Source organism: Micromonospora sp. IBHARD003, assembly GCF_056106285.1.
The window spans coordinates 7,459,144-7,516,814 of record NZ_JBWBBX010000001.1; the positions used below are offsets into that span (position 1 = coordinate 7,459,144).

The 57,671-nt window shown below is 69.6% G+C and carries 44 protein-coding genes and 1 pseudogene (2 of these 45 only partly in view); 29 read left to right on the plus strand and 16 right to left on the minus strand.

What is annotated here, in order from left to right; translation table 11 throughout:
- A protein-coding gene (locus ACTWOL_RS32620; protein ID WP_474300463.1) for an AfsR/SARP family transcriptional regulator crosses the window boundary here: on the minus strand, window positions 1-2,279 show its 5' portion. The gene continues 925 nt to the left of window position 1, outside the view; the window shows 2,279 of its 3,204 coding nt (coding positions 1-2,279); the start codon lies at window positions 2,277-2,279; its stop codon lies beyond the left edge, outside the window.
- 285 nt (window positions 2,280-2,564) lie between these two features.
- On the opposite strand from ACTWOL_RS32620, the gene ACTWOL_RS32625 reads away from it, so the two are divergent.
- Complete coding sequence (locus ACTWOL_RS32625; RefSeq protein WP_474300464.1) at window positions 2,565-3,599, plus strand: hypothetical protein; 1,035 nt, start codon at window positions 2,565-2,567, stop codon at window positions 3,597-3,599.
- A gap of 78 nt (window positions 3,600-3,677) precedes the next feature.
- Here ACTWOL_RS32625 and ACTWOL_RS32630 read toward each other — a convergent pair whose 3' ends face one another.
- A complete protein-coding gene (locus ACTWOL_RS32630) occupies window positions 3,678-4,226 on the minus strand; it encodes a GNAT family N-acetyltransferase (protein WP_474300465.1) in 549 nt (182 codons plus the stop codon).
- A gap of 468 nt (window positions 4,227-4,694) precedes the next feature.
- Between ACTWOL_RS32630 and ACTWOL_RS32635 the strand changes: the two genes are divergently transcribed.
- The 5 genes from ACTWOL_RS32635 (at window position 4,695) to ACTWOL_RS32655 (ending at window position 10,243) form a co-directional block, all read left to right on the plus strand.
- Window positions 4,695-6,470: an ABC transporter ATP-binding protein gene (locus ACTWOL_RS32635; protein ID WP_474300466.1), complete on the plus strand. Its 1,776-nt coding sequence runs from the start codon at window positions 4,695-4,697 to the stop codon at window positions 6,468-6,470.
- Window positions 6,471-6,875: 405 nt separating this feature from the next.
- On the plus strand, window positions 6,876-7,232 hold the full coding sequence (locus ACTWOL_RS32640) for a hypothetical protein (protein ID WP_474300467.1): 357 nt from the start codon (window positions 6,876-6,878) through the stop codon (window positions 7,230-7,232).
- A gap of 313 nt (window positions 7,233-7,545) precedes the next feature.
- Window positions 7,546-8,196 carry a TetR/AcrR family transcriptional regulator gene (locus tag ACTWOL_RS32645; protein WP_474300468.1) on the plus strand — a complete coding sequence of 217 codons (651 nt, stop codon included), beginning with the start codon at window positions 7,546-7,548 and terminating at the stop codon, window positions 8,194-8,196.
- Complete coding sequence (locus ACTWOL_RS32650; protein ID WP_474300469.1) at window positions 8,186-9,847, plus strand: acyl-CoA dehydrogenase family protein; 1,662 nt, start codon at window positions 8,186-8,188, stop codon at window positions 9,845-9,847. The genes ACTWOL_RS32645 and ACTWOL_RS32650 overlap by 11 nt, the downstream gene beginning before the upstream one ends.
- 105 nt (window positions 9,848-9,952) lie before the next feature.
- Complete coding sequence (locus tag ACTWOL_RS32655) at window positions 9,953-10,243, plus strand: dsRBD fold-containing protein (protein WP_474300470.1); 291 nt, start codon at window positions 9,953-9,955, stop codon at window positions 10,241-10,243.
- A 12-nt stretch (window positions 10,244-10,255) separates the two neighbouring features.
- Here the strand turns inward: ACTWOL_RS32655 and ACTWOL_RS32660 are convergent, their stop codons facing one another.
- Window positions 10,256-10,717, minus strand: a complete 462-nt coding sequence (locus ACTWOL_RS32660) for a Crp/Fnr family transcriptional regulator (protein ID WP_474300471.1) — start codon at window positions 10,715-10,717, stop codon at window positions 10,256-10,258.
- A 199-nt stretch (window positions 10,718-10,916) separates the two neighbouring features.
- Window positions 10,917-11,411 carry a rho GDP-dissociation inhibitor gene (locus ACTWOL_RS32665; RefSeq protein ID WP_474300472.1) on the minus strand — a complete coding sequence of 165 codons (495 nt, stop codon included), beginning with the start codon at window positions 11,409-11,411 and terminating at the stop codon, window positions 10,917-10,919.
- A 142-nt stretch (window positions 11,412-11,553) separates the two neighbouring features.
- On the opposite strand from ACTWOL_RS32665, the gene ACTWOL_RS32670 reads away from it, so the two are divergent.
- The 3 genes from ACTWOL_RS32670 to ACTWOL_RS32680 all read left to right on the plus strand — a co-directional run bounded on the left by ACTWOL_RS32670 (window position 11,554) and on the right by ACTWOL_RS32680 (window position 15,759).
- The gene (locus ACTWOL_RS32670) at window positions 11,554-11,952 is read left to right on the plus strand and encodes an STAS domain-containing protein (protein ID WP_474300473.1); all 399 of its coding nucleotides are present in this window, start codon (window positions 11,554-11,556) and stop codon (window positions 11,950-11,952) included.
- A gap of 12 nt (window positions 11,953-11,964) precedes the next feature.
- Entirely contained in the window at window positions 11,965-12,663 is a 699-nt protein-coding gene (locus ACTWOL_RS32675; RefSeq protein ID WP_474300474.1) for an ATP-binding protein, read from the plus strand.
- Between the two features lie 156 nt (window positions 12,664-12,819).
- Window positions 12,820-15,759: a hybrid sensor histidine kinase/response regulator gene (locus ACTWOL_RS32680; protein ID WP_474300475.1), complete on the plus strand. Its 2,940-nt coding sequence runs from the start codon at window positions 12,820-12,822 to the stop codon at window positions 15,757-15,759.
- 441 nt (window positions 15,760-16,200) lie between these two features.
- Here the strand turns inward: ACTWOL_RS32680 and ACTWOL_RS32685 are convergent, their stop codons facing one another.
- Together ACTWOL_RS32685 and ACTWOL_RS32690 are read right to left on the minus strand one after the other, a co-directional pair.
- Window positions 16,201-18,549 carry a SpoIIE family protein phosphatase gene (locus ACTWOL_RS32685; RefSeq protein WP_474300476.1) on the minus strand — a complete coding sequence of 783 codons (2,349 nt, stop codon included), beginning with the start codon at window positions 18,547-18,549 and terminating at the stop codon, window positions 16,201-16,203.
- Between the two features lie 50 nt (window positions 18,550-18,599).
- Entirely contained in the window at window positions 18,600-19,010 is a 411-nt protein-coding gene (locus tag ACTWOL_RS32690; RefSeq protein WP_474300477.1) for a DUF6381 family protein, read from the minus strand.
- 222 nt (window positions 19,011-19,232) lie between these two features.
- On the opposite strand from ACTWOL_RS32690, the gene ACTWOL_RS32695 reads away from it, so the two are divergent.
- Both ACTWOL_RS32695 and ACTWOL_RS32700 read left to right on the plus strand, forming a co-directional pair.
- The gene (locus tag ACTWOL_RS32695) at window positions 19,233-19,658 is read left to right on the plus strand and encodes a CBS domain-containing protein (RefSeq protein WP_474300478.1); all 426 of its coding nucleotides are present in this window, start codon (window positions 19,233-19,235) and stop codon (window positions 19,656-19,658) included.
- A 111-nt stretch (window positions 19,659-19,769) separates the two neighbouring features.
- A complete protein-coding gene (locus ACTWOL_RS32700) occupies window positions 19,770-20,855 on the plus strand; it encodes a hypothetical protein (RefSeq protein ID WP_474300479.1) in 1,086 nt (361 codons plus the stop codon).
- Window positions 20,856-20,928: 73 nt separating this feature from the next.
- On the opposite strand, the gene ACTWOL_RS32705 is transcribed toward ACTWOL_RS32700, so the two are convergent.
- From ACTWOL_RS32705 to ACTWOL_RS32715, 3 genes are all read right to left on the minus strand, one after another.
- Entirely contained in the window at window positions 20,929-21,930 is a 1,002-nt protein-coding gene (locus ACTWOL_RS32705) for an RNA polymerase sigma factor SigF (protein WP_474300480.1), read from the minus strand.
- Window positions 21,931-22,106: 176 nt separating this feature from the next.
- Window positions 22,107-22,301 carry a hypothetical protein gene (locus ACTWOL_RS32710; RefSeq protein WP_474300481.1) on the minus strand — a complete coding sequence of 65 codons (195 nt, stop codon included), beginning with the start codon at window positions 22,299-22,301 and terminating at the stop codon, window positions 22,107-22,109.
- Window positions 22,302-22,603: 302 nt separating this feature from the next.
- Window positions 22,604-23,026: a DUF350 domain-containing protein gene (locus tag ACTWOL_RS32715; RefSeq protein WP_474300482.1), complete on the minus strand. Its 423-nt coding sequence runs from the start codon at window positions 23,024-23,026 to the stop codon at window positions 22,604-22,606.
- A gap of 368 nt (window positions 23,027-23,394) precedes the next feature.
- Here ACTWOL_RS32715 and ACTWOL_RS32720 point away from each other — a divergent pair, with 368 nt between their 5' ends.
- The gene (locus ACTWOL_RS32720) at window positions 23,395-24,000 is read left to right on the plus strand and encodes a hypothetical protein (protein WP_474300483.1); all 606 of its coding nucleotides are present in this window, start codon (window positions 23,395-23,397) and stop codon (window positions 23,998-24,000) included.
- A 619-nt stretch (window positions 24,001-24,619) separates the two neighbouring features.
- Entirely contained in the window at window positions 24,620-25,756 is a 1,137-nt protein-coding gene (locus ACTWOL_RS32725) for an RICIN domain-containing protein (protein WP_474300484.1), read from the plus strand.
- A gap of 155 nt (window positions 25,757-25,911) precedes the next feature.
- Here the strand turns inward: ACTWOL_RS32725 and ACTWOL_RS32730 are convergent, their stop codons facing one another.
- Window positions 25,912-28,815, minus strand: a complete 2,904-nt coding sequence (locus ACTWOL_RS32730) for an ATP-binding protein (protein WP_474300485.1) — start codon at window positions 28,813-28,815, stop codon at window positions 25,912-25,914.
- Between the two features lie 221 nt (window positions 28,816-29,036).
- On the opposite strand from ACTWOL_RS32730, the gene ACTWOL_RS32735 reads away from it, so the two are divergent.
- Together ACTWOL_RS32735 and ACTWOL_RS32740 are read left to right on the plus strand one after the other, a co-directional pair.
- A complete protein-coding gene (locus ACTWOL_RS32735) occupies window positions 29,037-29,609 on the plus strand; it encodes a hypothetical protein (protein WP_474300486.1) in 573 nt (190 codons plus the stop codon).
- Window positions 29,610-29,747: 138 nt separating this feature from the next.
- A complete protein-coding gene (locus ACTWOL_RS32740) occupies window positions 29,748-30,374 on the plus strand; it encodes a DUF3885 domain-containing protein (protein ID WP_474300487.1) in 627 nt (208 codons plus the stop codon).
- Window positions 30,375-30,782: 408 nt separating this feature from the next.
- On the opposite strand, the gene ACTWOL_RS32745 is transcribed toward ACTWOL_RS32740, so the two are convergent.
- From ACTWOL_RS32745 to ACTWOL_RS32765, 5 genes are all read right to left on the minus strand, one after another.
- Window positions 30,783-30,989 (minus strand): cold-shock protein, encoded by a 207-nt coding sequence (locus tag ACTWOL_RS32745; protein ID WP_474301304.1) that lies wholly within the window; start codon window positions 30,987-30,989, stop codon window positions 30,783-30,785.
- A gap of 300 nt (window positions 30,990-31,289) precedes the next feature.
- Window positions 31,290-31,991, minus strand: coding sequence for a FadR/GntR family transcriptional regulator (locus ACTWOL_RS32750; protein WP_474300488.1), 702 nt, complete (start codon window positions 31,989-31,991; stop codon window positions 31,290-31,292).
- 80 nt (window positions 31,992-32,071) lie between these two features.
- Window positions 32,072-33,115 (minus strand): ABC transporter permease, encoded by a 1,044-nt coding sequence (locus tag ACTWOL_RS32755; protein ID WP_474300489.1) that lies wholly within the window; start codon window positions 33,113-33,115, stop codon window positions 32,072-32,074.
- A gap of 2 nt (window positions 33,116-33,117) precedes the next feature.
- The gene (locus ACTWOL_RS32760) at window positions 33,118-34,704 is read right to left on the minus strand and encodes a sugar ABC transporter ATP-binding protein (protein ID WP_474300490.1); all 1,587 of its coding nucleotides are present in this window, start codon (window positions 34,702-34,704) and stop codon (window positions 33,118-33,120) included.
- Between the two features lie 113 nt (window positions 34,705-34,817).
- Entirely contained in the window at window positions 34,818-35,867 is a 1,050-nt protein-coding gene (locus ACTWOL_RS32765; RefSeq protein ID WP_474300491.1) for a sugar ABC transporter substrate-binding protein, read from the minus strand.
- Window positions 35,868-36,698: 831 nt separating this feature from the next.
- Between ACTWOL_RS32765 and ACTWOL_RS32770 the strand changes: the two genes are divergently transcribed.
- From ACTWOL_RS32770 to ACTWOL_RS32815, 10 genes are all read left to right on the plus strand, one after another.
- A complete protein-coding gene (locus tag ACTWOL_RS32770; protein WP_474300492.1) occupies window positions 36,699-37,550 on the plus strand; it encodes a fumarylacetoacetate hydrolase family protein in 852 nt (283 codons plus the stop codon).
- An 11-nt stretch (window positions 37,551-37,561) separates the two neighbouring features.
- Window positions 37,562-38,908 (plus strand): L-fuconate dehydratase, encoded by a 1,347-nt coding sequence (locus ACTWOL_RS32775; protein WP_474300493.1) that lies wholly within the window; start codon window positions 37,562-37,564, stop codon window positions 38,906-38,908.
- Window positions 38,905-39,663 (plus strand): SDR family NAD(P)-dependent oxidoreductase, encoded by a 759-nt coding sequence (locus tag ACTWOL_RS32780; RefSeq protein ID WP_474300494.1) that lies wholly within the window; start codon window positions 38,905-38,907, stop codon window positions 39,661-39,663. The genes ACTWOL_RS32775 and ACTWOL_RS32780 overlap by 4 nt, the downstream gene beginning before the upstream one ends.
- Complete coding sequence (locus ACTWOL_RS32785) at window positions 39,660-40,670, plus strand: aldo/keto reductase (protein WP_474300495.1); 1,011 nt, start codon at window positions 39,660-39,662, stop codon at window positions 40,668-40,670. Before ACTWOL_RS32780 ends, ACTWOL_RS32785 begins: the two co-directional genes overlap by 4 nt.
- On the plus strand, window positions 40,667-40,978 hold the full coding sequence (locus ACTWOL_RS32790) for an L-rhamnose mutarotase (RefSeq protein WP_474300496.1): 312 nt from the start codon (window positions 40,667-40,669) through the stop codon (window positions 40,976-40,978). The genes ACTWOL_RS32785 and ACTWOL_RS32790 overlap by 4 nt, the downstream gene beginning before the upstream one ends.
- Entirely contained in the window at window positions 40,975-41,883 is a 909-nt protein-coding gene (locus ACTWOL_RS32795) for an amidohydrolase family protein (RefSeq protein WP_474300497.1), read from the plus strand. Before ACTWOL_RS32790 ends, ACTWOL_RS32795 begins: the two co-directional genes overlap by 4 nt.
- A complete protein-coding gene (locus ACTWOL_RS32800) occupies window positions 41,874-42,620 on the plus strand; it encodes a (Fe-S)-binding protein (protein ID WP_474300498.1) in 747 nt (248 codons plus the stop codon). The genes ACTWOL_RS32795 and ACTWOL_RS32800 overlap by 10 nt, the downstream gene beginning before the upstream one ends.
- Window positions 42,614-44,116: a LutB/LldF family L-lactate oxidation iron-sulfur protein gene (locus ACTWOL_RS32805; RefSeq protein ID WP_474300499.1), complete on the plus strand. Its 1,503-nt coding sequence runs from the start codon at window positions 42,614-42,616 to the stop codon at window positions 44,114-44,116. Before ACTWOL_RS32800 ends, ACTWOL_RS32805 begins: the two co-directional genes overlap by 7 nt.
- Complete coding sequence (locus ACTWOL_RS32810; protein WP_474300500.1) at window positions 44,113-44,745, plus strand: LutC/YkgG family protein; 633 nt, start codon at window positions 44,113-44,115, stop codon at window positions 44,743-44,745. The genes ACTWOL_RS32805 and ACTWOL_RS32810 overlap by 4 nt, the downstream gene beginning before the upstream one ends.
- Window positions 44,746-45,094: 349 nt before the next feature.
- A complete protein-coding gene (locus ACTWOL_RS32815) occupies window positions 45,095-48,295 on the plus strand; it encodes a glycosyl hydrolase family 95 catalytic domain-containing protein (protein WP_474300501.1) in 3,201 nt (1,066 codons plus the stop codon).
- Window positions 48,296-48,580: 285 nt separating this feature from the next.
- On the opposite strand, the gene ACTWOL_RS32820 is transcribed toward ACTWOL_RS32815, so the two are convergent.
- Window positions 48,581-49,285, minus strand: coding sequence for a FadR/GntR family transcriptional regulator (locus tag ACTWOL_RS32820; protein WP_474300502.1), 705 nt, complete (start codon window positions 49,283-49,285; stop codon window positions 48,581-48,583).
- 1,653 nt (window positions 49,286-50,938) lie between these two features.
- On the opposite strand from ACTWOL_RS32820, the gene ACTWOL_RS32825 reads away from it, so the two are divergent.
- From ACTWOL_RS32825 to ACTWOL_RS32840, 4 genes and pseudogenes are all read left to right on the plus strand, one after another.
- On the plus strand, window positions 50,939-52,345 hold the full coding sequence (locus ACTWOL_RS32825) for a DEAD/DEAH box helicase (RefSeq protein ID WP_474300503.1): 1,407 nt from the start codon (window positions 50,939-50,941) through the stop codon (window positions 52,343-52,345).
- Between the two features lie 199 nt (window positions 52,346-52,544).
- A complete protein-coding gene (locus ACTWOL_RS32830) occupies window positions 52,545-52,787 on the plus strand; it encodes a DUF5302 domain-containing protein (protein ID WP_307712219.1) in 243 nt (80 codons plus the stop codon).
- 269 nt (window positions 52,788-53,056) lie between these two features.
- A pseudogene (locus ACTWOL_RS32835) lies at window positions 53,057-53,696 on the plus strand (transposase family protein); the annotation flags it as partial.
- A gap of 254 nt (window positions 53,697-53,950) precedes the next feature.
- Window positions 53,951-57,671: the beginning of a LamG-like jellyroll fold domain-containing protein gene (locus tag ACTWOL_RS32840; RefSeq protein WP_474300504.1), read on the plus strand. The gene runs 6,821 nt beyond the window's last position; 3,721 of the gene's 10,542 nt are visible here — the first part of the coding sequence; it begins with the start codon at window positions 53,951-53,953; its stop codon lies beyond the right edge, outside the window.

Consider the following 57,671-nt stretch of genomic DNA (forward strand, 5'->3'; position numbering starts at 1 on the left):
GTAACCTCCGCGCCGCCCGGCAGCACCGCTCCGCCCGCCCTGCCCGCTCCCGCGTCCGCGGCGACCTGGGCCGCCAGTGCCACCGCGCCCGCACGTTCCGCCGCCGTCCACTCCCGGGCCGCTTCCCACCCCGCCAGCGCCACACCGGGGGAGCGGGCCGGACCCAGCGCTCCCGCCGCCGGATCGCCCGGCACCGCGTGCTGGAAGGCGGCGCAGGCCGTGGCCAGCAGGTGGTCCAGCAACCGGTCCCGGGCCGCCACCGCCTCCCCGCTCTCCGCCGCACCGCCTGCCGCCGGAGAGGGATCTCCCGCCGGAGAGGCCCCTTCCGCCTCCACCGGACGCCGCCGGGCGAACGCGCGCAGCAGGTCGTGGTAGCGGTACCGCCCCGGGAAGGGTGACTCCACCATCGCCACGTCCACCAGGGCCTCCAGCAGGTCCTCCGCCTCGTACTCGTCGAGGTCGAGCAGCGCCGCGGCGGCCGGCAGTCCGATGTCCGGCCCGTCCACCGAGGCGACCAGCCGGAACGCCCGGGCCTGGTCGGCGGTCAGCTGGCGGTAGCTCAGTTCGAAGGCCGCCGCCACCGCGAGGTCGCCGATCCGCAGCTCGTCGATCCGCCGCCGCTCCACCTGGAGCCGGCGGCTCAGCGTCTCCACCGTCCAGCCCGGCCGGGCCGCGAGCCGGGCGGCCACGATCCGGACCGCCAGCGGCAGATACCCGCAGGCCACCACCAGCTCCAGTGCCGCCTCCCGTTCGCGGTCCAGCCGCTCCGCGCCGATGGTGCGGCCGAGCAGGTCCAGCGCCTCGGACGGCTGGAACACATCCAGGTCGACCTGGACGCTGGCCGGCAGCCCGGCCGGCCGGGTGCGCCCGGTGGTGAGGACCGCGCAGCCGACGGCCCCCGGGAGCAGGGGCCGGATCTGCACCGCGTCCTTGGCGTTGTCGAGCACCAGCAGCAGCCGCCGCCCGTCCACCACGGACCGGAACAGCGCCGAGCGCGCGTCCAGCCCGTCCGGCACCGTGTCGCCGGGCACCCCGAGCGCCACCAGGAAGCCGCTCAGCACCGCCTCCGGATCGGCCGGCACCGGGTCGGAGCCGCGCAGATCCACGTACAACTGGCCATCCGGATACGCCTCCCGGACGCGGTGCGCCACGTGCAGCGCCAGCGCCGTCTTGCCGACCCCGCCCATACCGACCACGGTGGCGATCACCAGCGCCTGCGCCGAGGGTGTGCCGAGCGCCTCGTCCAGCACGCGGACCGGTGCCGTCCGCCCGGTGAAGTCGGCGGCGTCCGGCGGAAGCTGGGCCGGCCGCGGCGGTGCGGCGGACGGTCGGACGGCGGCCTCACGCCCCTCCCGCCGGCCCGGTTCGGCCGCCCGGGAAACGTCACCGTCCTCGGAGTCGCCGACATCGGTGCCGCCCCGGGCCGGCTCCGCCGCCCTCCCGGGCTCCTTCGAAGCTCCCGTTCCCGTTCCCGTCCCCGTGCCGGTCGGCGTCACCGTCGCCGGGCTCGGTGTCGGAGGGGCCAGTGCCGGATCTCCCTCCAGGATCCGCCGGTGCAGCTGCTCCAGCTCCGCCCCCGGTGAGACGCCCAGCTCCGCGAGGAACAACTGCCGCACCCCGCGGTACACCGCCAGAGCGTCCGCCTGCCGCCCGGCCCGGTACAGCGCCCGCATCAGCAACCCGTACGCCCGCTCGTGGAGCGGGTGTTCGGTGGTGAGCGCGGTCAGCTCGGGGATGCAGCGTGCGTAGCGGCCGAGTGTCAGGTCCAGCCCGATCCGTTCCTCCAGCAGGGTCAGCCGCAGTTCCTCCAGCCGCTGCCGGTGCCGCTCCGCGAACGGTCCGGGGATGCCGGCCAGCGGTTCGCCCTGCCACAGTTCCAGCGCCTCGTTGAGCAGGTCGCGGGCGCGCAGCGGTTCGGTTCGCGCGACGCGTTCCGCCTCGGCGGCCAGCGCCTCCGCCTCCGCCGTGTCCACGGCGAGTTTCGGCAGGACCAGCCGGTAGCCGTCCCCCATCGACACCAGCACGCTCGGCGCGGGCCGTTCGGCCCTGGCACCGTCCCCTTCTTCGCTCTTTCCCCCTACGTCCAGCACCTTGCGCCAACGCCACGCGTACGTACGCATCGTGGTCATCGCCGCGCTCGGCGGCTCTTCGCCCCACAGCGCGGCGATGAGATCGGTGGCGCTCGCCGAGTACCCCGGCCGGAGCAGGAGGACGGCCAGCATCGCCTGCTGCTGCGGGCTTCCCATCTTGAGCGCGGTCGCGCCCCGCTGAGCCCTCATCAGCCCGAGTAACGAGAAACGGAGATCCCCCAAGTCAGCCCCCCAGCCGCCCCAGAACCCGTGCCCGCCCCCGCTCGGCACACATGTCTTATTTTGTGTCACCTTTTAACCACAGGGTCGCACCCGGTGTCGAGAGCCTGTTGAGCCTGTGGTGATCAGGTGTTGAACCTTGCCGTACAGAATCGCCGTGCCGCGGGCACGCCGGAGACGGTCCGGCACCGCCCGCCCGCCCCCCTCGGCCGCCGGTGGCGCCGGGCCTGACCATACATTCGGAGGCGGACGTCCGTGAACACCGCTCTGCTGTACCGGCTGCTCGACGCCGACCCGGCCGCCGGGCCGGCCGAACTGCTCCACCGGGCCCGGGCCGGCCACCACTTGCCCCACCTGGTGCTCTCCGCCCTGGTCCGCGACGGCGTCCGGATGGGCGAGCACGCCCGTGGCGAACTCCGCCGCGCCCGCGACCGGGCCGACCACTATGCCCGCCTGGCCGCCGACCTCGCCCTCTCCACCGGCGTCCGCGCCATCCGGGGCCTCCCGCTCGCCGGCTACTATCCGGCCGGGCTGCTCCGGCCGCTGGACGTCCTCGAACTCGTCGCTCCCGACGAGGCGGCCCTGTGGCAGTCCGTCATCCGTCTGGTCACCGACCACCCGGTGGAGCGCATCGACGTCTCACTGCTCGGCGACCATCCCCACCACACCGCCGTCACGGTCCACTGGCCCGCCGAGGACCCCCTGGTCGACCCCTGGTACCGCGTCCACCTGGCCACCGCAGCCCTGCCCGGCGACGGTACGGCCGTTCCCCTCCGGCCGTATCTGGTCGCCGACGAGCCCGTCGAGTGCCTCATCGCCCTCGCCGAGTCCCGCCTCCACCGGCCCGCCCTGCCCCCCGGTCCCGTCACCCTCCTCGACATCGCCGGCCTCACCCTCCAGCCCTTCGAGCCCGCCGAGACCGCCGCCGTCCTCGCCGCCTACCGCCTGGCCCCTGAGGCCGCAACACTCCTCGACCACGCTGCCGACCACCTCCCGCTCGGCCCTCTCGCCGCCGTCCGTGCCGAACTCGTCCCCGAACTCGCCCCCGAGCACCGCCGCCGCACCGAGGCCGTCACCACGAACCGGTGGCTCCCCACCCGCCACGGCACCCTCCTGCGCCGCACCGTCATCCGTCACGACTGGGACGAGGCCCGCCTTCTCACCCCCACCCCCGACACCCCGCTCCTCCTGACCCCCGTTGCCGACTACCTCCTCACCCCGACCCCCGCCACCCCCACCACGCGCACCGCCGCCCTCCAGGCCCTCCACCACTGGGACACCGTCTGCTGAAGCGGAGGAACAACGCCCGGATCGCGAGCGGCTCCAGGCCCACCGCCGGGTCGCGCGATCCGCCGTTCGCACCGGTGGTCAGGCGCCGGCGTCCCGGAGGCCCACCGCGTCGTACCGCCAGAACAACTCCGGGTACACCAGCGTCCCCGTCATCCACGCCTCGTGCGCCGGAAACCGGAGCACCTGGAAGGCGGCGTCGGGAGTACGCAGGGACGGCTTGCGGAAGCCAAGCTCCCCGCCGGGCACGAACCCGAAGCGTGAGTAGTAGGCCGGGTCCCCCTCGAGGAAGACCAGCGGAACCGCCCGCCGGCCGATGATCTCCAGCCCGGCCCGGACCAAGGCCGAGCCCACGCCCCTTCGCTGGTGCCCCGGAAGGACCCCCAGGGGGCTGAGCACCTGTACGTCGACCAGGCGCCGTGGGGCGTCGAGGAGGCTGCGGGTGAACATGACGTGTCCGACCACCCGACCGGACTCCTCGGCGACCAACGACAGTCCGTGGTCAGGGACCAGGGCGTCACGCAGGGCATCGGTCAACTCGGCCACGACAGCCCCGTGATCACCGAACGCCTCGCGATGGAGGCTCCGTACGGCTGCTCTGTCGTCCTCGCGCTCTTCACGGAGATCCATGGCTCCGAAGGTAAGGAGTCCTCGTCCCCGCTCGCCAGTGGTTAAGAGGCGAGTCGGGACACTTTCGGGCAGTCGGTGTCCCCGCCGGTCACCGGGGTGGCCGGCGTACCGGCGCAGGGCACTGGCCGGAGCGCCGGAGTAGTAGCCGCACCCTTGTGCGATATCGGGGCATTTGGGAAAAATGCTTGGACTTCATCAATGCCGTCGCGGGACACTGCGATTCCTGGCCCGCCCGTGCTCGCGCGTCGAAGCCGAAGTCGGCATCGACGCGGGATCAGCGGGAGCTCCGTGGACGTGCTCCGTATGCCGGAGGTCGACCCGGGCGAGGGCACTCGATCGAACCGAAGCTCCCCACGTACACCGCGGCCACGGCATCTCCCCGCAGGTGCGTGGTGAGCTGCCGTATGACAACGCGAGGTTGGGATGGGATTGGCTGAAGTGCGTCGCGTTCCGCCGCGCAGGGGCTCGGTGCTCCTCGCACTCCGGTACTACGGAAGGGAGTTGGCCCGGCTGCGGCTGCTGGCGGTGACCGGAATGCTGCTTCCGGCGCTGGGCAACATCGGCATCAATTACATCGCGCCGCTGGTCGTCGCGAAGCTTGTCGGCAGGATCGCCGGCGACACCGGTACGACCGTCGGCTCGACGGCGCCCTACGTGCTCGCCTTCGCCGGCGTCCTGCTGCTGTCCGAGACGCTGTGGCGCATCGGTCTGCACAGTCTGAACCGGCTTGACGCCCGGGGTATCGAGCACCTGTACGTGATCGGGATGGACGAGCTGTTCGCCAAGGACGCCGCGTTCTTCCACGACAACTTCGCCGGGTCGCTGACCAAGCGGGTCCTGAGCTTCGCGTCCCGGTTCGAGCAGTTCGTCGACACACTGACGTTCTCGGTCATGGGCAGCCTCGTGCCGCTCGTCTTCGGCTCGGTGGTGCTGTGGCACTACGAACCGCTGCTCGTCGTCGGACTCCTGACGATGATCGTGCTGACGGCGGTGTGCGTGACACCTCTCATCCGCAGACGCCAGGCGCTCGTCGGCCGGCGTGAAGAGGCGATCGCCCGGGTGTCGGGCCATGTCGCCGACAGCCTGACCAACATGGACACGGTCCGTGCGTTCGCGGCCGAGCGGCGCGAAGCCGCTGAGCACCGGTCCCGCGTCGCGGAGTCACGGCGGCTCTCGCTGGCGTCATGGGACTACGGAAATCTGCGCATCGACACACTGGTGGCGCCGATGTCCGTGGTGACCAGCGCGTTGGGTCTGCTGCTCGCGGTCACCCTCGGCGGGGGCGGGCACGGTGTGGAGGCGGTTGTCGTCGCCTTCACGTACTTCACCAACGCGACGCGGATCATGTTCGAGTTCAACCAGATCTACCGTCGTCTGGAGGGTGCGATGACGGAGGCCGCACAGTTCACCGAACTGCTGCTGACCCCGCCGAGTGTGCGTGACCCGGTGTCACCGGAGCCGCTGCGGTCCCGGTCCGCCGAAGTCACCTTCGAGCGGGTCACGTTCGCCCACAAAGGCGCTGAGCGGCTCTTCGAAGGCCTCGACCTCACCGTGCCAAGCGGGACGAAGATCGGTCTCGTGGGCCGGTCCGGCGGTGGGAAGACCACGCTCACCAGGCTGCTGCTGCGGATGACGGACATCGACGCCGGACGGATCCTCGTCGGCGGGCAGGACATCAGCCGGCTGCGCCAGGCGGACCTGCGGAGTCTGATCGCTTATGTGCCGCAGGACCCGGCGATGTTCCACCGCACGCTGCGGGACAACATCGCGTTCGCCAGGCCGGGTGCCACCGACGCCGAGATCCGCCGCGCGGCCGAGGCGGCGCATGTCGCGGAGTTCGCCGACGCCCTCCCGGAAGGTTACGACACCCTGGTGGGCGAGCGCGGTGTCAAACTGTCCGGCGGGCAGCGTCAGCGGGTGGCTCTCGCCAGGGCGATCCTGCGCGACGCCCCGATCCTGCTGCTCGACGAGGCGACCAGCGCCCTGGACTCCGAGAGCGAGATCCTCGTTCAGGAGGCGCTGTGGCGGCTCATGGCGGGGAGGACGGCACTCGTGGTGGCTCACCGGCTGAGCACGGTCGCGACCATGGACCGGCTCGTCGTCCTCGACCGCGGACGGATCGTCGAGCAGGGCACGCACCAGGAACTGCTCGACGCGGACGGTGCCTACGCGAAACTCTGGCAGCACCAGTCGGGAGGTTTCTTCGACGACAGCCACGCACGGGCCGACCTGCACCGCACCTGAACGGGGCGGTGGGGCAGGCCGGTCAGGGCCCCAGCCGGCCGGATGCGGTTCAACGCCTGACGGCCACTCCGTCAACGCCCTTGGGTTCGCCGGTACTTGGAGGCATCCTTGGGGCTGCCCAGGTTGGTGACGGGCCTCGCGCGCCTCATGTTCGGCAAGGTCCGAACGGTCGTCAGATTCCGGTCGACCGTTCTCGAGGGGCGGTCCATGGCGCTCCGGCGGCGTGAGGCGTGGCGTAGGGCAGCGGCAACACGTGAAGCGTGGACACCGTGACACCTCCGCACTCCGGGCGCCTGGCATAGAGGGGGCTGCCCGGGGCCTCGCGTTGGATTGACATCACCTCCAGGGGGGAGGAGGGTGGGAATTGTCCGAAAAGTCGCATTTTCAATAAATGCTCGGAGGTGTATGAGGATGCGCCGACGGATCGTTGCCGCAGTCTCAGCGGCGGCCGCGGGTCTCGCCCTTGCTGTCGTACCTGCCAGCGGGGCGCTCGCCAATGACGGCCGGGATTACCGCAGCTGCTCCAGTTGGGACGGCTATCGCTACTACTGCGATGACGGCTACTACTACGACGACTATGGCAACCGCGGCTCTTACGGCGACTTCGGCTTCTTCGACAACGACCATGGTCGCGGCGACTTCCGCTTCAACGACGATCACGGTCGGGGCGGAGACGGCTTCTTCGACAACGGCGGCCGAGGGGACAACGGCTTCGGCCATGACAATGGCTTCGGCGGCAACAACAGCCGGAACGGACGTTGACGGTTTCGGGGTCGCGCGCAACCGAGTGTGCGAAGCCTGAGACTTGATCGACCGGAAGTGGCCGACGCGGGCCCGGTTGCCGACCGGGCCCGCACGGCTTTCCGGCGCTTTCACGGCTTCTCCTGCCGTGGTCGGCGAAACGTGCCACGGGGAGTCGCCTGACCGGTCGATGAGCCGAGGTGATCGCCCCATCAGGGATAAAAGGTGCAAAATTCTTGTTTTGTTTTGGTTGTGGGGGAGTAAGTGATGCGGCGTCAGGGGTGAGCTGATGTGGACCCTGGCGTGAAGTGCTGAACGGTGGTTCACTCCTTCCATGGTCTACCGAAAGACTCCCGCGGTCCAGGACCGGCTGACAGCGGCCCGCGAGCGGCTCGTGGACGAAGCGATCGTCGTGGTCGCCGATGTGGGCTGGGCACAGGCGTCCGTGACCGCCGTCGCCGCGGCCGCGGGGATGTCGGTGGGCTCGGTGTACCAGCACTTCCCGTCGAAGGCGGCACTGGCCGTCGAGGTCTTCCGCCGGGCCGCCGGACGGGAGGCCGATGTGCTCGGCGCCGTGCTGCGCGAGGCGGGCGGAGACCCCCTCGAGCGTCTCACCCGCGCCGTGACCGTATTCGCCCGGCGTGCCCTGGACAGCCGCGGTGTGGCCTACGCCCTGCTGGCCGCACCGTCGGAACCCGCCGTCGAGGCCGAGCGGTTGGAGTTCCGCAGGCGCTACCGGAGCATGTTCGCCGAGGTGATCCGGGAGGGCGTCAAGGCCGGACAGCTCCCCGAGCAGGACGCGGAGGTCACCGCCGCGGCGCTCACGGGAGCGATTGGCGAGGTGCTGGTCGACCCCCTGTCCGGACCGGCCGAGGGAGCCGACGGCGACCGCCTGGTCGCCGAACTCGCCGCCATGTCCCTGCGCTGCGCCGGCGCCGTGCCCGCGCAGCAGTCCCACGAGCTGGAGGACCCGAATGCGCAGTGACCCCGTACGCACCCACGAGGTGACCAACCAGGCGCCCCCGCTCACGGGGCACGACGTGGCGGACGATCCCGTACTCCTGGAAGGTCTGCGCAACGAAGGCGCCGAATGGTACGAGGCCGATCTGCACCGCATCGGGCAACTCGCCGGCTCGGAGGAGGCGAGGCGCTGGGGCGACGAGGCCAACCGGTACGAGCCGGTGCTGCGCACCCACGACCGCTACGGCAACCGCATCGACGAGGTCGACTTCCACCCCTCCTACCACGCGCTCATGGACGTCGCGATCCGCGAAGGCCTCGGCGGTACGCCCTGGGCGGAGGACAAGCCGGGCGCACACGTGGCCCGCGCGGCCGGACTGATGGTCTGGGGCTTCGCCGACCAGAGCCATCTGTGCCCGGTGTCCATGACGTACGCCGTCGTCCCCGCCCTGCGGCACGCCCCCGAGCAGGCGGCGCGCTTCGAGCCGCTTCTGACGGGCAGGGTGTACGACCCGGGGCTGCGCGCTCCCGAGGGCAAGCGCGGACTGCTCGCCGGAATGGGCATGACCGAGAAACAGGGCGGCTCCGACGTACGCGCCAACACCACCACCGCGACCGCGCGGCCGGACGGGACCTGGCGGCTGCGCGGGCACAAATGGTTCACCAGCGCGCCGATGAACGACTTGTTCCTGGTGCTCGCGCAGGCGTCACCCTCCGACGGGCCCGGCGGACTGTCGTGCTTCCTCGTCCCCAGGGTGCTGCCCGACGGGAGCCGCAACACCTTCCGTATCCAGCGGCTCAAGGACAAACTCGGCAACCGCGGCAACGCCAGCAGCGAGCCGGAGTTCGACGACACCGTCGCCTGGCTCGTCGGCCCCGAGGGGCGCGGTGTGAGGACGATCATCGAGATGGTCACGATGACCCGGCTCGACTGCATCCTCAGCTCCGCCTCCGGTATGCGCACCGCCCTCACCCTCGCCGCGCACCATGTGAGCCACCGTTCGGCGTTCGGCGCGAGGCTCGTCGAGCAGCCGCTCATGCGCAATGTCCTCGCCGATCTCGCCGTCGAGTCCGAGGCCGCGACCACGCTCGCACTGCGTGTGGCGGGTGCCGTCGACCGGGCGCAGCGCGGTGACGGCCGGGAGCAGAGCTTCCTGCGCCTGGCCACGGCGGTCGCCAAGTACTGGGTGTGCAAGCGCCAGCCGACGATGGTCGCGGAGGCGCTGGAGTGCCTCGGCGGCAATGGCTTCGTCGAGGACTCGGGCATGCCGAGGCTCTACCGGGACGCTCCGCTCAACGGCATCTGGGAAGGCTCCGGCAATGTCAGCGCTCTCGATGTCCTGCGTGCCCTGACCCGCGAACCGGACTCGCTCGAGGCCTTCGCGGACGAGATCGCGCTTGCCGCCGGAGCGGACGCCCGGCTCGACGCGGCCTGGCGCGAGCTGCGCGAAGAGCTCGCCACGGCCGGCGACGCCCAGCTGCGCGCCCGATGGCTGGTGGAGCGGATGGCGCTGGTCCTGCAGGGATCGCTGCTGGTCCGGTACGCGCCGGCCGCCGTCGCCGACGCGTTCTGCGCCTCCCGGCTGGCCGGGTCCCACGGGCTCGCCTTCGGGACACTGCCGACCGGTGTCGACCGGGCGAGGATCATCGCCCGGGTGCCCGGCGCCCGGGACTGAGCCGCCCGGGGCGCGGACAGCGCCACGCCGGGGGATCCTGAGGTGAGGGAGCCCGCGGCGCGGCGCTGTCCGTGCCGGCGGGGTGCGGGTGAGGAGGTGTACGCCATGACGCGGAGGCTGGAGTGGCACGTCGGCCTGGTCCTCGTCGAGGAGGACGGTACGACGAGGGCCCAGGCGGTCCTGGACACCGGCACCACGACCTACACGGGGCAGGGGATCGCCCGGTGCAACCCCCAGGACGTGGACGTCCCGGCGATCGGTGACGAGCTCGCCGCGAGCCGGGCCATGAGGGACCTTGCGACGACGCTCATGCGCGTGGCGAACCACGACCTCGAGAGCGTCGGCGCCGGGCCGGAGAGCGGGGTGCCCTACGGCTGGCCCGAGGCTGCCACATAGTGCGGCCCCCCGTCAGTCGGTGATGCCGCTGCCGTAGGGGGCGTAGAGATCGAGCAGACGGATACGTGCCGCATGGAGCCGGTGGGCCAGGACCCTGCCCACCCACTGGCCTATCGCGGATCCGAGCGCCGGGTCGGCGTCCATCATCATGCGCACGGTCCGCGCGTCGAACTGCTGGGCACGGACGGGGGTCATCGCTTCGGCCCCCAGCTGCCACACGAACGGCGGGAACAGCCACGACCAGCCCACGAGTTCACCGAAGCCGAGATTCTCGATGACCGCCGGGCGGCGCCCCGGGACCGCCATGTGCAGGACGATCGTGCCGGACTTGATGATCCAGAAGCGGTCGGCGAGCCGGCCTTCCTCGAAGACGCGGTAGCCCTCGGGAAACTTGACGTCCTCGGCGATCTCCAGCAGCCGGGTACGGTGCTCGGCCGACAGGGCCGCTGTCAAACGGATGGAAGAGGTGGTCATCGCGGAGGCCTCCGTTCCGTGCCGGCTCCACTCCAGCGTCGCACGGCGGGTCGCCACCCGCGCCGCCAGCACGGGGAACCTCAGGAGCCGCCGCCCGCCCCACCTGCCATCGGACGGCATCCCGCTTGCCGTGCTCTGCCGCGCGTACACGAGGAGTTGACCGAGGCGAGGGCACGGCGCCACTACCCGAGCGGCCACCTCACTGGGGCCAGTCCTTCGTGATCTCGAGCCGGTACGTCTGACGGCCGAGCTCCCTGCCGCCGGCATCCACGAAGGTGCCCGTACACGCGTAGGTGTCACGCGCCAGATGTCCGGTCGGCAGGTGCACCGGCGGCAGGACCACCTCGTACGGACCACCGTGCCGGTAGTCGCCCAGATGGGTTTCCGTGTGCACCACGATCACCCCCTGGCGGGTGTGCTCGTCGATGAACTTGAGCCCCTCGAGATCCCCCCTGGACGGTACGCGGAACTCGAGGCGCAGCCGGAACTCCGCGCCCTCCCTGAGGCTGACGGGAACCTGCGACTCCTGCCCGCCGCCCCGGTCCTCCCGGTCCTCCCGGTCTTCCTGATCTTCCCGGTCCTCCCGGTCTTCCTGGTCTTCCCGGTCACGCGGCGGCACCGGCACGGGAACGTCGGGTCGCCCCTCCACCTGGATCGTCACGGCCAGCAGCTCGAAGTCACGGTGTGTATTCATCGGATACGCCAGCTTTCGCCGCTCATGAGAAGGAAGGCCCGGTGATTCAGCGTAGTCATCAGCCCGTGCCGGAAGCGGGGAGCCGGAGGCGGTGTCATAGTCGGGGGTGTCACCGGACCCCGGAGGACCAGGAGAACCGGACATGGTGTCAGCACGGGACGGCTTGCCGGACAGCATCGGCGACGGCGACCGGTTCGGCGTCGAGGTACGCCCCGGGCCGGAGGCGGGAATCGTCGTGGTCGTGGTCGAAGGCGAGCTCGACCACGACACGGCCGAGCCGCTGCGTATCGCCCTGGACGAGGGTGTCGCGGCGGGCGCGCGCCGCATTCTGGTCGACTGTTCCGAACTGCTGTTCTGTGACTCCACCGGGCTCAATGTGCTGCTGCGCGCCCGCCTCGCGGCGCGGGAGACGGGTGCCCGGATCGAGCTGGCGGCGCTGCGCCCGCAGGTCGCCCGGATGCTCGCCATCACCGGTGCCGGTGCGGTCTTCCCGCGGTACGCGAGTCTCGGCGAGGCTCTCGCGGAGCCGCGGCGGGAGTAGGCGGGAGCAACCGTGAGCGCGGCCCTTCCGGCGCAGGGACAGACCCGCAGACTCGTACTCTCCGGGACCCGGGGGGTGGTCGGCCGGTGCCGCGACTTCAGCCGCGCGGCGCTCGTGGACTGGGGGTGGCTCCCCGGCGCGGGCGACGACGCCGACCCCGGAGGGACCGGCGGCACCAGCGGCAAGGGCGGCGCAGGGAAGGCCGGCGGCACGACCGGCCTCGACGGCTTCGAGGGCGCCGGGGGGAACGCCGGGACCCGCACCGGCCACGAGCCCGGCGGACCCGGCGACGGCGTCCACGGCCATGGCGACCACGGCGGCAGCTTCGGTGACTACGACTACGACTTCGGCGACTACGACTTCGACGGCTGCGACGACGACTCCGACTTCGACGAGGCCGAGGAACGGCTGGCCGTCGCCGAGGACGTCCTGATGGTCGTCTCCGAGCTGGTCACCAATGCCTGTCTGCACGCCGGAGGCCCCCGGGAACTCGTACTGCACTGCACCCCCGAGCGGCTGCGCGTGGAAGTGAGCGACGCCAGCCCGGTCCCGCCCCGGCCTCGCCCGCACGCCGACCCGGCGAAGCCCGGCGGTCACGGACTGATCGTGCTGAGCCGTCTCGCCCGTGCGTGGGGCTCGGTGTCGCGCGCGGCAGGCAAGACGGTGTGGGCGGAGATCAGCGCGCCCAGCGCCCCCTGGGAGGGGACCTGAACCCATCCGGGGTGTCGCCCGGGGGAGTGCGTGCGAAAGTCGAGAGTGAAGACATGACGCCGAACGAGCGACTCGAGGTCGGCGATGAATGCATCCGGTCGTTCACGGGACCACCCTGAGAACCTCCCCGCGACCCAACCCCCGGACGGTGCCGCGGTGGATCCACGGCCACCGGCCGAACTGGGCGAAGAGGGTCTGCGTAAGCTTCTGGCGAGCCTCACGGCCGTGCGCGACGGCGACTTCTCCGCGCGGCTCCCCGACGACGCCGGCGGCATCATGGGTGAGATCGCCGGGGTCTACAACGGCATGGCCGACCAGCTCTCCCTCGTCACCTCCGAGGTCACCCGGGTGGCGCGGGAGGTCGGCGGTGAGGGACGGCTCGGCGGTCACGCCCGGGTGAGAGGCGTCGGCGGTGTCTGGCAGGAGCTCACCACCGGTGTCAACACGATGGCCGACAACCTCACCTCTCAGGTGCGGTCGATCGCCCAGGTCGCCACGGCCGTCGCCCGCGGTGACCTCACACAGAAGATCCGGGTCGACGCGCGCGGTGAGATCCAGGAACTCAAGGAGACCATCAACACGATGGTCGAACGGCTCTCCTCGTTCGCCGAGGAGGTCACCCGGGTGGCGCGCGACGTCGGCACCGAAGGCGATCTGGGCGGACAGGCGACCGTACGCGGAGTGTCCGGCACCTGGAAGGACCTCACCGACAACGTCAACTCCATGGCGACCAACCTGACCAATCAGGTCCGCAACATCGCCCAGGTCACCACGGCCGTCGCCCGTGGCGATCTGACCCGCAAGATCGACGTGGACGCCCGCGGCGAGATCCTGGAGCTCAAGACGACCATCAACACCATGGTCGACCAGCTGTCGTCGTTCGCCGCCGAGGTCACCCGGGTCGCCCGGGAGGTCGGCAGCGAGGGACGGCTCGGTGGCCAGGCCGAGGTGGAGGGAGTCTCCGGGACCTGGAAGCGGCTCACCGAGAACGTCAACGAGCTCGCAGGAAACCTCACCCGGCAGGTCCGCGCCATCGCCGAGGTGACCAGTGCCGTCGCCGAGGGCGATCTGACCCGCTCCATCACCGTCGAGGCCCCGGGAGAGGTCGGCGACCTCAAGGACAACATCAACGCGATGGTCGAGTCGCTGCGCGCCACCACCCGGGCCAACGAGGAACAGGACTGGCTCAAGACGAACCTCGCCCGGATCTCCGGACTGATGCAGTCCAGCAACGACCTCGACAGCGTCGCCGCGGTCATCATGAACGAGGTCCCGCCGCTGGTCTCCGCCCAGTACGGCGCGTTCTTCCTGGCCGAGGAAGTCTCCGGCGGCAGCGGCCCCGAGCTGGTCATGACCGCCGCCTACGGAGTCCCCGCCGTAGCGGCGGACGGGCAGCGGCCCGTACGCTTCCGGCTCGGTGAGTCCCTGGTCGGCCAGGCGGCGCTCAGCCGGCGCACCATCGCCGTCGACGAGCTGCCCCCCGGCTACGTCACGATCTCCTCCGGCCTTGGGTCCATCGCCCCGGGAGCGCTGATCGTGCTGCCCGTGGTGGTCGAGGACCAAGTGCTCGGCGCCGTGGAACTGGCCGCACTGCGGCCCTTCACCCGAACCCACCGGGACTTCCTGGACCAGTTCATCGAGACCGTGGGGGTCAATGTGAGCTCCCTCAACGCTCACGCCCGTACCGACGAACTGCTCGAGCAGTCCCAGCGGCTCACCGCCGAACTGCGCGCTCGGTCCCAGGAGTTGCAGGCACGTCAGGAAGAACTCCAGCGTTCCAACGCCGAACTCGCCGAGAAGGCCGCCCTGCTTGCCGACCGCAACCGGGACATCGAACGCAAGAACCTGGAGATCGAGCAGGGCCGCCAGGAACTGGAGGAGCGGGCCAAGCAGCTCTCGCGCACCTCGATGTACAAGTCCGAGTTCCTGGCCAACATGAGCCATGAGCTGCGTACCCCGCTCAACAGTCTGCTCATCCTGGCCCAGTTGCTCGCGCAGAACCCGGAAGGCAACCTGACGGAGAAACAGGTCGACTACGCCGAGGTCATCCATTCCGCCGGCTCCGACCTGCTGCAGCTGATCAACGACATCCTCGATCTCTCCAAGGTCGAGGCGGGCAAGATGGACGTCCACCGTGAGCCCTTCCCGCTGCACCGGCTGCTGGAATACGTCGAGATGACCTTCCGGCCGCTGGCGAGCGAGCGCAGCCTCGAGTTCGGCATCGTCACGGCGGACGACGTGCCCGACGACATCACCACCGACGAGACACGGCTGCGGCAGGTCCTGCGCAATCTGCTCTCCAACGCCCTGAAGTTCACCGAGACCGGCAGCGTCGAACTCCGGGTGGAGAACGCCACCGACGCCGAGGTCCCCTCCGCCCTGCGCGGACTCTCGGTCATCGCCTTCCGGGTCAAGGACACCGGGGTCGGTATCGCTCCCGAGCATCTGGACTCGATCTTCGGAGCGTTCCAGCAGGGCGCGGTGACCACCGGGCGGCGCTACGGAGGCACCGGGCTCGGACTGTCCATCAGCCGCGAACTCGCCCAGCTCCTCAGCGGGGTGATCGTCGCGGAGAGCAAGGTCGGCGAAGGCAGCGTCTTCACCTTCTACGTGCCCGTCGGCGGCGAGGTGCCCGATCAGCCGCCGCCGGGGCTCGCCACCCGCGGATCCACCGGCGGCGGGATCACCGGCACCCAGCAGCGCGCGGTGAAGGGCGGCTCCCTGACCGGCCGCACCGTGCTGATCATCGACGACGACGTGCGCAACGTCTACGCGCTCACCGAGATCCTCGAGGCGGAGGGCATGCGGGTGCTGACGGCCGACGACGGGCGCTCGGGGATCGACCTGCTCACCGCACACCCTGACGTGGATCTGATCGTGATGGACGTGATGATGTCCGGGATGGACGGCTACAGCGCCACCGCGGCGATCAGGAAGCTGCCCAGATTCGCTTCCGTGCCGGTGATCGTGGTCACCGCGAAGGCGATGCCGGGCGACCGGGCCAAGAGCCTCGCGGCGGGGGCCAACGACTACATCACCAAGCCGGTCGACGCGTATGACCTGGTGGCCCGGATACGCAAGTGGCTCCAGCGCTAGGGGGCTTCTGATGGATCTCCGCGGCGTCGCGACGCCCGGCCCGCCCCCACGGCCTTACGGCGTGGGAGGTACCCCCACTCGCCGCACCGGCCGAAAGACCAAGTACGTCCCGTACGAGGGCTTCCAACCGGCACCCCGAGAGCACGCACCGGACGCCGCTCCTTCCTCCACGGAGATCCATCAGAAACCCCCTAGTGCTGTGGCCGGATAGGTTTGCCGGGAAGCTTGCGGCGTCCGGTGCGGTGTATCGCAAGGCGGTGGGGGTACCCCCGGCCGGAGGCTGGGGGAGGTCGCCCTTGTACTGGATGTACTCGGGTGACTCGACAACGCAGCGAGGCGCCGTGTAGGGCGCCTCGAGCCGGTGAACCTATCCGGTCACGGCACTAGCCGACCAGACCCCCGTCGCACTCCTGCCGCGACCCGGCAGCCGCCCCGGCCGGTTCAGGAAACCCGTACGGCCACCAGGCTCGTGTCGTCGTCTGTGTCACCGGTGACGGACCCCAGCAACTGGTCCGCGTGCGCGTCCAGGGCCCCAGGGCCGAGTCGCTCCGCCGCGAGGCGCAGACCGGCGAGGCTCTCGTCGAGGCCCGTGTGCCGGCGCTCCACGAGTCCGTCCGTGTAGAGCACCAGGGTGTCCCCAGGCGCGAGGGGCGTCACACACTCCGTGTACCGCGCGGACGTCATGGCACCCAGCAGGATGTTGCGCGGCGGATCGAGGAAGCGCCCCTGGCCGTCGCGGAGCAGCAGCAACGGAAGATGTCCCGCGCTGGCCCAGTGCAGCGACCGGTCGGTGGGGTCGTAGAGGGCGCACACCGCAGTGGCGGTCGGATGCCCTTGGGTGCTCATGGTGACCTCGTTGAGCAGGGCCATCAGCCGCGCCGGCGAGTAGCCGGTGAACGCCAGTCCGCGCAGTGCGTTGCGCAGCGAGACCATGCCGGTCACCGAGTCGATGCCGTGGCCCGCGATGTCGCCGACGGCGACCAGTACCCGGCCGTCCGGCAGCGGCAGCACGTCGTACCAGTCGCCGCCGACCCGGACCTCCTCGGCCGCCGGCCGGTAGCGGGCCGCGACCTCGAGCCCGGGCAGCTGCTGCAGCACCGGTACCTCGGGGACGATCGCCTGCTGCAGCTGCAGCACCAGCTGGTGACGGAGCGCCGCCTGCTTCTGGGTCGCGGTGAGCTGGTCGAAGGTCGCGCTCAGGGCGATCTCGGCGTGGTGCTGGGCCGAGACGTCCTGGTACACCCCCGTGATCCCGGTCAGCACACCGCCCGTCAGCAGGGGTTCGGCGGCGATCCGGACATGGCGCAGCCCGCCGTCCGCGCGTACCGCGCGCACGACCGTGTGGCCGCCCCGTTGGTGCTCGGTGAGTTCGCCGAGCAGCTCGCTGAGCTTTCCGGCCTCGTCCCGGTGCAGCTGGGGGGCGAGGCGGAGCAGCGGGACCGGGGGAGTGCCGGGATCGACGCCGAAGATCCGGTACGCCTGCTCGCTCCACCGGGACGTCCCGGCGATCAGGTCGTCCTCGAACCCGGCGAGGTTCTCCAGCCGGCCGAGCACCCGGCTCAGTGACATCGCCGGGTCCGTGGCGCCGTGCCAGAGGACGACGCATCTGTCGGGGCTCACCGGCAGCACCCGCACATCGTGGAGCGGGTCGGGGTCACCGGCCCGGTGCTGTGTGGGCAGACGTGCCGCACGCTGCGGCGCCGCGGTCTCCCGGGCCTGCCCGGCCAGCCGCGCGACGTCCGCCTCGATCGCCGGGAACACCTGCGCCAGGGGCCGGCCGGCCGTTCCCGGCACCCTGCCCGCCCAGTCGAGCGCAGGTCTGTTGAGGTGCTCGATGTGCAGGGCGCCGGTCGCGGGCTCGGCGCGCAGGGCCATGCCCGGATGTGTCAGCTGGTCGAGCAGCGAGGCCAGGACGACGGGGGCGGCGGGTCCGGCATCCGCGGCGTCCAGGATGCGCGCTGCCGGGACCGCGAGGGCCGTGAGCGCGCGCCGCATCGCCTCGTCCAGCTCGCGGGGCCCCGGCCAGTCGGCGACGGCCAGTCCGGTCACACTGCCGCGCCGACGCAGCGGGAGCACGGCGCGGGCGCCGTCGGCGGCGGAGCCGGGGAGCCGTTCGCCCGCGGGCGGGCCGGACGGGAGCCATACGGGGGCCGCCTCGGCGAGCGCGTGATGCATCGGGCTGTTGGTTCCAGGGGGCACCCACCGCCAGTGTGCGGCCTCCAGGGGGCTCACCCCTGCCCGCCCGGTCAGCTCCAGACAGTCCGTCTCCGTACGCCGGAACAGCCACAGACCGCGCACGCCGAGCGGGCGCAGCCCGCCTTCCAGGAGGGTCTCGGCCACATCGTCGACGGAGCCGCCCGTCTCCGCCGTGGCGTCGACGGCGGCTTCGGTCCGCAGGGCCCGGCGCCCCCGCTCGCTGTCGCTCTCGTCGTCCCCGGCATCCCCGGCATCTCCGACACCCCGTACGTCGATCTCCGGGTCCTGGCCGCCGGCCGCGGTCCGCGCCGTGTCCGCGCCCCGTAGGCCCACCGTGCCCGAGGCGCCGTTGACGACGTCCGTGGCGAGGTCGTCGAGCGAGACTCCGGTGGACTCGGCGAGCCGGACGAGATGGTCCATTGCGTCGGCGGGGGAGAGGGACAGCTGCGCGACCAGGACGCCCGATGCCAGGTCGTGCAGATGACGGCGTGCGAGATCGCGGCGCAGCGTCGCCAGTTCGGCGGTGAGCTGCGTGACCGCGGTGGCCAGCCGGCCGGGCTCCGGTTCGTCCCGCCCGTTGTCGGGCATGGTCATGTCGTCTCCAGCCTGGACCCAGCCTGGACGAACCGGATTTTACCCGTGTGTCAGGCGCCGCGCTTCCGGTCCGGATGCCCGTCCGGGGCCCTGCGCGGACCGCGAGCACGCGGGTCGTGCGGGTCACGGGAGGCGCGGGGTTCCCGTGGTGTACGCGGGTCGTGCGCGGTGTGCGGGCCATGAGCCGGGGGCGCGGTGTGCGGGCCGCGGCTCGCGGGCGCCTCGTTCTCGGCGTGGGTGTGGGCGTGGGCGTGGGTGTCGTGCGCGGCGCGCGGATCAAGGGCGGCGGCGGTGCGGGCGCGGTCCGCGTCGCCTTCGCACTGCGAGCGCAGCCGTTCCGCCTTGCGGCGCAGCCGCGCCCGGTGCTCGGGATCGGTGCAACGGTCGGCGCCGCGGGAGAGCTCCTCGGCCATCACCCGGAGTTCCTCGGGCGTCCTGACGGGTTCACCTGATGTGGTCATGGCTCCTCCTTTCGGGGCCATGAGCCAGGCAAACACGCCGCGGTCACCCCCGCATTTCCTTCGATCACTCATGGTCACGCACCCGGCGCCCACCTGCGCGTCTTCCGTTATCGACGGTCTCGGCGCCGTCGAGAGGCAGCCCCGTGGACCCGGCCGCCTCCGGCGGTGTGGCCGGGCGCAGCGTGGGCAGACGCGGTATGCGGGTGAAGGGAGAGGGGCGTCATGACGCGACTGGTGAAGGACGTGATGACGAGTGGGGTGCTGGCCCTGTCCCCCGAAGCGACGGTCGTCGAGGCCGCGCGGCTGATGCGGGACATGGACGTCGGGGACGTGATCGTCGCGGCCGGTGAACAGCTGCTCGGGATACTGACGGACCGTGACATCACCGTCCGCTCCGTGGCGATGGGCCACGATCCCCACAGGATGCCGGTCCGCGCGGTGTGCACTCCTGACGTGAGGACCGTCGGCCCCGGACAGGACACGGCGGAGGCCGCTGAGCTGATGCGCTGCCACAGGGTGCGCAGGCTGGCGGTGGTCGAGGAGGGTCACCCGCTCGGGGTCCTCACCCTCGGAGACCTCGCCAGGGCCGACGATCCCCGGTCCGCGCTCGCGGACATCAGTGCGGCACCGCCGAACAGCGGTGCATGACCCGAGTGGGATTCTGCCGCCGAATGGGGCAGGGAGGACGCTCCGCGCGATGCCCGTGCGAGGACCGTGGTACGTGTCCAGGGGTCTCCTGAACGCGATCAAAGGGAAGCCATGCGCGCGACAGCGATCTCCGTGGCAGCCGCAGTCGGAGCGGTCGCCGTACTGGCCGTGCCGCCGGCCGTGGCCGCACCGTCGCATGTTCCTTTCGGCAGCCCGGCAACAGGCTCCGGCGGCCGGGCGGTCACCGTGCGCGCCGCCCCGGAACCGGATCCCTACCAGCCCGCGCTCGACATCCGGGTGGTCGACGCTCCCGTCCCCGGCCGGGCGCCGGACCCGCGGGCGGCGGGCCGGATCGTCGACCACCTCAAGCCGGGTGCGACCCTCGAGCACCAGGTCGAGGTCTCCAACAACACCACGGAGCGCCGCGAGGTCGAGCTCTATGCCGCCGCGGCGCAGATCAGGAGCAACCGCTTCGTCCGTGGCGCCGGCCGTACGGCGAACGAACTGACCGGCTGGGTCAGTGTCACTCCGGCCACCCTGACGCTCACCCCCGGTCAGAAGCTGCGGACGAAGGTCAAGGTGGTCGTTCCGCCGAAGGCCGCGACCGGCGAGCGGTACGCGATGATCTGGGTCCAGGGCAAGGCGCCGGCGGGTGCTCCCCAGGGGCAGACGGCTCCCGACCGGACAGGCGTCCGTATGTACGTGAACGTGGGTGCCGGCGCGGAACCGCCCTCCTCCCTCCGGGTCGGTGTCTACCGCGTCCACAGGACCGAGGCCGGCCTGCCCGTCCTGACCGCGCAGGTGCGCAACACCGGGGGACGGGCGCTCGACCTGAGCGGTTCGCTGGAGCTGACGGGGGCTCCTGGCCTGCTGAGCGCGGGGCCCTTCCCGATCAGGTCCGGCACGACCCTCCCACCAGGGGGGATCGGCACGGTTTCGGCGGGTCTCGACCCGCTGCTGCCCGACGGCCCCTGGGACGTCACCCTCAGCCTGGACGGGGGAAAGGCTCAGCAACGCGTCTCCGCGCCGCTGAGCCTGCCGCGCAACCGTGACGGCTGGCTGGCCGAGCTGGGCCGCATTCCGGACCCCGCGACGTGGTACGCGGGCGCCGCCGTGCTCGTCCTGGCCGCGGGTGTGGGCTCCTTCGCCCTCGGGTTGCGCAGGGCGCAGCGGGGCAAGCCGCCGCAGCAGTCATGACGGCTCCCCGGCCCGTGCGTCGCGCCGGCCGGGGAGGGGAGCGGGTGGAGCCGAGCAGGTGCCGGGCGCCTGTTCATGTGCCCGGCACCTGCTCCTCACGTCTTAACGACCGCGGCTCCGCGCGGGGCTCGTCCCCATGTGGATGCCCCTCGGCCGGCTCCGCCGGCTCGGACACCAGGGTCATCACCGCCTCGGACGCACCGTCGTCCGCCAGCAGCCCGTCCCGCAGCTTCGTCAGCACCCGTGCGAGCAGCCGGGACACATGCATCTGCGAGACCCCGAGCCGTGCACCGATCTCCGACTGCGTCAGATCATCGACGAACCGCAGTGACAGGATCGTGCGCTCACGCTCGGGAAGTCCGGCGATCAACGGCTTCAGGCACTCCAGACACTCGACGATGTCCAGAGCCGGGTCCTCGGCGCCCAGTCTGCGGGCGAGCGGGCTGACCGTCTCGTCGTCCTCGAGCGGTTCGATGGAGTGGGCCGCATAGCCGTTGGCGGCCATCTCGCCCTCCAGGACCTCCTCTTCGGTGATCCCGAGCCGGTCCGCGAGCTGTGCCGTGGTCGGGGCCCGACCGAGCTCCTGCTCCAGCGTGTCGAAGGCCTTGGCCAGGTCCAGCCGCAGCTCCTGGAGCCGCCTGGGCACCCGGACCGCCCAGCTCGTGTCACGGAAGAACCGCTTGATCTCGCCGACGATCGTGGGCAGCGCGAACGAGGCGAACTCGACCTCGCGCTCGACGTCGAAGCGATTGATCGCCTTGATCAGGCCGACGGTGCCGACCTGCATGATGTCTTCCATCGGCTCGCAGCGGCCACGGAACCGCCCGGCGGCGAACCGTACGAGGCTGAGGTTGAGTTCCACCAGTGTGTTGCGGACGTACGAGTACGGCGCCGAGCCCTCGTCCAGCGCCTGCAGACGCCGGAACAGGGTGATCGACAGGGACTTCGCGTCCGCTGTGCTGAGGGTCCGGGGGTCCGGTATATCGGGGAGACCCTCATATGCGTCCGGTGCCGCCGACCGCTCCGGCCGGGCGGCACGGACGTCGCTGTCTCGGGTCAGGAGTGAGGTGGACATGAGGCTCCTTCGACCGCGCATGGCCCGCGTCGCCGAATGCGGCGCGACCGTCGGTCGAGTTCCACCGTCCTCATACCCATTTGTCCCGCTCTGACCCTCTTCGTCTCTCGCGCCGGCCGGCCATGGATGCGTAGCGTGAGGGATGTCAACTGTGCGTGTGTGCCCGGTTCTTGCGGTCAGGGCAGGTAGCGCTCCAGCGCCGCGGCGCCTTTCTCCTGGATCTCCTTGCGGGCGCGCTCGATGTTCGCCGGCGTGCATTCGCGGCCGGACGCCATCACCAGATCCTCGGGATCGAAGGGGCGTTCCGATCCGGTCCAGATCCGCATCGGCGCCCTCTTGGGCTCCGGCTCTTCGTTTTTGTCCTGCGTCATCTGTGCCTCCGGGCGTGTCCCGTCTCGATTGGCTGAGTACCAGCATCACGCCGTATCGCGCGAAACGCAGCCCGGACGTATGTGTGGATACGTTGTGCGTACGGACGACGACAGACGATGACCGAGCGCGGCAGACGACGACGGGCCTGACGGCGACGGGCCTGACGGCGACGGGCCGGAGTGTCGCGGACTTCGCGACGCTCCGGCCCGTCGGTGGCGCGAGGTCTTCACGCGCCAAGCGGTCGGTGCCCGGTGCCCGGCCCAGGTCCGGGGGACCTTGAGCCGGTGGGAACGCGGACGGTTCAGGCGATCGAAGCCGAGACGATCGCCGCCACCGCCAGATTGCACGAGGCGGTCACCCACACCGCCGGGTGCGGCTCCGCCTCGACCAGCGTCGCCCCCAGCTTGCCCGGAGTGACCAGGTCGACGATCAGGAACGCCACGGCCATCAGCACCAGGCCCAGCACCCCGAACGCGGCAGTGGACACAAGGCCCTTGCCGAAGTCCTCGTAGGTCGTCCAGATCGAGGTGAAGACGATCCCGCCGATGCCGAGCAGGGCCGAGCTCAGTAGGACGGCCGCATTGCGATTGCGCTCCTCCCAGATCTGCCGGCCGAGCTTGCCGGGCGTCAGCAGGTCCACCAGGACGATGCCGAGGATCAGCAGCACGACGCCGAGGGCACCGTAAGCGGTGGCCCGGCCGAGTCCGTTGACTATGTCGGTCATGGGGAAGCGCGTCTCCGTGTCTGGAATTCGATCGCGGTCAAGGCGCGGCAAAATGTATCGCATGCCCCGGTGGGGAACGAGCGGTCAGGGTCCCTGGACGAGCAAGCCGTTCGTCGGACGGGGCAGGTCAGGCTCCGGACGCATTCAACGGCATCGGCACATGTTGGGCGACGGCGGGCAGTGGCCGTACGACATGACGTGATCAACCGGGCTGTGCATATGAGAACGAGTCAAAGTCCTCAGAAGCGGCACCAAAGCCGCCTCGATCGCACAAGTATTCCCTTGTGCCCGGATCGACCGACCGGGCACACCAACGGGAGGAAACCACTGTGCGAATCACACGTCCCTTAGGAGTGCTGGCCGCGGCGTTGACGGTCGTGACCGCGACCGCGGCCGCAGCACCGGCAGCCGACGTCCCCCGTGTGCCCCCGGTCGGTGAGGCGCACGCCGCGGCCGCGGCAGGCTTCGACGAGAAGGGCTCCACGGTCGTCCACTGGGGGATGGACGACTCCGGTGACGAGTGGCGGAGCAAGACGCTCGACGCCTCCATACCGGCGAACAACGACCCGGTGAACTTCGCGCCCGAGGGCGTCGAACTGCCGAAGACGGCCGGCAAGAACGCGGCGGCTGCCGGCTGGATCTGCTCGACCTGGGCCAGGCCCACGGTCAAGAACGGCAACTACCTCGCCTCGTCCAGCCACGAGGTGTGCTCGGGCAGCTTCCTGTACCACTACACACGCGGGCAGTTCCTGCGCTCGTCCTGGTCCGGTCCACGTGCCTACACCGGCTGGTCGAACAGCCAGTTCGTGTACTCGCCGAACGAGGTCAACGACACGATCTGGACGATCGGCTGCCCGGGCGGCGGTACGTACAACTACAACCTGCAGGTCCAGACGCACCTGGTGGACACCCGCGGGGACCATGGAGGACCCTACGAAGTGGGCAAGTACGTCCGTGCGGCCTGCGGGACCTGATCGGAGAAGTCCATGCTCGTGACCCTGGACCGGCTGCTCGCGGCACTGGCCGACCGCATCGCCCCAGCCGCGGACTCCGGATCGTTCTCCCACCCGGCGCCGCGGCCGTCGGCCTGGCGACCGGCGACATGGGCCGAGAGGTACCGGCACGGTTTCAGGCGCCGGGAACAGCGCCGCTGCCAGGGGCTCCGCCTCCCGACGGCGCGCCCTTTGGGCCCTGACGACCGAATGCCCTGAGAGAGCAGGCACGGCAGAGGGTGCGGGGCGTGCCTGTGCGCCCCGCACCCCACAGTCGGGAACCACGCCAACAGCCGCCGTACCGGCCGGCGTTCGGTCGGTGTTCTGCCGGCACTCGGCCGGCCTTTCCCAGCGCCTCACCCGGTGATCCTCCTCAGCCCTCGACCCGGCAGTCGTCCGTCCGTACACGCGGAAACCCTCCTTCAGTTGACGGATGTAACTCCACGCGAACGCCCATACGTTGACGACGCTGCCGACAGCGACACAGCCGGGGGCGGGCACCTGCACCGCCGCCGGGCCCCGATGCCGCCGCGGCACGGGGGCCGTCATCGTCATGCGGCCCTCCCCACAGGCAAGAGCTTTCGAGGAGAACGGAACAGCCATGCTCATCGAGCTGACCCCTCACCGGCCAGGGCGGCGGACCAAGGCCGCAATCGCCGTCACCGTCGCCGCGTTCGTCACCTCGGTGTCCCCGCTCACGGCCACAACGGCCCACGCAGACACCTCCGCCACCGCGGGTCTGTCCCTGTCGCCTCGCCTGATCTCCTCCGACGGCCTTGCGCCGTCGTTGGACCTGGCGAAGGACTCGCCCGACTACGGGACGGAGATCGTCATCAACAAGCTGCCGATGGCGAACTGGACCTTCCTGCCCAACGGCGACGGGAGCTTCCTGATCCGCAACGACAGAACGAACAAGTGCCTCGACTTCAACACCGACAACAACCACCTCGTCGAGCCGGTGTACTGCGACAAGACGAACAGCAAGCAGAACTGGTACCTGCAGCCGTCCGGCGGCAATGACGGCTACTACCTGATCCGCAACGTCAACAACGACAAGTGCATGGACGTGTTCGGGGGCGGCAACGCCGACGGCACGGTGGTGGGCCTGTACGACTGCCACGGCGGCGGCAACCAGGAGTGGATCGTCGGTCCGACGCCCAGCCCTGGTGCCACGGGTCCCACCCTCGCGGAGATGGCCACCGCCTATGCCCTCAAGCAGTGCAGCAACGGCGCCCGCGTCGTCGCGTCGTGCGCTTACGAGATCACGGGCGACAGCGTGGCATCCGTGGGGAACCTGAAGCGGGTCAGCTCCAACGTGTGGAACAACAGCACCGACAACGCGGATCGGACCATCACCTGGACCCAGACCACGTCCCAGACCAACACGGTGGGCGCCTCCATCACCGTCACCAGCGAGGTCGGGGTCAACGTCGAGTTCGTGACGGCCAAGGTCAGCACGGCCATCAGCGCACGCTACGAGCACTCCTGGACCCAGACCGACACCGTGAGCGACGCCAACAAGATAACCGTGAAGCCGAACAACTACAGCTGGGCGATGCGGGGCCAGCTGATGAAGACGGTGACGGGGAACTGGACGTTCACCAACGACCTCGGTGACAAGTGGTCCGGCGACGGCACCGCCACCGTCCCCGCCGTCGACGGCACCGACGGCCACAGCAGTGACCTGGTGCTGTGCACGAGCGACAGCACCGCCCGGGAGTGCGTCGACAACCGATGAGATGAGGGGCGCGGAGCACCCCACCGCGTGATCCGGAAGCGTTCCGCACGATGATCCGACGGCAGGGCGTCGGACGGTTCCCCGGCCTCCGCCCACGGAGCCGGGGAACCGCGCACCGCCCGTTCCGGGGCTGCCCGTCCCGGGACGCCGACAGGTCACCCCCCGGACGGCGACCGCCCGGACCGCTGCCTGCGGGTGACCTCCGCGGCGATCTCGACCCGCGAGGCCATCGCCAGCTTTCTGAGGATGCTGGACACATGGGTGCTGACGGTGCTTCGGGCGATGGAGAGCCGGGCCGCGATCTCGGGATTGGAGCACCCTTCGGCCACGTGCTCCGCCACCAGGCGTTCGGTGTGGGTGAGCGCTTCCCAGCCGTCACGAGCGCCGCCGCGCGTCCGGTGCGAGCCCCGGCGGACGGCGACCGCTCGCAGCCGGGACGTCGCCTGGGCCACGTCCCAGACCGCCCCCAATCGCGTGAACGTGTCGAGTGCCTGATCGAGCAGGACGCGGGCGTCGTCCAACCGCCCCGTGCGGGCCAGCATCTCCGCCGCGTCGGTGCAGGCCTGAGCCGCGTTGAGCGGCCGTGGAGCACGGAGGTAGCAGCGGACCGCTTCCATGAGCAGATCGGGGTCGCCGTGCAGCAGACCCTGACAGCGGTAGGAGTCACCGAGGTGATAGAGGCCTCCGCTGCAGTCGGCCCTCCGCTGCGCGGCGGCGGCGTACCGCTGTGCGCTCGCGCGGTCCCCCTCGGCCAGGGCGAGGCGGACCAGATCGGGTGTCAGAAAGCTCAGGATCAGCCGGCCCGGCAGATTGCCCACACCCTGGTCGAACGCCTTGGCGAGCCGCGAGTAGGCGCTACGGGCGTCACCCTGTGCCTCGTTCACGAGGGCGTTCGCGCACAGCGGCAGGTACTCGTAGAACGCGGCGACCGTCGCGTTGCCGAACTCGGGCTGCACGGAGGTCAGAAGTGCTTCGGCGCGGGGGAGCCGCCCCCGGTGCACGGCGATCACCGCCGCCACCGCCCGCAGCGCCCGGCTCATCGCCACCTGGCCCGCGCCGTCGAGGCCCGCTTCGATCTCCGCCAGCGCATCGTCCCAGCGCCCCGTGTGGAACGCGAGCAGCGCGCACGACAGGTGGTACCAGGGCGGGTACACCCCGCCGATCTGCTCCGCCGGTCCTCGCACCGCCGCGAGAGTCTGCCGGGCGTCGTGGCCCAGGTCGAGATCGACGTAGTAGTTGACCAGGGCGAGTTGCAGCCCCATCCACTGCGCCGGGTGCATGGTGTCGGGTGTCAGGCGCGACGCCTGGCGCGCAAGTTCGACCGCTTCGGCGTCGGGCGTTTCGACGAACCGCCTCGCTGCCAGTACGTGCAGGGAGCTGGCCAGGGCGGAACCGTCACCGGCCTCCTCCGCGGCGCGCCGGGTGCGTGAGGCGACCGCGGCGGCTTCGGTGAGGTCACCGAGCGCGAACAGGCACACGGCGCCGAACGCCTGGAATTGAATCTTCTCGACCTCCCCGACGCTCGTGCTCCGGTAACCGTCCCGCGCTTCCGCGAGCGCCAGGTCGGGTCGGCCGCGGGTGAACGCGGCCTGAATGACGACCCAGCGCATCAGGGTCTCCTGCCCGGGTTCGGCCGCCTGGGCCAGGGCGCGGCGGGCGCTTTCCTCCGCCTCGGCGAGGTGACCGCAGGCGAGTTGCGCGAGGGCGCGGTGCACACGCAGGGGTGCGTACCCGGCATCCGCCGGGTCCGCGAGTTCCAGCGCCGTGGTCAGCAGCCGCAGAGCGATGTCCGGCGCCCGCGTGGTGAGCCGCGGCGAGGCTCCTTCGAGCCACTTGATCAGGAAGTCCGGGTTCGGCACCCCTTCGAGCATGAGCAGGTGCTCGGCCACGCGCTCGGGAGCGGCACCCGTCTCGGCGAGCCACTGCGCCGCTCTCATGTGCAGCATCGTCCTCACCGACCCCGGAACGGCGTCGTACAGGGCGTTGCGGACGAACTCATGGCGGAAGCGAAGGCCTTGACCGGTGTCCCTGAGCACCCCGGACGCCTCGGCCTCCGCCATGACGGCGAGCAGGTCGTGTACGGGAATGTCCACGACCGCCGCGAGTTCGGCGGTGGTGCTGCGGGCGCCCAGTACGGAGACGACACGCAGCACCTGCAGCACGTCCTCGCGCAGATACCGAAGCCGGTGCGTCACCAGCGCGGTCAGCGGCGGCAGCGGGATCCCGTCGGGGATGTCCGCCTGGGCCTCGCCGGTCTTGATGGCGTGCTCACGTCTCAGCGCGGCGACCAGCTCCGTGATGTAGAGCGGATTGCCGGCGGCTTGCTCGGCCATGCGCCGCAGCCGCGGGCCCGCCTCCTGACCGCACAGGTCCGCCAGCAGGCCGGCCACGGCCGTCGCGTCGAGTGGTGCCAGCTCCAGCAGCGTGCGGTCGCCTGCGAGGGGACTCTGGGACAGCCGGCCGGCCTCCCCCGCTCCGGGAGCGGGCCGGTGGGCGCCCACCAGCAGCAGCGGCAGCTGGCGCACCGAACGCGCCAGCTTCTGCAGCACGGTCACGCTTTCCGGGTCCGCCCACTGGAGGTCGTCGAGGAAGAGCGCGAGGGGCCCTTGCGCGCACATGTCCTCGACGAGCGCGAGGATCGCCTCGATCGTCGCGGAGTACGCCCCCTCCGCCTCGCTCCTGACACCCGGGAGTCCGTAGCGGGCATCGCCACGCAGCACCTCCGCGGCCCGGGCCCGCCGTGCGTCCGAGGGAGACGCCTCCAGCCTCAGGCAACTGGAGATGAAGGCGAACGGCCATGGCTGCTCCAGCTTCTGGGCACTCTCGCGCAACACCCGTATGCCCATGCGCTCCGCGGCCACCGCGGCCCGCTCCAGCACCGCGGTCTTCCCGAGCCCGGCCTCCGCCACGACGAATCCGGCCTGCCCCTCGCCCCGGAGCGCGGACTCCGCCAACCTGGCCAACTGAGCCAATTCCGCCGCACGACCCGGAAGATCACCTTTGAAAGGAGTCATAACCCCGCCTCGCCGCCATGCAATGACAGGTGCTTCATAGCACATGTCTTGGATTCACCCGGGCGTATGACCGTCAGATGGACAAGTCCCCGGTGGGGCGCGGCTCTTGGGGCGCGTGAGAGCGTGGCGGGCGGTGGCCGTCACCCGGGTCGGGTTGGACAGTCCGGGTGCGGGCGGCGGCGCCGAGTCAGGACCGGGGCGGCGCGAGCCTCGACCTCGAACAGCACATCAGGCGTGGCCAGGCTCGCGACTCCGATGAGGTTTGCGTGGGCGGTTTCGTGCCCCATCCCTCCTGCACGGCCCCGGCGATCGGCCCGAGCTTGCTGACGTCATGGTTCACTGGCTGTTCCGAGGAGCCGATCTACCAGTTCCGGCGCGATGTCACGCGGCTGGCAGGACCCCCGAGCCTTCTAGACGTGACAGGGGTGAACGTTCTAGCCCAAGCCGCCGGCATAGCGAGCTTCTGGATCCGCAAGGGCATCGCCGACCGCGTCGAGGTACTCCACGGGCAACGCCTGGTCCTTGCCATCTCACGGTTCGACGTCCACGTGCTCGATGATCCGCTCGGGCCGGACACCTACCAGGTCCGAACGGTGGACCATCAGCACGCCTTGATCGCCCTCAACCATGCGGCCCAGCTACGAGACGCGTTGGTCATCGCCCACGAGCAGTTGCTGTTCCGGAGAACGTCGGCTGCAGTGGAGATTCACAGAGGCCGGTCCACCGTTGCGCTTGTCACCCAGGGAGACCAGGGTCGGGTGTTCGCCAAGCGTCTGCCCGGACCATGGGTCCGCAAGGTGTGGGGGGACGCTGACGCTGGGCCGGCTTCTCCTCCGTGACCGTCACGACATGCATCGCCAAAACCTTGACCAGCGTCGACAAATGCGACGGACTTGAGCGAACTTCGTCCAGCGCGACTGGACGGGTTACACCAGCAGCCGGCGAAGCGACGGCGAGGAAGTCGGTTTCTCTCGCGGGTGAGCGTCGGCATCATGGTCATCGGTGGCTTCATATGCGAGAGGACGGTGCGGCGGGTGGCTGGAGGCGAACAGGCGGATTTGACGGAGCTGTGGCAGGAGCGTTGGCCCAGTTGCCCTCCGGTTGGGTACAGGCTCCGTGACCCGTATCGGGATGTCTGGGTTCGTTTTCACAGCTTGCCGGAGTCGAAGCGGTACGCGGAGGACGAGAGCGAGCACACTGTTGTCCTGGAGCGTTACAACACCGTTCTCGATGAGTTGTTCGCTGGTGCGGACGTGTATGTGATCATTCCGCTCTGGACGACCGAAGCCGAGGTTCCGTCATCGCAACCCGTCACGGGGTATTGGCAGAGTCTGCTGGTGCAGGACCATCCTGACCCTGAGTTCCGCACGTACTGCCATCTCTTCGCCGTCCCCCGGCCCTGGCGGCGTGGCTGCATCGACGAGTTGCTCCGCGACATCGCCGACGACAAGGTGGCGGGAGTCCTTGTCACTGACACTCGCATGCAGCGCATCCACTACCCCTACGACGGTGGCGCCGACGTTTTCCTCGCCACGTCGGAGGAACGGGACCGGATGCGCGATCGGCATGCCGACTGGCTTTCCAGTCATCCCTCGGGTCTCTGACCGGCTCGGATTGCCGCCCCGCTCAGAATCGTCTCACCGTAGCCACTCGACCATGACGTCTCACCTGGCCACGCGGTGCGGATCCGCCCGGGCTTGGTCTCCTTCTTGTAGTGGGCGGGGCGGCTGAAGGCCTCCTCGGTGGCGAGGACGCCGGGCAGCAGCTTCGTGACCGGGCCGACCACGATGCTTACGCTCTACTCCGCGACAGGGAGGAAGGGGTCGTCGTGCAACGCTTTGCGGGACAAGACGATCTGGCTACGGAGCCTGTCGTGGCCGAGTAGCGAGTCGGCGAACCTCGCTGAGCGCTGCGCTGGAAAGAGTTCCCAAGGTCTGGACGTCCAATCCAGGTCTTGACGATTGTTACCGCTGGCAGCCGACATACTTCGAGTGCCCGTCGCTCTTGGTGTCTTATTCGCCGAGGACGACTTGTTCGGCCTGTGGTCCTTTGGGGCCTTGGGTCACTTGGTATTCGACGTGCTGGCCTTCGCGGAGTTCCTTGTAGCCGGTGGTCTGGATAGCGGAGAAGTGGACGAAGACGTCGGGGCCGCCGTCGTCCTGCTGGATGAACCCGAAGCCTTTGTCCGGGTTGAACCATTTCACCGTGCCGGTCGCCATCGTTTCTGGTCCCTTACGTGTCTGCTGCGGCGCGCGGTCGGGCGTGCCGGCCGATGCCGGTAGGCGCGGCGGTTGCACTCTGCCTGATGTGGTCCGGCCTGGTGTTGAAGGCGCGCGCAGATGGTCGGCGCTGTCCATCGTCCTGATCAACCGCGCGCGCAACGAGTTCAGTGGCGTGGTGGTTCTGCTGTCCCCTGCCGGGACAGCTCGTGTCGCCTCACTGGGCCGGCCTGGACGGCGACCGCCACGTCCTCGGGGCCGGCATCGCGGGGCCGACCGCGTGGTGACGGAAACAGTCGGTCAGCCGTCGATCGTTTCCAGCGAGTGGTCGTCGAGGCCGGCCGCCAGCCACTGCTCCACGGCGCTGATGTGGACGGTCGCTGCGGAGGCGGCCAGCAGGGCGTCACGTGCCTGGAGCGCGCGGAGGATCTCCTCGTGGTCCCGGTGGGCGTTGTCCAGGGCATGGCGGGTCCGGCTGCCGCGGATGATGCGTACGCGCTGGGTGCGGGTGGAGAGCACGCACAGCAGCATGGACAGCACCGGGTTGCCGACGGCTTCGACGATCCTGAGGTGGAAGGCGATGTCGTGGGCGACGAACTCCTCGACGGTAGCGGCGGCGCGGCACTGGTCGAGGATGTGACGCAGCGCCTTGAGGTCGTCCGGTTGCAGCAGCGCGGCGGCCAGTCCAGTGGCCTGCGGTTCGAGGAGTCTGCGTGCCTGGAGCAGTTGCAGGGCGGTCTGGCCCTGGGAGACGTCGGCGGCGAAGGAGAGGCTCTCCAGCAGCAGATGGGGCTCCAGACTGGAGACGTATGTGCCGTCGCCCTGCCGGGTGACCAGGATCCGCATGGCGGTCAGGGCCCGGACGGCCTCGCGCAGCGAACTGCGGGACAGGCCGAGCTGTTCGGCGAGGACCTCCTCCTTGGGGAGGCGGGAGCCGGGTGCGAGTTCACCGGCGACGATCATCGCCTTGACCTTGTCGATGGCCTCGTCGGTCAATGCCACGAGTGTGTCCCTCCGTTCCGGGTGAGTGTGAGGCGTCGGTTCCGCCCCGCCTGGGGGCCGGGCGGAGCCGCTCGTGGGCGCTACTCCTGCTTCTCGCCGGAGGCGAAGCGGGAGATGATCAGGGCGACGATGATGATGAGGCCGTTGAGGAACTGGTTCCACAAGGGCGGTACGCCTGCCAGCGTCATGACGTTGACGACGAGCTGGAGGGTCAGCACACCCGTCAGGGCGCCGAACACCGAGCCTTTGCCGCCGTTGAGGCTGACCCCGCCGATGACGGTCGCGGCGAAGACCTGGAAGATCCAGCCGCTGCCCTGGGCTGCGGAGATGGAGCCGTAGTGGCCGCTGTAGAGGATGCCTGCGAACGCAGCGAGCATGCTGCCGATGATGAGGACGGTCCACACGATCCGGTCGACGCGGACACCGGCGGTGCGGGCAGCCTCGGCGTTTCCGCCGATCGCGTACAGCGCGCGGCCGTGCCGCAGCCAGGCGAGCGCGCTGCCGCCGATCGCGAACAGGACCGCGCACACCCAGATGGCGGCGGGCACGCCAAGCCAGGACGCCTTGCCCAGGTAGGTGAAGGACGGCGGCAGGTCGACGATGGACTGGCCCTCGGACAGGGCGACCTGAAGGCCGCGCAGCATGGTGAGACCGCCGAGCGTGACGATAAAGCCGTTCAGGCGCAGCTTGAGGATCAGGAAGCCGTTGACCGCGCCGATCACCGCGCCGACAAGGAGGCAGAGGGGGATGGCCGTCCACTCGGGGATGAGTCCGAGGCCGCTGAACCGGCCTCCGCTGGTGGGCAGGACCAGCCAGACGGCGATGAGGGGAGCCACGCCGATGGTGGACTCCAGGGAAAGGTCCATCCGCCCGCAGATCAGGATGAACGTCGTGGCGAGGACCAGCAGGCTCAGCTCGGTGGACTGCTGGGCGACGCCGATGAGGTTGTCGGCGGTGAGGAAGGCCGGCGATACGATGAATCCGATCAGGCCCAGCACCATGATGGCGGGGACCAGGGACAGTTCACGGAAGCGGCCGAGGTCGACTCGGCGACGGGCGGTGTCCGCGACGGCCGGCTCCGCCGCGCTCGCTGCGGGCTCGGTGAGATCTGTGGTGGCGGACATGACTACCTTCCGTGCTTGTCGGTACCGGATGCGGGGGATGCGGTGCTGGAGTCGGCGATGCCCTCGATCGCGGCGACGACGTTCTCGTCCTTCCAGCCGCGCTGGAACTCGGCGACCACCCGTCCGTGGAACATGACGACGACCCGGTCGCACACCTTGAGGTCGTCGAGTTCGTCGGAGACGATCAGTGCGGCCTTGCCGCCGTCGGCGACCTGCCGGATCCTTCCGAGCAGGAACTCCTTGGACTTGACGTCCACGCCATTGGTGGGCCGGATGGCCACCAGGACGTGGGGGTCGGTGGCGAGGGCGCGGGCGACGACGACCTTCTGCTGATTGCCGCCGGAGAGGGCGGAGACCGGGGTGGCGGCTTCCGGGGTCTTGATGTCGAGGTCCCGGATCATGCGTTGGGCGAAGACCTTGGTGCGGGAGGGCAGCACCATGCCCAATGGGCCGAGTTGATCGGTGACGGTGAGGGTCGCGTTCTCCGCCACGCTGCGGTTGTTGACCAAGCCCTGGAGGTGGCGGTCCTCGGGGACCAAGCCGACTCCGGCGGTGAGGGCGGACGGCACGCTTCCGGTACGCATGCTCCTGCCGCCGACCGAGATCTGGCCGTCCTTGGCGCGGTGCAGACCGGCGACGGCCTCGCCCACCTGCACATTGCCGCTGGCCGCTGAACCGGCGAGCCCGACCACCTCACCGGAGCGGACCGAGAGGGACAGCTCCTCGCAGGCACCGGGCAGTGTCAGACCGTCGATCGTCAGCAGCTCCGCGGAGCCGGCCCGTGCCGCCGGGGCACCGCTCTCGGCCACGGCCGCGACGGAGACGGACTCGCCGGTCATGGCCTCGACCAACGCCTGGTGACCGAGCTCGGCCACGGGCGCGGTGAGGATGTGGGCCGCGTCGCGGTAGACCGTGACCGTGCTGCACAGGTCGTACACCTCTTGCAGGTGGTGGGAGATGAAGAGGAATGCGACGCCCTGGTCCTGGAGGTCGCGGAGTTTGCCGAAGAGGCGGGCGATGCCGCGGGCGTCGAGCTTGGCGGTCGGCTCGTCGAGGATGATGAAGCGGGCGCCGAAGGACAGCGCCCGGGCGATCTCGACGAACTGCCGCTGCTCGACCGTGAGGTCCTTCGCCCGTGCGGCGGGGTCGACGGCCACACCGTACTCGCCGAGCAACTCCCCGGCGCGGAGACGGAGTTGCTTCCAGCGAATGGGCTGCACCGCGCCGGCGCTCTGCCGGTTCAAGAAGAGGTTCTCGGCGACCGTGAGGTCGCTGATGATCGTGGAGCGCTGGTAGACGCAGGCGACACGGGAGCGCCAGGCATCGATGTCGCCGAGGGCCGGTGCCGGTTCGCCCGAGAAACGCAGGGATCCGGTGTCGGGCTGCTGGAGACCGGTGAGGATGGACACGAGCGTCGACTTGCCGGCGCCGTTGCGTCCGACCAGGGCGTGCGACTCGCCCGCTGCGATACTGATACGGGCGTCGCGCAGGGCGACGGTTGCGCCGAACCGTTTGCCGATGCCGGTCGCCTCGGCCACCGGGGCCGGATGCCCGGGGCTGGTGGCCGGGGCGGTCGCGGTCTCCGCCATGGGGGATACCGTCCTTCGTGTGAGGATGCTGGGGGCCGGGGAACGCGGGGTGTCGTGCGGTGTGGAGAGAGGGGAGCGCCCGCCCCTCCACACCCGGGGTGAGCTGTCGGCGGTCAGCCGATGTTGTTGCCCCACAGGGACTTGTCTTCGACGTTGTCCTTGGTCACCAGCGGGGCGGGCAGCTGGTCCTCCAGGCCGTTCGGGATCTTGACGATGGTGGAGTTGTGGTCGGTCGCACCCGGCTTGAAGGTCTTGCCCTCGGTCGCGGCCTTGGCGTAGTGGAGCGCGTACTTGGCGTAGAGGTCGGCGGGCTGGGAGACGGTGGCGTCTATCTGCCCCTTGCGGATCGCGTCGAACTCCTGCGGGATGCCGTCGTTGGAGATGATCGAGATGTGGCCCTTCTCGCCGGCCGGCTTCAGCAGGCCCTTCTGCTCCAGCAGCGCCAGGGTCGGCTGCAGGAAGACACCGCCGGCCTGCATGTAGATGCCGTTCAGGTCCGGGTTCTGGGCGAGCAGCGACTGGAGCTTTGCGGAGGCCACGTCGCCCTTCCAGTCGGTGGGCAGCTCGAAGACCTTGATCTTCGGGAACTTCGTCTTCATGCACTCCGCGAACGCCTCTGAGCGGTCGCGCCCGTTGATGGAGTCAAGGGCACCCTGCAGCTCGGCGACCTTGCCCTTGCCGTTCAGCTGCTTGCCGAGGAACTCGCAGGCCTTGGTGCCGTAGGCCCGGTTGTCGGCGCGGACCACCATATAGACGTCTCCCTTGTCCGGCCGGGTGTCGACGCTGACCACCGGGATCTTCGCCGCCGACAGGCTGTCGAGGGTCGAGGCAATGGCCCCGGTGTCCTGGGGCGCCATGACGACGGCCTTGGCCCCGGTGTTCTGGAACACCTGCACGTTGGCGACCAGCTTGGTGACGTCGTTCTGCGAGTTGCTCAGCGGCAGGGCGTTGACGCCGTCGGACTTGATGTCCTTCTTCAGGTACTGCGCGTAGGAGTTCCAGAAGTCGGAGTCGGAACGAGGCAGGTCGATGCCGACGGCGGACTTGGTACCGCCCGACGCGGCCGAGTTTGAGCTCTCGCGGTTGCACGCGGTGGCAAGGGACAGAACCGCGAGGACAGCGGTGGCTGCTGCGGCGGTGGAACGGGTGCGAGCGAGCTTCATGGCTGTTGTCTCCTTAGCCAGGGCGGGGAGGCCGCATAGCGACGGTGGGAGGAGGCGAATTCGCCTGCCAGGGAGGGTCGAGCCCGCCGGCCGGGCAGATAGTGGTCCGTCATATGGCATGCGGACCGCGCCCGACGGGGGACGGCAAGTGAAGGTCATCCGGTGACCGAGGTGACGAAGGCGAGCGGCCGCAACGCGCCGCCGGAACGTGGACGCGGGAAATGTCCGACTATTCCTCCGATGTATCTTGGACGTCGAGCACGTTACGACGGTGTCGCCGAGGTTGACAAGACTCCGCTTCCACGGATTTCCGGAACACCGGGCCAAAGGTGGCTGCGGGGTCGGCACCGAGACCTTCGCTCCCCTGTACGGCATTCGCCTGACCTTTGATTTTCCCTTTCCGTAGTCGACGGGCGAACTTGCGTCCACAGTTCACGATTCGGCAAAGGCACTGCCAGTGCCCCCGCAACCAGCGCTTCGAAGGGCGCCGCTCCCGTCGCTGGTGCCAGGCGGCGCTCGGGCGCAGGCCACGCCCACCCGCTCTCGATAGGGGGCATCAAGCGGTAGACGCTCTTCGTATTCATGGAGGGCGAGTTGTGTGCCGCCCCGTCGCACCTGCGGAAATGCAGGTGCGAGCGGCGTCCTCACTGTGGACGCCAGGAGGGTTCACCGGATACATCCGATGTATGCGTTGCATGTCGCGCTTCCTGCGTCTACAGTCGCGATGCCGCCATACATCCGATGACTCCATCCGATGCCTGAGGGTGCAGGCCATCGACGGCCCCTGCGGCCGACCTCCACGACGAACCCCCATGGCAAGGGAGTTGCCCAGTGAAACTGCTACGCGTCGGTGCCCCCGGTGAGGAGCGGCCCGCTGTCCGAACGGACGACGGCCGGGTGCTGGACCTGACCTGCGTGACCTCGGACATCGACGGCGCCTTCCTCGCTTCGGGCGGTGTGGACCGGGCCCGTGCGGCGATCGCGGAGGGCCCGTTGCCCGAACTGGATGCGGAAGGCCTGCGGATCGGTGCAGCTGTCGCTCGCCCCGGCAAGGTCGTCTGCATCGGTCTGAACTACCGTGCCCACGCTGCGGAGACCGGCGCGTCCAATCCGAACCGCCCAGTGGTGTTCATGAAGGACCCGGGCACGGTTGTCGGCCCGTATGACGAGGTGCTGATCCCCCGTGGCTCGGTCAAGACCGACTGGGAGGTCGAACTGGCGGTCGTCATCGGCCGCCGGGCGCGGTACCTCGACGGACCCGATGCTGCCCAGAACGTGATCGCGGGATACGCGGTCAGCCACGACGTCTCCGAGCGTGAGTTCCAGCTCGAGTACTCGACACAGTGGGACCTGGGTAAATCCTGCGAGACCTTCAACCCGCTCGGCCCCTGGTTGGTCACCGCCGACGAGGTCGGTGACCCTCAGAACCTCGGACTGCGCCTGAGCGTCAACGGTGTGAAGCGCCAGGTCGGCCACACCAGCGACATGATCTTCCCGGTCGGCCACATCGTGTCGTATCTGAGCCAGTACATGGTTCTGGAGCCGGGCGACGTGATCAACACTGGCACCCCCGCGGGCGTGGCCCTCGGCCTCCCAGGGACCCCCTTTCTGACTCCCGGTGACACCGTCGAGCTGTCCGTCGACGGGCTCGGCAGCCAGCGCCAGACCTTCCGCCAAGCGTGAAAGGCACCCCCTTGACATCAACCTCCGCCCGGATCACCGCGGTCGACACCTTCGACGTCCGCTTCCCGACCTCACGGGAGCTGGACGGCTCGGACGCGATGAACCCGGAGCCCGACTACTCCGCCGCCTACCTCGTGCTGCGTACCGATGCCGGTGACGGGCTCGAAGGTCACGGTTTCACCTTCACCATCGGACGCGGCAACGATGTCCAGGTCGCAGCGATCAACGCACTGCGGCTCCATGTGGTGGGCCGTTCCGTGGCGGAGCTGTGCGCTGACCCGGGCTCGCTCAGCCGCGATCTGATCGGGGACAGCCAGTTGCGCTGGCTGGGGCCCGAGAAGGGCGTGATGCACATGGCGATCGGCGCCGTCGTTAATGCCGTATGGGATCTCGCGGCCAAGCGGGAGGGCAAGCCGTTGTGGCAGTTGCTCGCCCACGCTTCCCCGGAGTGGCTCGTCTCCCAGGTTGACTTCCGCTACATCGCCGATGCCCTGACCCCCGAGGAGGCCCTCAGCCTCCTCCGCGAGGGGCGCAGCGGCCTCGCCGAGCGCGAGGCGGCGCTGCTGGAGCGCGGCTACCCCGGCTACACGACATCCCCGGGCTGGCTTGGCTACTCCGACGACAAGCTCACCCGGCTCGCCAAGCAGGCCGTCGCCGACGGCTTCACCCAGATCAAGCTCAAGGTCGGTGCCGACCTCGATGACGATATCCGGCGGCTTCGCACCGCCCGTGCCGCCGTCGGCGACGGCATCCGCATCGCCATCGACGCCAACCAGCGGTGGAACGTGAACGAGGCGATCGAATGGACCAACGCCCTCGCCGAGTTCGATCCGTACTGGATCGAGGAGCCCACCAGCCCCGACGACATCCTCGGCCACGCGACGATACGCCGGGCGGTCGCGCCCGTGAAGGTCGCCACTGGCGAGCACGTGCAGAACCGCATCGTCTTCAAGCAGCTCCTGGAGGCCGGTGCGATCGACGTCCTGCAGATCGATGCGGCCCGGGTCGGCGGGGTCAACGAGAACCTCGCGATTCTGCTGCTCGCCGCGAAGTTCGGGGTGCCTGTGTGTCCGCATGCAGGCGGGGTGGGGTTGTGCGAGCTGGTGCAGCACCTGTCGATGTTCGACTATCTGGCGCTGTCCGGCACCACCGAGAACCGCGTGATCGAGTACGTCGACCACCTCCACGAGCACTTCACCGAGCGCGTCGTGATGCGAGAGGGTCACTACACCGCGCCGCGAGCTCCCGGTTTCTCCGCCACGATGCGGGAGGAGTCCATCGCCGAGTACCGCTACCCGGATGGAACGTTCTGGGCCGCCGACCTCGCCGACCTCGCCGGGCAGGAGGATGTGGCGTGACTGATCTTGCAGGCCTCAGGGCCGTTGTGACCGGTGGTGCGTCTGGTATCGGACTGGCCGTAGCCCGTGCTCTGGCGGCCCAGGGTGCAATGGTGGCCGTGCTCGACCTCGACCCGGAAGGTGTGCCGGAAACACTGCTCGCTCTCAGGGCCGATGTCGGCGATGACGCCTCCGTGCGCGCCGCTGTGGGAGCCGCCGCCACCAGGCTCGGTGGCATCGATATCCTGATCAACAACGCGGGCGTCGGTGCCGCGGGGACGGTCGAGGACAACCCCGACGAGGTGTGGCACCGGGTCCTGGATGTCAACGTCGTCGGCATGGTGCGCACCACGAGGGCGGCTCTGCCTCATCTACGCCGGTCACCGCATGCCGCCGTGGTCAACACCTGCTCCATCGCGGCTACCGCCGGGCTTCCGCAGCGCGCCCTGTACTCCGCCAGCAAGGGCGCCGTGCTGTCTCTCACGCTGGCCATGGCCGCGGACCATGTCCGTGAGGGCATCCGCGTCAACTGCGTCAATCCCGGCACCGCCGACACCCCTTGGGTGGCGCGTCTGCTGGAGGCCGCCGACGATCCGGAGGCCGAGCGCGACGCGCTCAACGCCCGCCAGCCCATGGGCCGGCTGGTCACTGCCGACGAGGTGGCGGCCGCCATCGTCTACCTCGCGAGTCCCGCCGCGGCCAGTGTCACCGGCACTGCACTCGCGGTGGACGGCGGCATGCAGGGACTCCGGCTGCGCCCGGCGGGCCGGTCGTGAGGGCCACCACCCTGGGCGGCGGCGACGTCCGGGTCTCGCAATTGGCCCTGGGCTGCGCCGCCCTGGGCAATCTCTACGAGCCGGTGAGCGACGAGGCGGCTCACGCCACGGTGGACGCGGCCTGGGATGCCGGCATCCGTATGCTCGACACGGCGCCGCACTACGGGCTGGGCCTGTCGGAGCGGCGGCTCGGGGCGGCTCTGCGCGGCCGCCCGCGCGACGACTACACCGTCTCCACCAAGGTCGGCCGACTCCTCGTACCCGACCCGGAGAGCCGCCACGGCGACGACCTCGCCAACGGCTTCGCCGTCCCGGCGTCCCACCGCCGCGTCTGGGACTTCAGCACCGACGGAGTGCTGCGGTCCCTGGATGCCAGCCTGGACCGCCTCGGCCTGGACCGGGTCGACATCGTCCTGCTGCACGATGCGGACAACCACGCCGAGCAGGCGCTGCGCGAGGCGTACCCGGCACTGGAGCGGCTGCGCGCCGAAGGCGTGGTCGGGGCGATCGGCGTCGGGATGAACCAGTGCGCGCTGCCCGCCCGCTTCCTGCGCGAGACCGACATCGACGTGGTGCTGCTGGCGGGCCGCTACACCCTCCTGGACCAGGACGGACTCGACGAACTGCTGCCCCAGGCCTCCGCCGGCGGCCGGAGCGTGGTCATCGGCGGTGTCTTCAACTCCGGGTTGCTCACCGCCCCGGGCCCGGGTGCCACCTACGACTACGCCCCAGCGCCGCAGCCCGTCCTCCACCGGGCCCTGCGCCTGCTGGACGTCACCGAACGCCACGGTGTACCGCTGCGCGCCGCCGCCCTGCACTTCCCATTCGGCCACCCCGCCGTCGCCAGCGTCCTGACGGGCGCACGGTCTCCCGAAGAGGTGCGCGACACCGTGGAACAACTGCGCCGCCCGATCCCGGAAGCCCTGTGGGAGGAGCTCCGCGCCGAGGGACTGCTCGCCCCGGGCGTCCCCGTCCCCATGGCCGTTTCGTCGAAGGAGCTGTCATGAGGATCGCCCTGCACACTCGGGTCCATGCCGACCGCATCGAGGAGTACGAGGCAGCGCACCGAGAGGTGCCCGAGGAGCTGACCGCCGCCATCCGTGCCGCCGGCGTGAGCGAGTGGACCATCTGGCGCAGCGGCACCGACCTGTTTCATGTGCTGGAGGTCGAAGACTACCGGTCGGTGATCGCCGAACTCGAGAAACTGCCGGTCAACGTGGCGTGGCAGGTGAGGATGGCCGAACTGCTGGACGTCGTCCACGACTACTCCGCGGAGGGCTCCGACGCCTCGCTACCGGTGGTGTGGCAGCTGTGACGGCCTCCCAGCCCGTGCCGGGCATCGTTGACGCTCATCACCATGTGTGGGACCTCTCGGTACGTGACCAGGACTGGATCGCCGGTTCCGAACTTGCGCCGCTGCGTCGTGACTTCACTCTCACCGACCTGGAACCGGAGGCCCGCGCGGTCGGGGTCACCGCCACTGTTCTGGTGCAGACGATCACCGTGCCGGAGGAGACTCCGGAGTTCCTCGCCCTGGCAGCCCGCAGCGGCCTGGTGGCCGGTGTCATCGGCTGGACCGACCTGACGGCACCGGCTGTCGCCGACGCCCTGACGAGGTTGCGGGTGAGTTCCGGCGGGGAGTATCTGGTGGGCATCCGCCATCAGGTGCAGGGGGAAGCGGACCCATGCTGGCTGGTGCGTCCGGAGGTGCTGCGGGGTCTGGCCGCGGTCGCTGAAGCGGGACTCGTCTACGACCTCGTGGTGCGGCCTCATCAACTCCCGGCCGCAGTCCAGGCCGCGGGACGGCTGCCGGAACTCACGTTTGCGCTCGACCATCTTGGCAAGCCGCCCATCACGTCCGGCGCCCTCGAGCCGTGGGCCAAGGAGGTACGGCGGTTCGCCGCGCTTCCCAATACTGTCTGCAAGCTCTCCGGCCTGGTGACCGAGGCCGACTGGGGGACCTGGACCACCGTGGACCTCAGGCCGTACTCCGACATCGCCCTGGAGGCTTTCGGTCCCGGGCGGGTGATGTTCGGTTCCGACTGGCCCGTCTGCCGGCTCGCCGCCTCCTACTCCGAAGTGGTCGCCACAGCCCGCGAGTTGACCGCTGGGCTTGACCCCGCAGAACGCCACGAGGTTTTCGCCGGCACTGCCGTGCGGACCTACGGCCTGACCGTCACCCAAGCCCCGGGTCCGCCCAAGGAAGCATCATGCGTATAGCTCTCTTCATCACCTGTTTCAACGACACCATGTTTCCCCGCACAGGCCAAGCGGTGACCGTACTCCTTGAACGCCTCGGCCACACCGTGGAGTTCCCACAGAGCCAGACATGCTGCGGCCAGATGCACTTCAATACCGGATACCGCCCCGAAACCCTTCCCATGGTGCGCCGCTTTGTCGAAGTCTTCGCGGGCTACGACGCGGTCGTCGCCCCGTCCGGATCCTGCGTCGGCATGGTGCGTGACCATCACCGGGTGGTGGCCGCCCAGTACGGGGACGCTGCTCTCACCGAGGCCGTCGAGCAGGTGGTGCCGGCGGTGTACGAGCTGTCGGAACTCCTTGTCGACATCCTCGATGTCACAGACGTCGGCGCCTACTTCCCGCACCGTGTCACCTATCATCCGACCTGCCACTCTCTGCGCATGCTGCGGGTCGGTGACCGGCCGCTGAGGCTGCTGCGGGCCGTGAAGGGCATCGACCTCGTGGAGCTGCCGGCCGCCGATTCCTGTTGTGGCTTCGGCGGCACCTTCGCCCTGAAGAACGCGGATGTGTCCAACGCCATGCTCGCCGACAAGATGCGCCACGTCCAAGGCACGGGTGCCGAGTTCCTGTGCGCGGGCGACAACTCCTGTCTGACGCACATCGGCGGTGCCCTGTCCCGGCTGCGTACGGGCGTCGGCACGGTGCACCTGGCCGAGATCCTGGCCGCCACGGAAACGGAAGGAGATGCATGGTGAGCGGCGCCGACAACGTCGTATGGCTGGGCACCCCGGCCTTCCCCGAGGCGGCGCGCGGCGCGCTCGCCGACACCCGGCTACGGGCGAATCTGCGCCGGGCCACCGGCACCATCCGCGACAAACGGCTCGCGGTCACGGCCGAGCTGGAAGACTGGGAGGAGCTACGGGAGAGGGCCGCGGCCATCAAGCGGCACACCCTGCGCCACCTCGACCATCATCTGCTGCGGCTGGAGAAGGCGGTCACCGCTGCGGGCGGCACGGTCCACTGGGCGGCGGACGCCGCCGAGGCCAACCGCATCGTGACCGCACTGGTCCGGGCCACCGGCGAGCGTGAGGTCGTCAAGGTCAAGTCGATGGCCACCCAGGAGATCGGCCTCAACGAGGCGCTCGACGCGGCAGGCATCCGTGCCTACGAGACCGATCTCGCGGAACTCATCGTGCAGTTGGGAAGCGACCGTCCCTCCCACATCCTTGTGCCAGCCATCCACCGGGGCCGCTCCGAGATCATGGAGATCTTCCGTCGGGAGATGGGGAAGTGGGGAAGACCGGCGCCCGACGGGCTCACCGACGACCCGCGCGACCTCGCCGAGGCGGCCCGGCTCCATCTGCGGGAGAAGTTCCTGCGGGCCAAGGTAGCGATCTCGGGTGCGAACTTCGCCGCGGCCGACACCGGAACGGTGACGGTGGTGGAGTCGGAGGGCAACGGGCGGATGTGCCTGACCCTGCCGGAGACCCTGATCACCGTCATGGGCATCGAGAAGGTCCTGCCGTCCTTCACCGACCTGGAGGTCTTCCTCCAACTGCTGCCCCGCTCATCAACAGGCGAGCGGATGAACCCGTACACGTCGCTGTGGACGGGAGTCACCGCGGGGGACGGACCGCGCGACTTCCACCTGGTGCTGCTCGACAACGGCCGTACCGCGACCCTGACCGACGAGGTCGGCCGCCAGGCGCTTGCCTGCATCCGCTGCTCCGCCTGCCTGAACGTATGCCCCGTGTACGAACGCACCGGCGGCCATGCCTACGGCTCCGTTTATCCGGGGCCGATCGGCGCCGTACTGACCCCGCAGCTCGTCGGCGTCGAGAACGCGGCTTCGCTGCCCTTCGCCTCGACACTGTGCGGCGCCTGTTACGACGCCTGCCCCGTGAAGATCAACATCCCGGAGGTGCTGGTTCACCTGCGCGCCGAGGCCGTCGAAGCGGGGCGCCGGGACCGGCTGCTGCCCACCACCGAGGCACTGGCGATGAAGGCCGCGAGTGCCGTTCTGTCCTCCCCGGGACGGCTGGCCGCAGTCCAGAAGCTCGCCGCTCTCGGGGCCCGGCTGGTGGCCCGCGACGGCCGGATCGGCGCGCTGCCAGGGCTGTTCGCTCACTGGTCCGCCACCCGCGACACGCCCGCGCCTCCCCGGGAATCGATGCGTGCCTGGTGGCGCCGTACGAGAACGACCACGCGAGACGAAGGCGGTACGTGGGCGGAAGGGAAGGAACGACGATGAGCGACCGCGACACCGTCCTGAACGCGGTGAGGAGAGCGCTGACCGACGTGCCCGACTCCGAAAACCCCAACGACGCCCCTGCGCACAGCCGCAGCGCCGACCACGCAGGCCCGGACATTGTCGGACTCTTCATCGAGCGCGCCGCCGAATACCGTGCCGCAGTGGTCAGGGTTTCGGCTGCTGAGGCGTCGACCGCCGTCGGCCGCGCGCTGGTACGCACCGGAGCGCGGTCCGTGGTCGTCCCGCCCGGAATCCCCGAAGGCCTGGTCCCCGAAGGGCCATGGTCACAGCTGGAGGACACCCCACCCCTGACAGTCACTCAACTGGACACGGTGGACGCAGTGGTCACCACCGTCACCACCGCCATCGCCCTCACCGGCACACTGGCCCTCGATCACGGTCCCGGCCAGGGGCGCAGAGCCCTGACCCTGCTCCCGGACCAACACATCTGCGTAGTCCAGGCAGCCCAGATCGCACCCGACGTACCCGAAGTGATGAACCGGCTCGACCCGTACCGGCCGCTGACACTCATCTCCGGCCCGTCCGCCACCAGCGACATCGAACTGGACCGCGTCGAGGGCGTGCACGGGCCGCGGACACTGGACATCGTCGTGATCACGGAGAAGTAGCAGCACGGCGCGGTGCAGCCCGAAGGCGGCCAATCGGCGGCGGAGCCGTCGCGCTTTCCGGGCATAGCCGCATCAAGACTTAAACATCTGATGTATCGATCTCCTTAGTTCTGGCCCGCGCGACTGCCCGCCTGCCTGGCAAGGCGTGCCGCGTCCCGCTGCTGCTGCATCACGCAGCGATATCGGGCCGCTCGGGGCCGACTGTCAACCTGTCGCGGGAGCGACAGGGTTGGTGCTGCACACCCCTAGACATCCGATCTATTGTCGGGCAAGGATGGCGACGCCCTCGGTACATGCCGATGAGGCCTTCCCCCGTAAAAGAACCGATCAATGGCTGGGAGATCTTGCCGTGACCAATGAGTCCCAACCGCAGCGAAGAAGCATCCTCATGCTCGGCGGCGCCCTCGCCCTCGCACCTCTGATCGCTCAGCTGACCGGCGGGACCCCTGCGGGACAGGCCGTCGCAGCCGGGATCGCCGCGCCGACGGCCCTCCAATGGCCGGCCCTGTCGCGCAAGGCGCTGAAGTATCCCGTCCCCGCCAGGGACTGGCAGTCGCAGGCCCTGCCGATCGGCAACGGCCGACTCGGCGCCATGCTCTTCGCCGACCCCGACGAGGAGCGCATCCAGTTCAACGAACAGAGTCTGTGGGGTGGTGTCAACAACTACGACAACGCCCTTGCGGGCAAGCCGGACGGCGACTTCGACACCGGCATGACCGGCTTCGGTTCGTACCGGAACTTCGGTGACGTCATGGTCACCTTCGGTACCCGTCCGAAGGTCACGGCCCCGGGGGGCCCGTACCGCACCTCCTCGTCGCAGGGCGTCGACAAGACGTGCGACGGTACTTCGAGCACCAAGTGGTGCATCGAGGGGCCCGGCTCGAAAGTGCAGTGGCAAGTCGAGCTCCCCGACCCCGTCGAGGTTGCGTCCTACCGGGTGACGAGCGCCAACGACGTGCCGCAGCGCGACCCGCAGGAGTGGACGTTGTCCGGTTCCTCCGACGGCGCCACTTGGACCACCCTGGACAGCCGCACTTTGGCGACGCCTTTCGAGAGCCGTTTCCAGACAAAGGAATTCACCTGTGCCGGCACCGGGGCCTACCGCTTCTATCGCTTCGACTTCGTCCCCAAGGCCGGGGTCAGCCACTTCCAGGTGAGCGAGATCGGTCTGTCCGGCGTCGACCTCGGCGGCGGTTCGATGTACCTGTCGTCGCCGAGCGGGCACTCCGGGGGATGCGGGGGGCGGGCCGGGTCCGGGGCCACGGACATCTCGAGTTCGGTGGACCGCGATCCGGCCACCGTCTGGCGGGTCGCCGCCGCCGCACCGGCGGTCATCTGGCAGGCCGACCTGCCCAGCGCGGTCGCCGTCACCTCGTACGCGCTGACGGCGGCGCCGAACCGTCCGCTGGACGACCCCCGGCGATGGGCGCTCGAGGCGTCGCAGGACGGCCAGGCCTGGGTGACGCTCGACACGCAGAACCCCGGCGTGCCCTTCGCCCGCCGCGGTGAGACCCGGACCTATCGGATCACCAACAGCACGGCGTACCGCACTTACCGACTCACGTTCACTCCTGGCAAGGCGTCCACCGGCTTCCAGATCGCGGAGGTCGCCCTGGAAGGCAAGGAGTTCGACACGCGCAAGCAGCGCACGTTCGTCGACTACCAGCGTGCCCTGGACTTCAGCGAGGGCGTCCATGTCACCCGCTTCGGCGTACCGGGGCGGCGCGTTGTGCGGGAGGCCTTCGCCAGTCGGTCCGCGGACGTCATGGTCTTCCGGTACACGTCGGACAGCGACCGGGGGCTCTCCGGGGCGATCTCCCTGACGTCCGGACAGGAGGGGGCCTCGACGACCGTCGACGCCCACTCCCGGCGTATCGCCTTCCACGGTGTCATGGGCAACGGCCTCAAGCACGCGTGCACCGTCCAGGTCCTGCACACCGGCGGCGATGTGCGCGCCGACGGGTCGATGCTCCGGTTCACCGGCTGCACGAGCCTGACTCTGCTCCTGGATGCCCGCACCGACTACAAGCTCGCTGCCGCCGCCGGGTGGCGCGGAGCCGATCCGGGACCGGTCGTCGCCAGGGCGCTCGCCAAGGCGGCCGCCCGGTGCTACGACGAGATGCGCGACGAGCACACCGCCGAGATGCGCGCCCTCATGAACCGGGTCTCCGTCAGCTGGGGCACCTCCGACGAAGCCGTCGTCTCCCTGCCGACCAGCGCCCGGCTGGCGCGTTACGCGGCGGGCGGGCAGGATCCGACCCTCGAGCAAACGATGTTCGACTTCGGCCGATACCTGCTGATCAGTTCGTCGCGCCCGAAGGGGCTGCCGGCCAACCTCCAGGGTCTCTGGAACGACAGCAATGCGCCGGCGTGGGCCTCCGACTACCACACCAACATCAATGTCCAGATGAACTACTGGGGAGCCGAGACGACGAACCTGCCGGAGTGCCACGAGGCTCTCGTCGGCTTCATCGAGCAGGTGGCGGTGCCCAGCCGCGTGGCGACCCGCAACGCCTTCGGCAAGGACTCCCGCGGCTGGACCGCCCGTACCAGCCAGAGCATCTTCGGCGGCAACGCGTGGGAGTGGAACACCGTCGCGAGCGCCTGGTACGCACAGCACCTGTACGAGCACTGGGCGTTCACCCAGGACAGGGCCTACCTCCGCACTGTCGCCTACCCGATGATCAAGGAGATCTGCGAGTTCTGGGAGGGCCACCTCAAGGAGCGCGAGGACGGACTCCTCGTCGCGCCGAACGGCTGGTCCCCCGAGCACGGGCCGCGCGAGGACGGCGTCATGTACGACCAGCAGATCATCTGGGACCTGTTTCAGAACTACCTCGACTGCGAGGCGGCACTCGAGGCCGACCCCGACTACCGGGCCAAGGTCGCGGACATGCAGGCACACCTTGCGCCGAACAAGATCGGCCGGTGGGGTCAGCTGCAGGAGTGGCAGGAGGACATCGACAGCCCCACCGACATCCACCGACACACCTCGCACCTCTTCGCGGTCTACCCAGGCCGGCAGATCACGCCGAGGACGCCGGACTTCGCGGACGCCGCCCTCGTCTCGCTCAAGGCGCGGTGCGGCGAGAAGGAAGGCGTCCCGTTCACGGCCGCGACGGTGTCGGGCGACAGCCGCCGCTCGTGGACCTGGCCCTGGCGGGCGGCCCTCTTCGCCCGCCTCGGCGACGGGTTCCGCGCCGAGATAATGCTGCGCGGACTGCTGACGTACAACACGCTGCCCAACATGTTCTGCAACCACCCGCCCTTCCAGATGGACGGCAACTTCGGCATTTCTGGCGCCGTGGCCGAGATGCTCCTGCAGAGCCACGACGGCGTCATCCACCTGCTGCCCGCACTGCCGGACGGATGGAAGGCCAAGGGTTCCTTCAGCGGGCTCCGCGCTCGTGGCGGCTACGAGGTCAGCTGCAAGTGGCGGGACGGAAAGGTCACGTCCTACAAAATCGTGGCCGACCGTGCGCAGAACCGAAGAAACGTCACCGTGCGGGTGAACGGCGTCGACACGAAGGTGAAGCCGATCAAGCCTTGACGGCGGCGACGCTACGTGGAGGACCTCAACGCAAGCGGACGCTACGACGCGATCCGGCCGGCCGCGGCGCGAGCTGACCGGTCGCGGGGTCGTGCCGGCCCGGACGAAGCTCTGTGCGGGCCGGCACGACGGGAGCAAGGAGAGCCGGTCACGTCGACCGGCGCGGTACTGAAGGACACCAGCCCCGCCGGGGGCACTCAAGGGCTTGTCCACCAGTGCCGTCTGCCGCTGTCGAGCGCCACACTGGATCTGGTCTGCGGTCTGGTGCTGGTGCTGGTGCGAGGGTCAGGCGGTCGTGGGCGGTACGAAGTCCGGAGACCCGATCGTGCCGCGCAGCCAGTCCTCCACGCCGGCGGTATGGATCCTGGACCACGCCTCGGCGAGCTCCGGGCGGCGGGCGGCGATCGCCTCGTAGATCGCTCGGTGCTCGGCCACGGTCCGTCGGACGGCGCCCTCCTCGGTCAGCCCACGCCATGTGCGGGCCCGCGCGGTCGGCCCGGAGATGCCTTCGAGGAGCGAGCTGAGGACGGTGTTACCTGCCCCAGCGGCGATCCGGCGGTGGAATTCCAGGTCGTTGGTGAGGACCTCTTCCAGGGTGAGGTCCTCAGTCAGCCCGTCGAGGACCTTGCGCAGTTCCTCGATCTCGGAGTCCGGCATCGAACGAGCGGCCATCGCGGCGGCGGCCGGCTCCAGGATGCGTCGTACCTCCAGGAACTCCAGGACCGTGTCGTCCTGGTGGAAGTCGATGACGAAGCCCAGGGCGTCCATCAGCAGGGTGGGTTCCAGGCTGGTCACATAGGTGCCGGCGCCCTGCCGGACATCGAGCACCCGGATGACCGTCAGCGCCTTGACCGCCTCACGCAGCGAGCTCCGGGACAGGCCGAGCCGCTCGGCCAGGTCGGCCTCCTTGGGCAGGCGATCACCGGGCCTCAGCTCACCGCTGGTGATCATCGCCTTGATCTTCTCGATCGCCTCATCGGTGACCGGCACGGTCGTTCCCCCTCCGGGACATCTGATCTCTCTAAGCATAGCCGGGGGGAACGGGCCGCGTGCCGCCTGCAGGGCCCAGCGCGCTGGGCCGCAGTCATCGGACCTTCGGGGTCGATCGGAGCGACGACTCCGAGACGACAGCGGCGGACATCGACGGCTATGGCGACAGCTACTCCGCCCAGGCCCACGCCGCCGCCGGCTTGACCCCGGCGCCACGTTCGCCCACGACGGAATGACGTCCACCTGGCCCGACGTGCCGCCGACGCATCATCCCTGATCCCGCCTGCCCTTGACCAGCTCCGGCAGCAGCCTGCGGCCCCCTCCGGGGAGGTCCCGGACTGCCGGAGCCCCTGGCCGAGGTGCCGGACCCGTGTGCCCGTCAGTCAGAGCAGGCCGTAGTCGGCATCGGGTCAGCATGAGCACCGGAACGCTGAGCAGACACCAGCCGGGAATCGAGCCGTTGTAGAGTGAGGAAACAGCCCTTGACCTGCAGAATGCGGGCAGGGAGCAGAATTCCAGGAGCGCTCAGTGCTGCGTACCATGTTCAAGTCCAAGATCTAGCGTTTGGTTATTTTCGCAGGTCAGGGGCGTGATCAAGCCGCTCGGGTCAGCAAACGGTCAGCATCAGGCTGGACGGTGTCCGGGCTTGCTGACCTGCATCGGTGGCAGGGCCCCGCTGTGCCGACCCGCGCCCCGACACGATTCGGTTCAGGGACGCTCCCTTGAACAGCGCCGAAGAGGCCCACTACGGCACCAGGACGACGCCGTCGAGTGCCTCACGCAGATCTATCCGGAAGAAAAGGAAGACGGCGCCGTCCGTTGCCTTGGCCCGCGGGGACTCGGTCAGCAGACGGTTCTCGCGAACCTAAATCGTCATGATGGTGGGATGCGGCCTGCGCAATGGTGAAGCCCGGGCGGTAAACAGCAACAACGTCGTGGCTGACGATGTCTACTGGGTGTACGAGCAGATCCACTCCAATGCACAAGGTACGAGGAGAAGCACGGCACGACGAAGGCGGTTACCTCCTGCGAACGCGCTTGGTAACGGGATACCGATCAGCGCCGTGACGGCCCGGAAGCAACACGAAGGCGGCGCGCATGCTGGACGCGGGCCTCTGGAAAGCACTCACTTTCCGCCGGCTCTGGGGAAGAGCAGGTTCTTCGTCTGCTGGTGGTACAGGTGTTACACGTCGCTGACCAGAGTGGACGGTGCCGCTCTGAGCTTTGGCGCGATCGCCGGCCCGGGAACGGCCCGAAATCTTGGACGATGCCGTTCCTCGGACTGCGGTTGCCTCCTGTGGAACCGAGGACCACAACTCCGGCCGTTCGCGATGCCGCCTCAGGCGGGTCACGATCTCGCCGTGCGTGATCCCCTTTTACAGGTAAGTGCGCGGGGTGGCCCCCCGGTGACGCATCGGCGGATCTCGGTGAGTTGGGGGCCCGAAGCACGTAGGCCGGAAGGCTGTCGGGCCATGTCGGGTCATCGACGCGGGCGGGCGATCGGTATCACGGCGCGATGTTATGCCTTGTGTTAGTGTCATGCGTTTGCGTGGTCGTCGCGGTGGGCGATTCTGCCTGTTCGGTTCCGCTGATGCGTGGGCTGTTCAAGCCTGCCGGGCCTTCCTCGGTACGTTCCCCTGCGGAAGGCTGTTCATGAAGCATCCCGATGACTCCGGCACCCACGGCGGTCCCGCCCAGTCCCAGGCCACGACCCCGGCGCCGGCCGCGGCCGTCTCCTTCGCCGGCCTGCCGGTGGAGGTGCTGCGGACACTGAGCGGACTCGGGGTGCGCGAACCCTTTCCGATCCAGGCCGCCACACTGCCCGATGCCCTGGAGGGGCGCGATGTCCTGGGGTGCGGGCGCACCGGATCGGGCAAGACGCTCGCCTTCGGCCTGCCGCTGCTGACGCGTACGGCCGGGCGGCGCGCCGAACCGAAGCAGCCCCTCGCTCTGATCCTTGTGCCCACCCGGGAGCTGGCCCAACAGGTCACCGAGGCGCTGGCGCCGTACGCCGAGGCACTGCGGCTGCGGATGGCCGCGGTCGTCGGCGGCATGTCGATCGGCCGGCAGGTCGCCGCGCTGGGCCAGGGAGCCGAGGTGGTCGTCGCCACCCCCGGACGCTTGCACGACCTGATCGAGCGCAACGCCTGCCGACTGGGACGGGTAAGGATCACCGTGCTGGACGAGGCCGACCAGATGTGCGACCTGGGATTCCTGCCGCAGGTTGTCGACCTGCTCGACAAGGTACACCCCGACGGTCAGCGGATGCTGTTCTCGGCCACTCTGGATCGCGACGTCGATCAGCTGGTCCACCGCTACCTCCACGACCCCGTCGTCCACTCGGTCGACCCGTCCGCGGGCACGGTTACGACGATGGAGCACCACGTTCTGGTCGTCCACGGCCCCGACCGCTACGCCGTCACCACGGAGATCGCCGCCCGCGACGGCCGCGCACTGCTGTTCCTCGACACCAAGCACGGTGTCGACCAGCTCACCCGGCATCTGCGGGCCAGCGGGGTGCACGCCGGGGCCCTGCACAGCGGCAAGTCCCAGCCACAGCGCACACGGACCCTGGCGCAGTTCAAGAACGGCCAGATCACCGTTCTGGTGGCGACCAATGTCGCGGCCCGTGGCCTGCACGTCGACGACCTCGATCTCGTGGTCAACGTCGACCCGCCCACCGACCCCAAGGATTATGTGCACCGGGCCGGCCGCACCGCCCGTGCCGGTGAGTCCGGCAGAGTGGTCACGCTCGTGCTGGCGGGCCAGCGCCGCGAGACGAGCCGCATGATGGCCGGGGCCGGCATCGAGCCGACCGTCACCAAAGTGCGCTCGGGCGAGGCGGAGCTGAGCCGGATCACCGGCGCCAAGGCTCCCTCCGGCACCCCGCTCGACGGCGGGCCCGCCGTCCCCCGGCCCAAGAACAGTAACGCTCCCTTCCGCGGCCTCGGCACCAGCAAGGACCCCTCCCGCGGCGCCGGCGGCAAGTCCCGTAAGGCCGGCGAGGCCCGCAAGCTGGCCGAGGCCCGCAAGGCCGCCCTCGTGCGTCGCAACGGCTGAGAGCCGTTGACCTGTCAGCGAATACCTGGCCACGGGATCGACACCCCTCGGCCCGGCCCGAAGCTCGTCCTGTGCCCCCGACCACGAAGCGAACGCCTTCGGCCGTGAGAGGGATACCCGCAGAAACGAAGCAGGATGATGTTGCCGGCGCCCGGCATGACAAGCTGTGCTTGCCCACCCCCGAACCCAGGAGGTCACCATGACCGCAGAGCCCGTAACTACGGAAGGTTCGGAGCCGGCTGCCCCCGAGACGTCCCCTCTGGCGCCGGACAGCGACGGCAACTACGACCTCAAGCGCAAGTTCCGTGAAGCCCTGGCGCGCAAGCGCGGTGCGCAGGCGGACGCGGCCGATGTTGCCGCCAACCCGGATGCGTCGAAGGTGCGTGCGGCGCACGGCCCGGCTGCGAGCCAGCGGTCGTTCAGGCGCAAGAGCGGCGGCTGAGTCGATCAGTCCCGGGATCGATCCGGCCGCTTCGCCGGCACTCTGAGCGCTACCCACTCGCGTACCCCGTGCAGTGGCTCGTGGCCCGCAACGTGCGCATACCCCTGTGCGCGTTGCGGGCGAGGCGTAGCCGGGGTTCTCGCCTGTGCGGAATGGCCCAGCCGCGGTTGGCGCGGGTCGGTGGCGCCGCCGTACTGGCATTCCCGGCCAGGACGTCCGCCCGCCTACGTCGTACGGTTGCCAGGACGTAGCTGACGGCAAGGACGGCCGTGCCCGCAGTGCCATCGTGCCTGCTCGAACCCCTCTTGGACCAGCTCGCCGCACTCCTGTCCGCTTGGGGAGAGTTCGTCGCGGACCACCCGCTGGGCTGTCACCGCACCGCCGGATCGCGGACCGGACGGTCTTCGAGCACACCGTGCTCGCACTGGTCCACGGCTCCGGCTACGAACGCATCTCCACAGCCGGATGCTCCGACCGGGCGATCCGGCGCCGCGTCAAGGAGTGGGCCGGGCTGGGGATATCCGAGAAGGTGCACGCCTTGGCGCTTGAGGCGTACGAACGGACGGTAGGCCTCGGACTGGGGAGATCTCGGTGGACGGCTGTATCACCAAGGCCCCGTCCGGCGGCGACAAGGCGGGGCTCTCCCCGGTCGACCGGGGCAAGCAGGGACTGAAACGCTCGGTCGCCTCTGACGCCTGCGGTGTCCCGCTCGGGATCGTCTCCGACAGAGCCAACGGCACGACTCACCCTGCTCGGACCACCCTGGAAGCTGCCAAGGAGCAGGTTGGCCCGCTGCCGGACGCCGTCAACATCAACCTCGACCGCGGCTACGACAGCGCCAAGTCCCGCACGTCAATAGCAGAGTTGGGGTTCAGGGTGGTTCCTGGCCAGCTTGCGAACCGTTACATCACACACCGCGCCCGAAACTCGCCGGGCACGGAATGAGGCTGCGTGACTTCCGTCACGGGGTCGATGCTCGCCGGTGGTGAGTCGCATGAATCCATCACGACATGAGTGATATGACCACCTCCCTGCCCCGGGATCCGGTTCGTCAGATCCTGTGCGGAGTTTGTGCGTCCCCTGTGAATCCGGATAGGACTACCCCCCACTGATCATTTTCGTGGGGGCTTCAGGTGCGTATCACGCGTCCACTCGTCATACTCATGGCGTTCATCATGGCCGTGCTTGCGGGCACGGAACAGACAGCCCTGGCGGTCAACCGCTGGGGCGAGGCCAGATCCGGCCCAGGGGCCGGCCAACTACCCGAACAGAAGTGGGGATCGGCCCGCGGGCGTGGGCACAGTGCCTCCGGTGACGCCACGGACGCCAACGCGTCCGGCGGCCGCAGCGGCGCCCTGAGGGCGCCCGGCGAACTCGCGCCGGACTCCGGCACCACCCGGCTGAAGCTGGGCAACGTGCCCAGGACGGCGGCGCCTTCCTACCGCAAGGTGCCCGCTCCGCGCCGAGCGGCGCCCAAGGGCTTCGATCCCAAGGCCAGTTCTGAAGTCACGGGCAAGCGCGCAGAGAAGGCCCGTACCTTCGCCAACGAGGACGGCACGTACACGACCCGCTTCTACAACGAGCAGGTCAACTTCCGTGGCGAAGACGGTAAGTGGAAGGAAATCGACACTCGACTGGCGAAGGCGACCGCGGGTGCGCGGACCGAGAGCTCCCCGGGATCCGGCTGGCAGGCCCGGTCGACCGAGGACAAGGTCTACTTCTCCGAGTTCGCCGATGCGCAGACGCTGGTGCGTCTGGGCATCGGCGACACCACCGCGATCGGCTACTCGATCGAGGGCGCGTCCCACGCGCAGGGCCGTGTGAACGGCAGTGTGATCACGTATCCGGAGGTCCGCCCTTCCACGGACGTGGAGTTGATCGCAGGCAGTGACTCCGTGAAGGAGACGCTGATCCTCAAGGACAAGGGCGCGCCGGCCGAGTGGCGCTTCCCGCTTGCCCTGAAGGGTCTGACGGCGAAGCTCGACGGGCACGGCGGTGTCTCCTTCGCCGACCGGACGGGTCGTCAGCAGGGCTGGATGCCGGCGGGCTGGATGGAGGACTCGAAGAAGGCGCCGAACTCCGACGAGGGCGTCATCTCCTCCGGTGTCACGTACGGCATCGTGCGGGAGGGCTCCCGCCAGGTCCTGGTCGTGAAGCTGGACCGCAAGTGGCTGTCGGATCCCGAGCGGGTCTTCCCCGTGAAGGTCGACCCCTCTGCGAACGGTCTGGAGGCGGCCTCCGGCACGTATGTCGAGTCGCCGTACAGCCAGAACTTCTCCGGCTCCAACGAACTCAAGGTCGGCACGTACGACAACGGCGGCCACAAGGCGGCCTCGTTCCTGAAGTTCAACGGCCTGGACACCACCCTCAAGAACGCATTCGTCATCAATGCGAACCTGAGCCTCTTCAACACCTTCTCGTACTCGTGCACCGCACGGCCGGTGACGGTCCACGAGATCACCTCGAACTGGTCCGAGGGCAGCACCAACAGCTACCCCGGTCCCGCTACCGGCGATGCCCTGGGCTCCAAGTCCTTCGCGCACGCGTGGCGCCCGGACGGCTCGTCCGGCTGGCCCTGTGGAGCCGGGACGTGGGAGTCGATCCCGCTCGGCGATTCGGGCCGCAAGCTGGTCGACGACTGGACGCACGGTCGCAAGGCCAACTACGGCCTGGCCGTGAAGGCGGCCACGGACGACTCCAGGACCTGGAAGAAGTTCGGCTCCGACAACTACCCCGGCGGCAAGCCCAGCCTCGACGTCACCTGGTCGAAGTACGGGGCCACGTACGAGCTGGGCGGCTTCGTCCAGCCTCCGACGGCCACCACCGAGGGCACCTTCAAGGTCACCGTCACCAACCAGGGGCAGCAGACCTGGGGCGCGACCAGCAACTACAAGCTGCGCTACGACCTGTTCGACGCCAACGGCAACAAGGTCGGCGGTGACTACTGGAGCAAGATCCGGTGGACGCCGATGCCGTACGACATCGCGCCGGGCGGCACGGTCACCCTCGATGCCAGGATCGCCCCGCTGGCGCCGGGCAGGTACACGCTCCAGTGGACCATGGACGAGTTCCAGGTGCGGAGCTTCGTCGACGACGGCGTCCCCGGCCCGACCGTGCAGTTCGACGCGGTCAACGCGCCGCCATACCTGACGGGTGCGGCTCCGCCGAGCGGTACAGTCGTCGACTCCCTGACCCCGACGCTGTGGGCGACGGCCACCGACCGGGACAAGTCCCCGGGTGCGCTGACGTACCAGTTCGAGGTGTGCGAGGTCGAGGGCAAGGACGTTCGGAAGAACTGCCGAGGCAACACACATGCGGCTTCCGAGAGCTGGACGGTTCCGTCCGGCTGGCTCAACTGGGCGAAGACGTACGCCTGGTACGCCTACGCGAACGACGGCAAGGACCAGTCTTCGCGCACCGCGCCGTCGATCCTGACCACGCAGGTCCCGCAGCCCGTCATCACCTCCCACCTGGGCGGCGCGGACAGCGGTCGGAGCTTCGGCGAGCGGGCCGGAAACTACACAACCGCTGCCACCGATGCCGCCGTACCGAGCGTGGGCCCGGAGCTCGCGGTCACGCGCACCTACAACTCGCAGGACCCGCGCCAGGCGAACGCCTTCGGCGCCGGCTGGGCGACCCGCTGGGACATGCGGGCGGTCGCCGAGCCCGACGGCAGTGTCGTCATCACCCTCGACAGCGGCAGCCAGGTCCGCTTCGGCCGCAACGCCGACGGTACGTACAGTGCGCCGTCCGGTTCGGTGGGCGTGCTCACCGAGGTCGACGGGGGCGGCTGGACGCTGCGCGATGCGGCGGCTGCGGTCCACACCTTCGACGCGACGGGCCGCCTGACCAAGGTCAAGGACGGTCACGGTCGTGAGCAGATCCTCACGTACACGGCCGGCAAGCTGACGAAGGCCACGGATGCGCTGTCGAAGCGCTCGCTGTCCTTCACGTGGTCGGGCGCGCACGTCGCCTCGGTGTCCACGGACGCCGTCGGACCGATCGCCCCGGCTCTCACCTGGTCGTACACGTACGACGGCGACCGCCTGGTGAAGGTGTGCCCGCCCTCGTCGGCCACGGCGTGCTCCACGTACGAGTACACCGCCGGTTCGTACTACCGGGGCGTGGTGCAGGACGCCAATCCGGTCGGGTACTGGCGGCTGAACGAGTCCGAGGGCGAGTCCGCGGCCAGTGAGGCGGTCTCCCGTACGGGCATGAACGCCGGCCACTACCGCGATGTGACCCTCGGGTCCGCGGGTGCGCTGGGCGCGACGGGCAACAAGGCGGCTTCGTTCGACGGGACCAACTCCTCTGTGGAGCTGCCGGGAACCGCGCTGTCCGGGTCGACCGTCCTGTCGGTCGAACTGTGGTTCAAGACGGACAAGCCGGGGACGCTCGTCGGCTTCCAGGACAAGCAGCTGTCGGAAGGCCAGCCGAACCGGTGGAGCCCGATCCTGGGCATCAACCAGGCGGGCAAGCTGCACGGCGGTTTCGAGCTCAAGGGCGTGGGGACCACCCCCGTCACCTCCCCCGGCACGGTCACCGACAACGCGTGGCACCACGCCGTTCTGACCAGCACGGCCACCGAGCAGACCCTCTACCTCGACGGCACGCGCCTCGGCTCCATTCCCGGGGTGGTCGACCACTACGGCAAGACCTTCACCTACCTCGGCGCCGGCTACTCCAACCCGAGCTGGGACGGCGGCCCCGCAGGGGTACGCCGCTTCACCGGTTCCATGGACGAGGTCGCGGTCTACCACCGCGCGCTTGACGCCGGGTCGATCAAGGCCCGCTTCGAGGCCCGTGCGGGAGCGTCGAAGCTGACCAGGTCCACCCTGCCGTCGGGCAGGGTGAGCGGACAGGCCGAGTACGACGGTGACACCG

Excerpts from the sequence above, each read along its gene's own strand:
- ACTWOL_RS32645 (WP_474300468.1), top strand. The coding sequence starts at position 7,546 with ATGGTCTACCGAAAGACTCCCGCGGTCCAGGACCGGCTGACAGCGGCC.
- ACTWOL_RS32745 (WP_474301304.1), bottom strand. The coding sequence starts at position 30,989 with ATGGCGACCGGCACGGTGAAATGGTTCAACCCGGACAAAGGCTTCGGG.
- ACTWOL_RS32630 (WP_474300465.1), bottom strand. The coding sequence starts at position 4,226 with ATGGATCTCCGTGAAGAGCGCGAGGACGACAGAGCAGCCGTACGGAGC.
- ACTWOL_RS32765 (WP_474300491.1), bottom strand. The coding sequence starts at position 35,867 with ATGAAGCTCGCTCGCACCCGTTCCACCGCCGCAGCAGCCACCGCTGTC.
- ACTWOL_RS32800 (WP_474300498.1), top strand. The coding sequence starts at position 41,874 with ATGCGTATAGCTCTCTTCATCACCTGTTTCAACGACACCATGTTTCCC.
- ACTWOL_RS32660 (WP_474300471.1), bottom strand. The coding sequence starts at position 10,717 with ATGACCACCTCTTCCATCCGTTTGACAGCGGCCCTGTCGGCCGAGCAC.
- ACTWOL_RS32665 (WP_474300472.1), bottom strand. The coding sequence starts at position 11,411 with ATGAATACACACCGTGACTTCGAGCTGCTGGCCGTGACGATCCAGGTG.
- ACTWOL_RS32650 (WP_474300469.1), top strand. The coding sequence starts at position 8,186 with ATGCGCAGTGACCCCGTACGCACCCACGAGGTGACCAACCAGGCGCCC.
- ACTWOL_RS32810 (WP_474300500.1), top strand. The coding sequence starts at position 44,113 with ATGAGCGACCGCGACACCGTCCTGAACGCGGTGAGGAGAGCGCTGACC.
- ACTWOL_RS32700 (WP_474300479.1), top strand. The coding sequence starts at position 19,770 with ATGCGCGCGACAGCGATCTCCGTGGCAGCCGCAGTCGGAGCGGTCGCC.
- ACTWOL_RS32760 (WP_474300490.1), bottom strand. The coding sequence starts at position 34,704 with ATGGCGGAGACCGCGACCGCCCCGGCCACCAGCCCCGGGCATCCGGCC.
- ACTWOL_RS32830 (WP_307712219.1), top strand. The coding sequence starts at position 52,545 with ATGACCGCAGAGCCCGTAACTACGGAAGGTTCGGAGCCGGCTGCCCCC.
- ACTWOL_RS32690 (WP_474300477.1), bottom strand. The coding sequence starts at position 19,010 with ATGACCACATCAGGTGAACCCGTCAGGACGCCCGAGGAACTCCGGGTG.
- ACTWOL_RS32710 (WP_474300481.1), bottom strand. The coding sequence starts at position 22,301 with ATGACGCAGGACAAAAACGAAGAGCCGGAGCCCAAGAGGGCGCCGATG.
- ACTWOL_RS32725 (WP_474300484.1), top strand. The coding sequence starts at position 24,620 with ATGCTCATCGAGCTGACCCCTCACCGGCCAGGGCGGCGGACCAAGGCC.
- ACTWOL_RS32805 (WP_474300499.1), top strand. The coding sequence starts at position 42,614 with ATGGTGAGCGGCGCCGACAACGTCGTATGGCTGGGCACCCCGGCCTTC.
- ACTWOL_RS32685 (WP_474300476.1), bottom strand. The coding sequence starts at position 18,549 with ATGACCATGCCCGACAACGGGCGGGACGAACCGGAGCCCGGCCGGCTG.
- ACTWOL_RS32705 (WP_474300480.1), bottom strand. The coding sequence starts at position 21,930 with ATGTCCACCTCACTCCTGACCCGAGACAGCGACGTCCGTGCCGCCCGG.
- ACTWOL_RS32730 (WP_474300485.1), bottom strand. The coding sequence starts at position 28,815 with ATGTGCTATGAAGCACCTGTCATTGCATGGCGGCGAGGCGGGGTTATG.
- ACTWOL_RS32670 (WP_474300473.1), top strand. The coding sequence starts at position 11,554 with ATGGTGTCAGCACGGGACGGCTTGCCGGACAGCATCGGCGACGGCGAC.
- ACTWOL_RS32790 (WP_474300496.1), top strand. The coding sequence starts at position 40,667 with ATGAGGATCGCCCTGCACACTCGGGTCCATGCCGACCGCATCGAGGAG.
- ACTWOL_RS32755 (WP_474300489.1), bottom strand. The coding sequence starts at position 33,115 with ATGTCCGCCACCACAGATCTCACCGAGCCCGCAGCGAGCGCGGCGGAG.
- ACTWOL_RS32825 (WP_474300503.1), top strand. The coding sequence starts at position 50,939 with ATGAAGCATCCCGATGACTCCGGCACCCACGGCGGTCCCGCCCAGTCC.
- ACTWOL_RS32655 (WP_474300470.1), top strand. The coding sequence starts at position 9,953 with ATGACGCGGAGGCTGGAGTGGCACGTCGGCCTGGTCCTCGTCGAGGAG.
- ACTWOL_RS32715 (WP_474300482.1), bottom strand. The coding sequence starts at position 23,026 with ATGACCGACATAGTCAACGGACTCGGCCGGGCCACCGCTTACGGTGCC.
- ACTWOL_RS32695 (WP_474300478.1), top strand. The coding sequence starts at position 19,233 with ATGACGCGACTGGTGAAGGACGTGATGACGAGTGGGGTGCTGGCCCTG.
- ACTWOL_RS32640 (WP_474300467.1), top strand. The coding sequence starts at position 6,876 with ATGAGGATGCGCCGACGGATCGTTGCCGCAGTCTCAGCGGCGGCCGCG.